General features: G+C 64.2%; 62 protein-coding genes and 1 riboswitch. Of the genes, 36 read left to right on the forward strand and 26 right to left on the reverse strand.

The window, feature by feature from the left end:
* The 3 genes from Q5H91_RS15870 to Q5H91_RS15880 form a co-directional block, all read left to right on the forward strand.
* Positions 1–229: DUF305 domain-containing protein (locus tag Q5H91_RS15870; protein WP_305174439.1), on the forward strand; the 229-nt coding region annotated here is incomplete at its 5' end.
* Positions 230–322: 93 nt separating this feature from the next.
* Entirely contained in the window at positions 323–679 is a 357-nt protein-coding gene (locus Q5H91_RS15875) for a DUF305 domain-containing protein (RefSeq protein WP_041043301.1), read from the forward strand.
* Positions 680–738: 59 nt separating this feature from the next.
* The gene (locus Q5H91_RS15880) at positions 739–1,179 is read left to right on the forward strand and encodes a DUF411 domain-containing protein (protein WP_058733718.1); all 441 of its coding nucleotides are present in this window, start codon (positions 739–741) and stop codon (positions 1,177–1,179) included.
* 32 nt (positions 1,180–1,211) lie between these two features.
* On the opposite strand, the gene Q5H91_RS15885 is transcribed toward Q5H91_RS15880, so the two are convergent.
* Both Q5H91_RS15885 and Q5H91_RS15890 read right to left on the reverse strand, forming a co-directional pair.
* Complete coding sequence (locus Q5H91_RS15885) at positions 1,212–1,433, reverse strand: hypothetical protein (protein WP_066779340.1); 222 nt, start codon at positions 1,431–1,433, stop codon at positions 1,212–1,214.
* A gap of 415 nt (positions 1,434–1,848) precedes the next feature.
* Positions 1,849–2,601 (reverse strand): MauE/DoxX family redox-associated membrane protein, encoded by a 753-nt coding sequence (locus Q5H91_RS15890; protein WP_305174441.1) that lies wholly within the window; start codon positions 2,599–2,601, stop codon positions 1,849–1,851.
* A gap of 63 nt (positions 2,602–2,664) precedes the next feature.
* Between Q5H91_RS15890 and Q5H91_RS15895 the strand changes: the two genes are divergently transcribed.
* A complete protein-coding gene (locus Q5H91_RS15895; RefSeq protein WP_066779335.1) occupies positions 2,665–3,072 on the forward strand; it encodes a MerR family transcriptional regulator in 408 nt (135 codons plus the stop codon).
* On the opposite strand, the gene arsH is transcribed toward Q5H91_RS15895, so the two are convergent.
* The 9 genes from arsH to Q5H91_RS15940 form a co-directional block, all read right to left on the reverse strand.
* Positions 3,063–3,818, reverse strand: a complete 756-nt coding sequence (arsH, locus tag Q5H91_RS15900) for an arsenical resistance protein ArsH (protein WP_066779332.1) — start codon at positions 3,816–3,818, stop codon at positions 3,063–3,065. The genes Q5H91_RS15895 and arsH overlap by 10 nt on opposite strands.
* On the reverse strand, positions 3,818–4,252 hold the full coding sequence (gene arsN2, locus Q5H91_RS15905) for an arsenic resistance N-acetyltransferase ArsN2 (RefSeq protein ID WP_219994274.1): 435 nt from the start codon (positions 4,250–4,252) through the stop codon (positions 3,818–3,820). Before arsN2 ends, arsH begins: the two co-directional genes overlap by 1 nt.
* Entirely contained in the window at positions 4,249–4,572 is a 324-nt protein-coding gene (locus tag Q5H91_RS15910) for a YnfA family protein (protein WP_088368453.1), read from the reverse strand. The genes arsN2 and Q5H91_RS15910 overlap by 4 nt, the downstream gene beginning before the upstream one ends.
* Positions 4,569–5,855, reverse strand: a complete 1,287-nt coding sequence (locus tag Q5H91_RS15915) for an arsenic transporter (RefSeq protein WP_088368452.1) — start codon at positions 5,853–5,855, stop codon at positions 4,569–4,571. Before Q5H91_RS15915 ends, Q5H91_RS15910 begins: the two co-directional genes overlap by 4 nt.
* A complete protein-coding gene (gene arsC / locus Q5H91_RS15920; RefSeq protein ID WP_088368451.1) occupies positions 5,855–6,283 on the reverse strand; it encodes an arsenate reductase (glutaredoxin) in 429 nt (142 codons plus the stop codon). The genes Q5H91_RS15915 and arsC overlap by 1 nt, the downstream gene beginning before the upstream one ends.
* Before the next feature lie 11 nt (positions 6,284–6,294).
* Positions 6,295–6,627 carry an ArsR/SmtB family transcription factor gene (locus Q5H91_RS15925; protein ID WP_066779324.1) on the reverse strand — a complete coding sequence of 111 codons (333 nt, stop codon included), beginning with the start codon at positions 6,625–6,627 and terminating at the stop codon, positions 6,295–6,297.
* Between the two features lie 317 nt (positions 6,628–6,944).
* Positions 6,945–7,502, reverse strand: a complete 558-nt coding sequence (locus Q5H91_RS15930; protein ID WP_150426770.1) for a recombinase family protein — start codon at positions 7,500–7,502, stop codon at positions 6,945–6,947.
* Between the two features lie 142 nt (positions 7,503–7,644).
* Positions 7,645–8,097: a DUF190 domain-containing protein gene (locus Q5H91_RS15935; RefSeq protein WP_204200589.1), complete on the reverse strand. Its 453-nt coding sequence runs from the start codon at positions 8,095–8,097 to the stop codon at positions 7,645–7,647.
* The gene (locus Q5H91_RS15940) at positions 8,054–9,412 is read right to left on the reverse strand and encodes a voltage-gated chloride channel family protein (RefSeq protein WP_007406263.1); all 1,359 of its coding nucleotides are present in this window, start codon (positions 9,410–9,412) and stop codon (positions 8,054–8,056) included. The genes Q5H91_RS15935 and Q5H91_RS15940 overlap by 44 nt, the downstream gene beginning before the upstream one ends.
* A 23-nt stretch (positions 9,413–9,435) precedes the next feature.
* Positions 9,436–9,512: riboswitch (Fluoride riboswitch) on the reverse strand.
* Positions 9,513–9,675: 163 nt separating this feature from the next.
* Here Q5H91_RS15940 and Q5H91_RS15945 point away from each other — a divergent pair.
* The 4 genes from Q5H91_RS15945 to Q5H91_RS15960 are packed head-to-tail and all read left to right on the forward strand — an operon-like array spanning position 9,676 to position 12,760.
* A complete protein-coding gene (locus tag Q5H91_RS15945; protein WP_219994278.1) occupies positions 9,676–10,041 on the forward strand; it encodes a DUF305 domain-containing protein in 366 nt (121 codons plus the stop codon).
* Between the two features lies 1 nt (position 10,042).
* Positions 10,043–11,482, forward strand: a complete 1,440-nt coding sequence (locus tag Q5H91_RS15950; protein ID WP_007406255.1) for a YncE family protein — start codon at positions 10,043–10,045, stop codon at positions 11,480–11,482.
* 1 nt (position 11,483) lies between these two features.
* Positions 11,484–11,993 (forward strand): RNA polymerase sigma factor, encoded by a 510-nt coding sequence (locus Q5H91_RS15955; RefSeq protein ID WP_007406239.1) that lies wholly within the window; start codon positions 11,484–11,486, stop codon positions 11,991–11,993.
* The gene (locus tag Q5H91_RS15960) at positions 11,990–12,760 is read left to right on the forward strand and encodes an anti-sigma factor family protein (RefSeq protein WP_305174443.1); all 771 of its coding nucleotides are present in this window, start codon (positions 11,990–11,992) and stop codon (positions 12,758–12,760) included. The genes Q5H91_RS15955 and Q5H91_RS15960 overlap by 4 nt, the downstream gene beginning before the upstream one ends.
* 51 nt (positions 12,761–12,811) lie before the next feature.
* Here the strand turns inward: Q5H91_RS15960 and Q5H91_RS15965 are convergent, their stop codons facing one another.
* Entirely contained in the window at positions 12,812–13,360 is a 549-nt protein-coding gene (locus Q5H91_RS15965) for an MgtC/SapB family protein (protein ID WP_179510735.1), read from the reverse strand.
* Entirely contained in the window at positions 13,321–14,388 is a 1,068-nt protein-coding gene (locus Q5H91_RS15970; protein WP_007406227.1) for a molybdopterin-dependent oxidoreductase, read from the reverse strand. The genes Q5H91_RS15965 and Q5H91_RS15970 overlap by 40 nt, the downstream gene beginning before the upstream one ends.
* Positions 14,389–14,534: 146 nt before the next feature.
* Here Q5H91_RS15970 and Q5H91_RS15975 point away from each other — a divergent pair, with 146 nt between their 5' ends.
* The 5 genes from Q5H91_RS15975 (at position 14,535) to Q5H91_RS15995 (ending at position 19,087) form a co-directional block, all read left to right on the forward strand.
* Entirely contained in the window at positions 14,535–15,407 is an 873-nt protein-coding gene (locus Q5H91_RS15975) for a LysR family transcriptional regulator (RefSeq protein WP_007406272.1), read from the forward strand.
* Complete coding sequence (locus tag Q5H91_RS15980) at positions 15,404–16,555, forward strand: TDT family transporter (RefSeq protein WP_007406242.1); 1,152 nt, start codon at positions 15,404–15,406, stop codon at positions 16,553–16,555. Before Q5H91_RS15975 ends, Q5H91_RS15980 begins: the two co-directional genes overlap by 4 nt.
* A gap of 89 nt (positions 16,556–16,644) precedes the next feature.
* Positions 16,645–17,880 (forward strand): molybdopterin-dependent oxidoreductase, encoded by a 1,236-nt coding sequence (locus tag Q5H91_RS15985; protein ID WP_007406293.1) that lies wholly within the window; start codon positions 16,645–16,647, stop codon positions 17,878–17,880.
* A 14-nt stretch (positions 17,881–17,894) separates the two neighbouring features.
* Positions 17,895–18,377, forward strand: coding sequence for a c-type cytochrome (locus Q5H91_RS15990; protein ID WP_007406258.1), 483 nt, complete (start codon positions 17,895–17,897; stop codon positions 18,375–18,377).
* A 134-nt stretch (positions 18,378–18,511) separates the two neighbouring features.
* Entirely contained in the window at positions 18,512–19,087 is a 576-nt protein-coding gene (locus Q5H91_RS15995) for a recombinase family protein (protein ID WP_305174444.1), read from the forward strand.
* Between the two features lie 20 nt (positions 19,088–19,107).
* Here Q5H91_RS15995 and Q5H91_RS16000 read toward each other — a convergent pair whose 3' ends face one another.
* Positions 19,108–19,935, reverse strand: coding sequence for a dCTP deaminase domain-containing protein (locus tag Q5H91_RS16000; RefSeq protein WP_305174445.1), 828 nt, complete (start codon positions 19,933–19,935; stop codon positions 19,108–19,110).
* A gap of 30 nt (positions 19,936–19,965) precedes the next feature.
* On the opposite strand from Q5H91_RS16000, the gene Q5H91_RS16565 reads away from it, so the two are divergent.
* The 4 genes from Q5H91_RS16565 (at position 19,966) to Q5H91_RS16015 (ending at position 23,646) form a co-directional block, all read left to right on the forward strand.
* Positions 19,966–20,463 (forward strand): deaminase, encoded by a 498-nt coding sequence (locus Q5H91_RS16565; protein WP_370655280.1) that lies wholly within the window; start codon positions 19,966–19,968, stop codon positions 20,461–20,463.
* 226 nt (positions 20,464–20,689) lie between these two features.
* The gene (gene dcm, locus Q5H91_RS16005; RefSeq protein WP_305174447.1) at positions 20,690–21,961 is read left to right on the forward strand and encodes a DNA (cytosine-5-)-methyltransferase; all 1,272 of its coding nucleotides are present in this window, start codon (positions 20,690–20,692) and stop codon (positions 21,959–21,961) included.
* Positions 21,951–22,421: a very short patch repair endonuclease gene (locus Q5H91_RS16010; protein WP_305174448.1), complete on the forward strand. Its 471-nt coding sequence runs from the start codon at positions 21,951–21,953 to the stop codon at positions 22,419–22,421. The genes dcm and Q5H91_RS16010 overlap by 11 nt, the downstream gene beginning before the upstream one ends.
* Positions 22,422–22,434: 13 nt before the next feature.
* Positions 22,435–23,646: a type II restriction endonuclease gene (locus Q5H91_RS16015; protein WP_305174449.1), complete on the forward strand. Its 1,212-nt coding sequence runs from the start codon at positions 22,435–22,437 to the stop codon at positions 23,644–23,646.
* Positions 23,647–23,650: 4 nt separating this feature from the next.
* Here the strand turns inward: Q5H91_RS16015 and Q5H91_RS16020 are convergent, their stop codons facing one another.
* From Q5H91_RS16020 to Q5H91_RS16035, 4 genes are read right to left on the reverse strand one after another with little or no spacing between them, the layout of a single operon-like run.
* A complete protein-coding gene (locus tag Q5H91_RS16020; protein WP_305174450.1) occupies positions 23,651–24,508 on the reverse strand; it encodes an HNH endonuclease in 858 nt (285 codons plus the stop codon).
* On the reverse strand, positions 24,498–26,105 hold the full coding sequence (locus Q5H91_RS16025; protein WP_062126965.1) for an ATP-binding protein: 1,608 nt from the start codon (positions 26,103–26,105) through the stop codon (positions 24,498–24,500). Before Q5H91_RS16025 ends, Q5H91_RS16020 begins: the two co-directional genes overlap by 11 nt.
* A 15-nt stretch (positions 26,106–26,120) precedes the next feature.
* The gene (locus Q5H91_RS16030) at positions 26,121–26,534 is read right to left on the reverse strand and encodes an EcoRII N-terminal effector-binding domain-containing protein (RefSeq protein WP_305174451.1); all 414 of its coding nucleotides are present in this window, start codon (positions 26,532–26,534) and stop codon (positions 26,121–26,123) included.
* Complete coding sequence (locus tag Q5H91_RS16035; protein WP_305174452.1) at positions 26,531–28,426, reverse strand: DEAD/DEAH box helicase; 1,896 nt, start codon at positions 28,424–28,426, stop codon at positions 26,531–26,533. The genes Q5H91_RS16030 and Q5H91_RS16035 overlap by 4 nt, the downstream gene beginning before the upstream one ends.
* 292 nt (positions 28,427–28,718) lie before the next feature.
* Here Q5H91_RS16035 and Q5H91_RS16040 point away from each other — a divergent pair, with 292 nt between their 5' ends.
* From Q5H91_RS16040 to Q5H91_RS16050, 3 genes are read left to right on the forward strand one after another with little or no spacing between them, the layout of a single operon-like run.
* Complete coding sequence (locus Q5H91_RS16040) at positions 28,719–29,366, forward strand: nucleotide-binding protein (RefSeq protein WP_305174453.1); 648 nt, start codon at positions 28,719–28,721, stop codon at positions 29,364–29,366.
* Positions 29,367–29,368: 2 nt separating this feature from the next.
* Positions 29,369–29,668 carry a ribbon-helix-helix domain-containing protein gene (locus Q5H91_RS16045; protein ID WP_305174454.1) on the forward strand — a complete coding sequence of 100 codons (300 nt, stop codon included), beginning with the start codon at positions 29,369–29,371 and terminating at the stop codon, positions 29,666–29,668.
* A 46-nt stretch (positions 29,669–29,714) separates the two neighbouring features.
* Positions 29,715–30,668, forward strand: coding sequence for a replication initiator protein A (locus Q5H91_RS16050; RefSeq protein WP_305174455.1), 954 nt, complete (start codon positions 29,715–29,717; stop codon positions 30,666–30,668).
* Positions 30,669–31,190: 522 nt separating this feature from the next.
* Here the strand turns inward: Q5H91_RS16050 and Q5H91_RS16055 are convergent.
* From Q5H91_RS16055 to Q5H91_RS16075, 5 genes are all read right to left on the reverse strand, one after another.
* Positions 31,191–32,732, reverse strand: coding sequence for a type IV secretory system conjugative DNA transfer family protein (locus Q5H91_RS16055; protein ID WP_305174457.1), 1,542 nt, complete (start codon positions 32,730–32,732; stop codon positions 31,191–31,193).
* Complete coding sequence (locus Q5H91_RS16060; protein ID WP_305174458.1) at positions 32,732–33,013, reverse strand: hypothetical protein; 282 nt, start codon at positions 33,011–33,013, stop codon at positions 32,732–32,734. The genes Q5H91_RS16055 and Q5H91_RS16060 overlap by 1 nt, the downstream gene beginning before the upstream one ends.
* A 17-nt stretch (positions 33,014–33,030) precedes the next feature.
* Positions 33,031–33,642 (reverse strand): hypothetical protein, encoded by a 612-nt coding sequence (locus Q5H91_RS16065; RefSeq protein ID WP_305174459.1) that lies wholly within the window; start codon positions 33,640–33,642, stop codon positions 33,031–33,033.
* A gap of 80 nt (positions 33,643–33,722) precedes the next feature.
* A complete protein-coding gene (locus Q5H91_RS16070) occupies positions 33,723–33,941 on the reverse strand; it encodes a conjugal transfer protein TraD (protein ID WP_305174460.1) in 219 nt (72 codons plus the stop codon).
* Positions 33,942–33,954: 13 nt separating this feature from the next.
* Positions 33,955–34,284: a conjugal transfer protein TraD gene (locus Q5H91_RS16075; protein WP_305174463.1), complete on the reverse strand. Its 330-nt coding sequence runs from the start codon at positions 34,282–34,284 to the stop codon at positions 33,955–33,957.
* Positions 34,285–34,458: 174 nt separating this feature from the next.
* Between Q5H91_RS16075 and traA the strand changes: the two genes are divergently transcribed.
* Complete coding sequence (traA, locus tag Q5H91_RS16080; RefSeq protein ID WP_305174461.1) at positions 34,459–37,299, forward strand: Ti-type conjugative transfer relaxase TraA; 2,841 nt, start codon at positions 34,459–34,461, stop codon at positions 37,297–37,299.
* A 939-nt stretch (positions 37,300–38,238) separates the two neighbouring features.
* Here the strand turns inward: traA and Q5H91_RS16085 are convergent.
* Positions 38,239–38,658 (reverse strand): MerR family transcriptional regulator, encoded by a 420-nt coding sequence (locus tag Q5H91_RS16085; protein ID WP_219994280.1) that lies wholly within the window; start codon positions 38,656–38,658, stop codon positions 38,239–38,241.
* 68 nt (positions 38,659–38,726) lie between these two features.
* Here Q5H91_RS16085 and Q5H91_RS16090 point away from each other — a divergent pair, with 68 nt between their 5' ends.
* From Q5H91_RS16090 to Q5H91_RS16125, 8 genes are all read left to right on the forward strand, one after another.
* Positions 38,727–39,389, forward strand: a complete 663-nt coding sequence (locus Q5H91_RS16090; RefSeq protein ID WP_088368466.1) for a cation efflux transmembrane domain-containing protein — start codon at positions 38,727–38,729, stop codon at positions 39,387–39,389.
* A 19-nt stretch (positions 39,390–39,408) separates the two neighbouring features.
* A complete protein-coding gene (locus tag Q5H91_RS16095) occupies positions 39,409–39,744 on the forward strand; it encodes a hypothetical protein (protein WP_143559681.1) in 336 nt (111 codons plus the stop codon).
* Positions 39,745–39,807: 63 nt separating this feature from the next.
* A complete protein-coding gene (locus tag Q5H91_RS16100) occupies positions 39,808–41,073 on the forward strand; it encodes a TolC family protein (RefSeq protein WP_088368464.1) in 1,266 nt (421 codons plus the stop codon).
* A complete protein-coding gene (locus Q5H91_RS16105) occupies positions 41,070–42,242 on the forward strand; it encodes an efflux RND transporter periplasmic adaptor subunit (protein ID WP_088368463.1) in 1,173 nt (390 codons plus the stop codon). Before Q5H91_RS16100 ends, Q5H91_RS16105 begins: the two co-directional genes overlap by 4 nt.
* Before the next feature lie 3 nt (positions 42,243–42,245).
* Positions 42,246–45,473: an efflux RND transporter permease subunit gene (locus Q5H91_RS16110; RefSeq protein ID WP_088368462.1), complete on the forward strand. Its 3,228-nt coding sequence runs from the start codon at positions 42,246–42,248 to the stop codon at positions 45,471–45,473.
* Positions 45,470–46,078: a cation diffusion facilitator family transporter gene (locus tag Q5H91_RS16115; RefSeq protein ID WP_088368461.1), complete on the forward strand. Its 609-nt coding sequence runs from the start codon at positions 45,470–45,472 to the stop codon at positions 46,076–46,078. The genes Q5H91_RS16110 and Q5H91_RS16115 overlap by 4 nt, the downstream gene beginning before the upstream one ends.
* Positions 46,075–46,992 (forward strand): cation diffusion facilitator family transporter, encoded by a 918-nt coding sequence (locus Q5H91_RS16120; RefSeq protein WP_088368460.1) that lies wholly within the window; start codon positions 46,075–46,077, stop codon positions 46,990–46,992. Before Q5H91_RS16115 ends, Q5H91_RS16120 begins: the two co-directional genes overlap by 4 nt.
* 323 nt (positions 46,993–47,315) lie before the next feature.
* Positions 47,316–47,651 carry a four-helix bundle copper-binding protein gene (locus tag Q5H91_RS16125; protein ID WP_088368488.1) on the forward strand — a complete coding sequence of 112 codons (336 nt, stop codon included), beginning with the start codon at positions 47,316–47,318 and terminating at the stop codon, positions 47,649–47,651.
* Between the two features lie 36 nt (positions 47,652–47,687).
* Here the strand turns inward: Q5H91_RS16125 and copD are convergent, their stop codons facing one another.
* Both copD and copC read right to left on the reverse strand, forming a co-directional pair.
* Positions 47,688–48,617 carry a copper homeostasis membrane protein CopD gene (gene copD / locus Q5H91_RS16130; RefSeq protein ID WP_088368459.1) on the reverse strand — a complete coding sequence of 310 codons (930 nt, stop codon included), beginning with the start codon at positions 48,615–48,617 and terminating at the stop codon, positions 47,688–47,690.
* Position 48,618: 1 nt separating this feature from the next.
* The gene (gene copC, locus Q5H91_RS16135) at positions 48,619–48,990 is read right to left on the reverse strand and encodes a copper homeostasis periplasmic binding protein CopC (protein WP_088368458.1); all 372 of its coding nucleotides are present in this window, start codon (positions 48,988–48,990) and stop codon (positions 48,619–48,621) included.
* A 120-nt stretch (positions 48,991–49,110) separates the two neighbouring features.
* Between copC and Q5H91_RS16140 the strand changes: the two genes are divergently transcribed.
* From Q5H91_RS16140 to Q5H91_RS16170, 7 genes are all read left to right on the forward strand, one after another.
* A complete protein-coding gene (locus tag Q5H91_RS16140) occupies positions 49,111–49,383 on the forward strand; it encodes a hypothetical protein (RefSeq protein ID WP_066779362.1) in 273 nt (90 codons plus the stop codon).
* Positions 49,380–49,820 carry a periplasmic heavy metal sensor gene (locus Q5H91_RS16145; RefSeq protein WP_041043253.1) on the forward strand — a complete coding sequence of 147 codons (441 nt, stop codon included), beginning with the start codon at positions 49,380–49,382 and terminating at the stop codon, positions 49,818–49,820. Before Q5H91_RS16140 ends, Q5H91_RS16145 begins: the two co-directional genes overlap by 4 nt.
* Positions 49,817–50,386: an RNA polymerase sigma factor gene (locus Q5H91_RS16150; RefSeq protein WP_088368457.1), complete on the forward strand. Its 570-nt coding sequence runs from the start codon at positions 49,817–49,819 to the stop codon at positions 50,384–50,386. Before Q5H91_RS16145 ends, Q5H91_RS16150 begins: the two co-directional genes overlap by 4 nt.
* Before the next feature lie 67 nt (positions 50,387–50,453).
* The gene (locus tag Q5H91_RS16155) at positions 50,454–52,424 is read left to right on the forward strand and encodes a copper resistance system multicopper oxidase (protein WP_088368456.1); all 1,971 of its coding nucleotides are present in this window, start codon (positions 50,454–50,456) and stop codon (positions 52,422–52,424) included.
* 23 nt (positions 52,425–52,447) lie between these two features.
* Positions 52,448–53,626: a copper resistance protein B gene (locus Q5H91_RS16160; RefSeq protein WP_305174464.1), complete on the forward strand. Its 1,179-nt coding sequence runs from the start codon at positions 52,448–52,450 to the stop codon at positions 53,624–53,626.
* Positions 53,623–54,354, forward strand: coding sequence for a PepSY domain-containing protein (locus tag Q5H91_RS16165; protein ID WP_305174466.1), 732 nt, complete (start codon positions 53,623–53,625; stop codon positions 54,352–54,354). Before Q5H91_RS16160 ends, Q5H91_RS16165 begins: the two co-directional genes overlap by 4 nt.
* 47 nt (positions 54,355–54,401) lie before the next feature.
* On the forward strand, positions 54,402–54,852 hold a 451-nt coding region (locus tag Q5H91_RS16170), incomplete at its 3' end, for a DUF305 domain-containing protein (protein ID WP_305174462.1).

Here is a 54,852-nt window from a genome sequence, read left to right on the forward strand (position 1 = left end):
CGAGCGCGCGCACATCAAAGACCCCGAGGTACGCAAGCTGGCGGACGGGATCATTGATGCTCAGGTCCGCGAGATCGCGCAGATGAAGCGCCACATCGCCCGGCTCGAGGCGCACCCCACGCCCGACAATGCGCCCGACCTCCCCTCCTATCGCGACAAGCAGGTGCCTCCCCCGCCCCCCGAAACCGACGAGAGCGTCGGCGTCAACACGCTTCAGCCGATCCGCTGAGCAACATCGCTTGAGGGCTAATCGGTTTGAGCCCGTATCCCTGTTGAGCGGGGGTTTTGACGCAGGAGCGACACGATGAAGAAAATGATGATTATGGCCGTCGCGACCGCCCTCGGCGCGGCTCCCGCGGTCGCCCAGATGCAGGGCATGGACCATTCCGGCATGAACCATGGGCAGATGATGCGGCCGACGCCGGCGAACCCGTACCCGCAGGCCGAGATGGACATGCATCAGAAGATGATGTCGGCGATGGGTGCCGATGCCACCGAGACGTGGGTCCGCAAGATGGTCGAGCACCACCGTGGCGGCATCGCCATGTCGCGTATCGTGCTTCGCGAGACCAAGGACCCCAAGGTTCGCCAGATGGCCACCAAGACGATCGCAGAGCAGACCCGCGAGATCGGCGAGTTGAACGCCTGGCTGCGGGCGCATGGCAAGAGCGCCCAGTAATCGACTATCGTCCCTCCCCCCGTCACCGTGCGGGGGGATGGCCACCCGGGAACTCAGATATGGATCGCTTTCGCCTTCTCGCCGCCGCGCTGGCGTGCGCTACCCCTGCGGGGGCTCTCGCCGCGGGTCCCGTCCTGATGCATCGCGACCCGGGTTGCCCCTGTTGCGAGAAATGGGCGCAGCAGGTGAAGGAGCAGTTCGGCCGCGCCGTCCGCGTCGTCGACGATGCGAACCGGCCGGCGTTCATGAAGGCACGCGGCGTGCCTCAAGACCTCGCCTCCTGTCACACTGCCATTATCGACGGCATGACCTTCGAAGGGCACGTTCCGATTGCCGACATGAAGCGCGCCTTGGCCACGCATCCGAAGGGCGTCACCGGCCTCGCGGTCGCCGGGATGCCGATGGGCTCACCGGGCATGGAAATGCCGGGCATGAAGGCCCAGGCCTATGACGTGATCGCGTTCGGGCCGAGCGGCCGCAGGGTGTTCGCCCGCCATTGAAAAGGGGAGGCGCGAACGCCTCCCCTCCCAGCTTACTTCTTCTGCATGCCCGACATGTCGTGACCGGCGTGCTCGCCGTGCTTCATGTCCTTCATGTCGGCGCAGCAATCCTTCTTCGCGCCGTCCTTGTCCTTGCAGCAGTCGGCGCCATCCTTGCAGCACTCCTTCCCCGCGCAGCAGTCAGCGGCGGCAAAGGCCGTGGCGGGAACGAGCGTGAGTGCGATAGCCGCGCCGATGAACTTGATGGTCTTCATGTGTAATTTTCCTCAAATGCACTGATTGATCGGAATCCACGTCGATCAGGCGGTTCGAGGAGGTGGCGGTGCAGGACCGCCCGAGCGACCAACAAGGGCATGAGGCTCGGGTGCGGGCGGATCCGTCCGCACGGCGAGCTGCGGCGCGGGAGACGTGTGAACGTCGAGGGCCGTTGCGATGCAGGCTCCTACGCAGTCCACCGGAGGGGTCTTTTTTACGGGCGTGAGCGGCGCGCGATCGCAATCGGCCATTCCGGCATGCGCCTGCGAAGGCGGCGCAGCCTGCGCCATGGCCTCGCACATCGGGCCCATCCGCACGAGCAGCATCGCGCCCAGCAGGAGCAGCGCAAATGTGCGGACGAGGCGGCCGAAGCTCATGCAGCCCTTCTAGCTTGCGCCGGGCCGCCGCACCAGATCAGTGCGCGACGCCCAGCACCATCCAGATCGCCATGGCGACCATCATCACGTTCTCGGTGAGCGACAGGAAGCCCAACGGCACATTGCTGTCACCGCCCACGCACGCGCATTTCAGCTCGCGCTTGTCGACATACACGGCCTTGATGACCGAGACCGCTCCGGTCGTCCCGATCACCAGCGCGATCGGCACCGACAGCCAGGTCAGCACGCCGGCCGCCATCAGCACGCCCGCTGCGCCTTCCGCGTAGGGGTAGGTGTAGGAATAGGGCACCCAGCGCTTCGCAAGCAGATCGTAGTTGAGGAACATGCTCGAAAAGCTCTCCACGTTCTGGAGCTTGAGCATGGCCAGCACGCACATGGAGAAGGCGATGAACCACTCACCCGCGCGTACCGTGAACGGTGTGCCGAGCACGGCATAGCTGGCCGCCAGCGCCATCAATGCCGCCATCGCGAACACAACCGCGACCGGCCGGTAGGTCACCGCCGTGGGGTCGGCCACGGTCTTACCGAAAAACCGGCGCAGATCGTCGTAGCCTCCTACCCGCTCGCCACCGATGAAGGTCTGGGGTGTCGTTTTGACCCCATGCTCGGCTTTGAACGCGTCGGTTTCCTCGCGCGTGCGTAGCCAATGGTCCTCGACCTCATAACCCTGCCGGCGCAGCAGATCCTTCGCCTTGATCCCGTAGGGACAGGTGTGGGTCGGCATCACCATCCGATAGATCGTCGCCTTCTTGGGCGCGAACGTCGCCATTCGTCTTCTCCGGCCTCTGTGCCCGACCTATATGGCATCCGTACTATAGTACGGAGTCAAGGCATGACCGGCATGACGATCGCAGGGCTCGCTCGAGAAGGCGATGTGGGCGTGGAAACGATCCGCTACTACCAGCGCCGAGGTCTTCTCGACACGCCCGACAGGCCGATAAACTCCGGGTCCGGGGGCGGTATCCGCCGCTATGGCCCGGAGGATGTTCGCCGGCTGCGCTTCATCCGATCGGCCCAGGGCGCCGGCTTCACGCTGGAGCAGATCGGCGAGCTGCTGGCGCTCGACGCGACCGACGATCGCGCACGCGCACGCGAGCTTGCCAGCGAGCGGATTACGGTGCTGGACGCCAAGATCGAGGAGCTTGAGCGGGTACGCGCGTCACTGCGGCATCTCGCACACGAGTGCGGAAACGGATCAGCGGGACCGTGCCCTATTCTGGCGGCTTTCGATCACGCTTGAGCGTCAGCTCGGGCGATGGCGATGCTCGACAGATCGGTTCTGACGTCGACTGGCACGCCGGCGTGCCTGCGCTCGGAATAGCGGTCGACGAGCTGGGTTGCATATGGGCGCAGCAGGACGGTGAAGCGCACCAGCTCCTCCATTACATCGACGATACGGTCGTAATAGCTCGACGGCTTCATGCGCCCAGCTTCGTCGAACTCCTTGTAGGCCATCGCCACCGATGATTGATTGGGGATCGTGAACATCCGCATCCAGCGGCCAAGCAGGCGTAGTGTGTTGACTGCGTTGAACGATTGCGATCCGCCCGACACCTGCATCACCGCGAGCGTGCGTCCCTGCGTCGGCCGCATCCCCTTCATCTCGAGCGGCAGATGATCGATCTGCGCCTTCATGATGCCCGTGATCTGGCCGTGCCGCTCAGGGCTGCACCAGACCTGCCCCTCCGACCACATTGATAGCTCGCGTAACTCGTGAACGGCCGGGTGATCGTCTCCCGCCACTTGGTCGGGCAGCGGCAGCGTGGAAGGATCGAAGATGCGCGTGTCTGCGCCAAACAGGTGCAGCAAGCGCGCCGCTTCTTCCGCGGCTAGGCGCGAGAAGGAGCGCTCACGCAGGCTGCCGTAGAGCAGCAGGATGCGGGGAGCGGGTTCGGTCGGCCCAAGATCCGCGGCGAGGCGATGACGGATAAACGCCGGATCGAGTGCCGGCAGAACATCCAAATCGGCAAGGGTACGAAGCGGCATCAGAGGGCTTTCACGAGGTAGGTCGCGGAGGCGGGGCAGAGCGAGGTGAACTCGCGCGTGGCGGCAATAGCGGACGGTGCCGAATGGCGATCGGCGGCCGCATAGCCGAGCATGCGGAAGAACGGGGCCGCGGTCGTGGTCAGTAGATGGAGTCGCTGTACGCCCAGTGTGCAAGCTTCTTGTTCGAGCGCGGCGACCAGCGCGCGGCCGATGCCGGCGCCCCGACGATCGGGAAGGATGAGGACGGAGCGGAGCAGACGGTCGGCTCCTTCGCCTTCCAGACCACCATAGCCAATTAGGCTATCCGCATCGAACCGGAAGAACACGCGGTCAGGCTCCGCGAGATCGGTGCTGGGCAAGCCCATGGCGTCGAGGTGCCGCGACAGCTCAGCAAGGTCGCTGGCTTGGAGAAGCCTGGCGATTGGCGTCATCATGCGCCGCGAGGCCCGAGCAGGATCAAACAGGTTCCGACAAGGCAGAGGGCGGCCCCGCCGACATCCCAGCGATCGGGACGGACGCCCTCGACACTCCACAGCCAGAGCAGGGAGGCGCAGATGTAGATGCCGCCATAAGCGGCATAGGCCCGCCCCGCGGCATCACTGTCGACGCGGGTCAGAAGCCAGGCGAAAAGGATTAGGGAGGCAACGCCGGGGACCAGCCAGAGGGGCGCCCTGCCCATTCGGAGCCACGCCCAGAATGCGAAGCATCCGGCAATCTCAGCAAGCGCCGCGCCGATGTAGATCAGGGCAGTCATTCGATGGTAATCCTCAACGCCAAGGCACCGAGCGTGACCAGCAGCACCGGCACGGTCAGCGTGACACCGATCCGGAAATAATAGCCCCATCCGATCCGCACGCCTTTCTGGCCGAGAACGTGAAGCCACAGGAGCGTCGCGAGCGATCCGATCGGCGTGAGCTTGGGACCGAGGTCGCAGCCGATCACGTTGGCGTAGATCATCGCCTCCTTGACCGTGCCCGTGGCATGGGCCGCATCGATCGACAGCGCGCCCACCAGCACGGTCGGCATGTTGTTCATCACCGAGGAGAAAACGGCTGCGATCACGCCTGTTCCCAAGGCGGCACTCCAGACACCGCCTTGTGCCGTCCGATCGAGGAGCGCAGCCAGATGATCGGTCAGGCCGGCGTTCCGCAGGCCATAGACCACCAGGTACATGCCGAGCGAGAAGATCACGACCTGCCACGGTGCGCCGCGCAGCACCTTCCGCGTCTCTATCACGTGCCCACGTCCGGCGATTACCAGCAGAAGGATCGCGCCGGCAGCGGCAACGGCGCTGACGGGCACGCCAAGCGGTTCGAGCAGGAAGAAGCCGGCAAGCAGCAAAGCGAGAACGATCCATCCGGCGCGGAAGGTCGCGGCGTCATGGATCGCTTCTCGGGGCGTACGTAGCGCCCCCACATCGTAAGCTCTTGGTATGTCACCTCGAAAGAACAGTAGCAGCGCGCCCAACGTGGCGGCGATCGACACTAGATCGACCGGCACCATCACGGACGCATAATCGCCGAAGCCGATGCCGAAGAAGTCGGCCGACACGATGTTGACGAGGTTCGACACGACCAACGGCAGACTGGCCGTGTCGGCGATGAACCCCGCCGCCATGACGAACGCCAGTGTCGCCCTGTCCTTGAAGCCTAGCGCCCGCAGCATCGCGATGACGATCGGCGTCAGGATCAGCGCCGCGCCATCATTGGCGAACAGCGCAGACACCGCCGCGCCGAGCAGCACGATCAGGACAAATAGTCGGTGACCATGCCCCCTGCCCCAGCGTGCGATATGCAGCGCCGCCCATTCGAAGAACCCGGCTTCATCGAGCAACAGGCTGATGACGATGATGGCAACGAACGCGGCGGTCGCGTTCCACACGATGTTCCACACCACCGGCACGTCGGACAGCGTGACGACGCCCGCTAGCAGCGCCACGACCGCCCCTCCCATGGCGCTCCACCCAATGCCGAGGCCCTTGGGTTGCCAAATGACGAGCGCGATTGTGGCGACGAAGATCAGGACGGCCAGGAGCATCAGACGACGCGCTGGCCCGAAGCGTCCACCACTTGCTCACCGTCTTCCTTGGCAAACGCGCCGAGCTGATCGCTTGGCAGCAGATCGAGGACGGCTTCAGAGGGGCGGCACAGCTTCACGCCGAGTGGCGAGACGACCAGAGGCCGGTTGATGAGGATCGGATGCGCCATCATCGCGTCCACCAGCGCGTCGTCGGACTTCGACGTGTCACCCAGGCCCAGCTCCGCATAGGGTGTGCCCTTCTCTCGCAGGAGCTCGCGGGGCGCTATGCCGGCGCGATCGATCAGCTCGACCAGCAGGGCACGCGAGGGCGGCGTCTTCAAATACTCGACCACATGCGGTTCGATGCCGGCATTGCGGATCATGGCGAGTGCGTTGCGGGACGTGCCGCACTCGGGATTGTGGTAAATGACGATATCGACAGGCACGAAGCGTCCTTTCAGCAGCAGGGGGCGAGTTCCGCGACGAGCGGCGCGCACAGCTCGGCATTGCCGGCGCAGCAGTCCTTGACGAGGAAGAGGGTGAGCGCACGTAGGCCGTCCAGGTCAGCGCAGTAGATGATGGATCGGCTGCGACGTTCGGACCGCACGAGGCCCGCGCGCGCAAGGATGCCCAGATGTGCGGACATGGTATTCTGCGGCACATCAAGCTGACGGGCTATGTCGCCGGCTGCCATACCGTTCGGTTCATGCCGCACCAGCAGGCGGAAGACATCGAGGCGTGTCGCTTGCGCGAGCGCGCTCAAAGCGGAAATGGCCGAATCGTTTTCCATATATCCAGCATAGTGGATATGACGAGAGCGAGGCAACGGGTCCGGAAAAACCAGGTCCGCAACACCTTCCGGCTCGGAACAGGATTATAGGCGCGGCTCGCGCGCCTCGCCTTTCCGAGGACCAGCAGCATGATTGATTTGGACGACCCCCAAGCGGTCAAGGAAGCGTCGCGCGCTAATCGCCGCCGGCGCTTTCGCAGCTCCGCAAAGCGGGCGCGGCCTATTCCACCACCTGACAGTTAATCCGCCTTGGAGGGCGCGCGGATCAGTGCGCCCACCGCGAGAAACGTGTCAAAACCGTCCGGTTATGACACCGGCTATCGTTCGCCGGCTGGGAAGTGACGGTAGAAGGTCGAGCGGCCGACTTGCAGCAGTTTGGCGACCTTGGCGGGGCTGTCGCCCGCCGCCAGCAGCTTGCGCGCAGTGTCGAGCATGTCTGGCGTCATCACCGATTTGCGACCCCCGCCGGTGCCACCCTTGGCACGCGCTGCCGCTAGGCCGGCGATGGTCCGTTCTTTTATCAGCTCGCGCTCCATTTCCGCGACCGAGGCAAGGATATGGAACAGCAGCCGCCCCGATGGCGTGGACGTGTCGAACCCATCCGTCAGCGACCGGAAATCGACCTTGCGCGCCGAGAGGTCGGCCGCCAGTTCGATCAGGCCTTGGATCGAGCGGCCCAACCGATCGAGCTTCCAGATGACCAGCGTGTCGCCGGCCCGCACGAAATTGAGGGCCTCGATCAGGCCGGGCCGGTTCAGCTTCGCGCCGCTAACCTTGTCGGTGAACAGCTTTTCGCACCCGGCTCTGGTCAGCGCATCGGTTTGCAGCGTCAGGTCCTGATCGGACGTCGAGACACGCGCATAACCAACCAGCATGAGTCCCGTTATCCCAACTCGAACAGCGAATTTCGGGACTCATATTTCGGGAACATATTTTGGGAAAGCTCCGGCGTTCATCGGGCGCATTTTTATGCTGGTCCGATCCGTCCCGTTGAAGGTTCCTTTACGGGAACGCCGATCAGGCTCTGGTTAGCTCAGTTTTGCGCGTGATAGTCCAATGCTCCAGTCGTTTGTAGACGATCACCTTGTCGCCGATCAGATCTCCATGCCGGCGACAGAAGAGGTCGAGCTGATCGCGATCGCCGACCAGTTCGACACAGATCGTCAGATGCGGATCGGCAATTTCCGAGCCGTTCTCCCGGATCGGTTCGTGATTGCTGAAGCCGTAATGGGTATTTTGCGCGACGGCGTTGATGATGCCGTCCGCCTTCGCGGTGCGAATCAGCTCGCGATAGAGCGGCTTTGCCCCCCAGAAGCGACGCGGGCCGATCTTGTCGGACGGTTTCAGATAGATGCGCAGCATCCCGACTTCGCGGTGATGGACGGTGAAACGATTGGGCATGACGGGCTTTCGACAGGAAACAGGATCAGGCGCGCGTGCGCCGGCGAGAAGCGCGGTGCGTGCGGGCATCGCGCAGGGTCGCGTCGGGTGTGAGGTGTGCGGCAGGTACCTTTGGCACAGCGACGCGCTGCGACAGGTAGATGCCGTTGTGGCCTGAGCAGAGGTAGGCGACGAAGCACGCGACTGCGATCGGCACCGTATAGGCCGCGCCGAACAACTCGATCCCCATGAACGTGCAAGCCAGCGGTGTGTTGGCCGCGCCCGCGAACAGCGCGACGAAGCCGATCGCTGCGAATAGCCCCGACGGTACTCCGAACATCGGCGCGAGCGCATTGCCGAGCGCCGCGCCGATAAAGAACAGCGGCGTGACCTCGCCCCCCTTGAAGCCCGCGCTCAGGGTCACGACGGTAAAGAGCAGCTTCAGCGCCCAGCTCCACGAGTGCGTATCGGGACCAAAGAAGCTGGCGATGGTCAGGCTGTCCGGTGTCGCGGCGAGCGTACCCAGGCCAAGATAGTCGCGGGTTCCGAGCAGCCAGACCAGCGCAATCACGGCCAGCCCGCCGATAACGGGTCGTAGTGGGCCATAGGGGATCACGCGCTTCAACCATCCGCCCAGCGCGTGATTGGCCTCGGCAAAGGTCAGCCCGGTCAGACCGAAGGCAATGCCGGCGACACCGGCCTTGGCGACGAGCAGCGCGTCGACCGGCACCAGCGCATCGACATGGTAGACGCCGTGATGAATGCCCCAGGCAAGACAGGTCCAGTCACCGACCAGCGCCGCGACCAGGCATGGCACCAGCGCGCGATACTCGACCCGACCGATCGCCAGCACCTCCAGTGCAAAGACCGCGCCCGCAATCGGCGTCCCGAAGACCGCGCCGAACCCAGCCGCGATCCCGGTCATAAGGAGGGTGCGTGTCGCTTCCGCATCCAATCTGAGCGCGCGTCCAAACCCGCTGGCAAGACTGCCGCCCAACTGCACGGCGGTGCCTTCACGTCCCGCCGATCCCCCGAACAGATGTGTCACGACCGTGCCGAAGAAGATGAGCGGAGCCATGCGCAGCGGCACGCCGCCCCCCGGTTCGTGGATTTGCTCGACGATGAGGTTGTTGCCGCCTTCGACCGAGCGCCCTGTCAGATGGTAGAGCAGTCCGACCACGAACCCGCCGATCGGCAGCAGGTAGAGCAGCCAGGGAAAGGCGAAGCGAAGCCGGGTTACGGCGTCGAGGCTCCGCAGGAAGGCCGCGCAGAGCGTTCCCACCGCTGCGGCCATCGGGACCAGGATCAAAGCCCACCGCAGTACCGACGTGGCATGGGTGCGGCGATCGCGAATGAACGCTGCCATGTTGAACTGGTCATAGAGATTGCGAAATGTCGCGCGCACGATTCCTCCTTGCTGCCTTGCGGCGCCTGGTAGGAATCATCGGCCCTTGCGAGGGCGGTTCGACCGAATGGCCCAGCGGAAATCCATCGCCGTGCCTGCGCATATGCTGTCCGACCGCGACCCGGTCAACCAACCGCAGAAGCATGAGACTATCATTTTGGTGAGGACCGATAAAATGGCTTTGGCCACGGAATAAACCCCGACGAGCATCGTCCACGCTTTCGAGACCGATGCGCTGGAGGCTTATGCGTAGACGAGATTGGATGCTGGGTCTGACGGCTTCGGCCCTACTTACCGGCGCAGTCGCGGCCGCCCCCGCCGATGGCTACGCTACCATGATGTCTGTCGCGATGGACCGGATGATGGCGGGCATGATGGTCAAGCCGTCCGGTGACGTCGACCGCGACTTCGTGGCGATGATGCTTCCGCATCATCAGGGTGCCATCGATATGGCGGTGGCGGAGCTGCGCTACGGCCATAACGAGCAGCTCAAGCGCATCGCGCAGGAAATCATCATCGATCAGCAGCAGGAGATCGCCGCCATGAAGCTGGCGATCGGCCAGCCGCTACCGCCTTCGACGCCAGCCCCGACGCAGGGCGGCGACCACCATAGCCCTATGGAGCACTGACATGATCCGGACCATCCTGCGCTCGGCCGCCTTGCTGATGAGCGCCGCACCGGGCCTCGCCATGGCCCAGCAGGCGCCGTGGAACGCTAAGGACATGCCCGTCAGCCACCGCGACCGCGTCTATGCGTCTGAACAATTCTCCAACACGGTGTCGGTGACCGACCCGGCCGACAACCGGCTGCTCGGCGTCATCAAACTCGGCGATCCCCAGCCGATGAACTTCTCCCCGCTCTACAAGGGACAGGTGCTGGTTCACGGCCTGGGCTTCTCGCCGGACGGGAAGACCTTGGCGGTCGTGTCGATCGGATCGAACGCCGTGTCGTGGATCGACACCGCCACCAACACCGTCAAGCACACGACCTATGTCGGGCGCAGTCCGCACGAGGCGTTCTTCACGCCGGACGGCAAGGAGGTGTGGGTCACGGTCCGCGGCGAGGATTATATCGCCGTGCTCGACCCCACGACGTACAAGGAGACGGGGCGCATCAAGACGCCCGGTGGTCCGGGCATGACGATCTTCTCTCCCGATGGCCGGTACGGCTATGTCTGCTCTTCGTTCAATCCGGTATTGGCTGTGTTCGATGTCGCGACCCACGCGCAGGTCGGACAGGTGGCGCAGCCAAGCCCCTTCTGCCCCAACATCGCCGCGACGCCGGACGGCAAGCAAGTGTGGTTTACGCTGAAGGACATCGGCAAGACGGTCGCATTCGATGCTCGGCCACCCTTCGCGATCCTGAAGGTGCTGGATACCGGGCCTATCACGAACCATGTCAATTTCGCCCGCACGGCCAAGGGGCAGTTCGCGTATGTGACGGTCGGCGGAGAGAATGTGGTCAAGGTGTTCCGCACGTCCGACTTCACGCCGGTGGCAACAATTCCGGTCGGCAAGATGCCGCACGGTGTTTGGCCATCGGGCGACGGCCGGCGCGTTTATGTCGGGCTAGAGAATTCCGATGAGCTGGCCGCGATCGACACTGCCGGCAACACGGTCGTCGCTACCGTGCCGGTCGGACAGGCACCGCAGGCGATCGCCTATGTGTCGAACGCAGTTCCGACAGGCCCCGGCACCGACAATCTCCAGCCGCTCGGCACAGCGGGCAAGGCGCTGCATCTGACCATGGGGCCGATTGGCGGCAAAGGTACGGCAAGCAGCATCACCCTCTTCGACCAGGGCATCATTCAGGTCGTGCAGAGTGCCGTTACCGGTTTGCAGCCCAAGAAGCCTTACATGCTCGTACTGACCGCCAATGCGGACGGCAGCGGCGCTGTAGAGCCGCTTGCGAACTTCATGAGCAACCCGGCAGGTGCGGCGATCGTCAACGCATCGGGTCCGATCCGCCAGATCGTTCAGGGCAGCACCGCGACACCCCGGCGCTTTCTGGCGGTTGCGGAGGTGGTGAACGGCGCGCCGGGGCGCATCGTGCAGGTGCAGCGCGACTGAGATGGACCCGCTTGCCGCCGCGATCGAACCGCTGATCCCCGGGCTGCGCCGCTATGCCCGGTCGTGGTTGCGCGACCGGGTGATGGCGGATGACGTGGTGCAGGATTGCCTGGAGCGCGCGGTCGGGCGCTGGCGACAGCGACGGGGTGCGGAGGTCCGCCCGTGGGTCTATGCGATCCTGCACAATTTGTTGGTCGATCATCAGCGGCAGCATAGCCGGCGAGGTACGGCGGTTCCGCTCCACCTCGTGGACGACGCCGCGCTCGGCCGCCCGGCCGATCAGGACACAGGCCTGCACCACCGCGACCTGCTGCGCGCGCTTGATGCGTTGCCTGAAGAACAGCGAACGGTGCTGCTCCTGGTCTCGGTCGAGGGCCTGCCCTATGCGGAGGTCGCTGCCGTAGTCGGCGTGCCGCTGGGCACGGTAATGTCGCGCATATCGCGGGGGCGCGACCGTCTGGCGACCCTCCTCCGGGAGGGTGAACGGCCGCGATTGAGGAGCGTGCAATGACCAGCCCGATCGGCGAGGACGATCTGGCCGCATGGATCGATGGCAGGCTGTCGCCCGAGCGGCAGCGCCTGGTCGACGCCTATCTTGAAGGCCAGCCGGACGTGCATGCCCGTGTGCGAGAGCAGGCGGAGCAGGCGCGAGCCCTTGCATCCCTGTTCGCCCCCGTCGCGGATGAACCGATCCCGGCGACGATGCGCGTGGCAGCGATCAGGGGACGGCAACGGCAACCGCGTTGGCAGCTCGCCATCGCCGCGTCACTTCTGCTGGCGTTGGGGTTTGGCGGTGGCTGGTCGAGCGCGCGGTGGAGCGGCGAACCCCGCGCGGGCATCGCGGCGCTGGCCAACGAGGCGAGTGATAATTTCCGTGTCTATGCCGCCGACCGGATACGACCGGCGGAGATCGGCCCCGACCAGCGCGCCATGCTGATCCGATGGACCTCCGCTCGATTGGGTGAGCGCGTCACGATCCCGGACCTCAGCACGGCCGGCTATCGCTATGGCGGGGGGCGACTGGTCGCGACGCCCCACGGCCCTGCGGCACTGCTCCTCTACGACGGACCGCAAGCGTCGAAACTTGCGGTGCTGACGAGGCCCATGCAGATCGACAAGACCGCGAGCATGACCAGCACGTCCAGCGGGACCATGGGCCGGGTCACATGGGCGGTCGACGGGATCGGCTATAGTGTGGTGGGCGAGCGACCCGCGGCCGAACTGCAGCCGATCGCCGATGAAGTCCGGCGTCAGGCAGATGCCGCGCTTGTGTCCTGATAGCGCCTTGCCGCCTCCCGGCGCCGACGGGCACCGGGCGGTCCAGCGCGATCACGGCTTGCGCTCGACATCCTTCCTGTCGGTCTCGGCCGGCGTCAGACGGGCTCGCTCGCGGATGCGGCGTTCCAGCGGCGCGCCGACGAACAGGACGAGCATTGCAAGGCTCACCCCGCCGATGATGAGCGGCCACACCGCCAACCCCGCTGCCGCGCCGATCGTGGCTGTCACCCAGATGCACGCGGCGGTCGCCAATCCATGCACTTCCTGACCCTGGCCGACCCGCAGCACCGCACCGGCACCGATGAAGCCGACGCCGGACAGAATGCCCTGCATCGCCCGTCCTGCGGCATCGGCGTTCACGTTCGGCAAGCCACTATGCACGATCGCCTGAACGGCGATGCAACTCGCCAGACCGACCAGACCCAGCGTCCGCAGGCCCATGATCTGCCGGTTCTCACGCGAGCGTTCCCAGCCGAGCACCATCCCGGCCGCGGTCGCCACCACCAGCCGGCCAATCGCATCGATCCAGAAAGCGACGTCCGGTGCCGCTGATGCTTCGATCATTCGACCAGCACGTGAACGTGATGCCAGGCGGTGCACAGATAGCCGGCGAAATTCCACATCGTATCCGGCCGCTCGGGCTGTCCCTGCCCGGTCTCGTCGAAGGCACGGGCGACAAGGTGCTGGCGTCCCTTGGCAAGTGTGGCGTCAAGGATCCAGCGCCGCCAGCCCCAGCGCGTCTCCGGATCATCGGCGAAGGTCGCCTGTTGCCAGTCGCGACCGCCGTTCACCGACACTTCGATCCGAGAAATACGGCGGTCATAGGCAATGGCATATCCCTCAATCCGCACCTCTCCGGCGGCCAAACTCTCGCCCGCACCGGGCGAGCAGATCGCGGCGTTGAGCGGCATGGCATTGATCGTCAGACCCTGGCTCCAGTCGACGGTGTCGCTCGTCACAGCGGCGGGGAAGAGCTTGTAGTCGTGCGCCTGGATCGGTGCCTCGGAGGGCGTTTCACGCACCTCGATCCGTGTCAGCCATTTGGCGCTGCGGACCCCGGCATAGCCAGGCACCACCATGCGGAGCGGGGCGCCATGTTCGGGCGTCAGCGGCTCGCCATTCATCGCCCAGGCGAGGAGTACGTCGGGCTCCCGCGCCTTGCTCATGGCGATCGATACCCCGAACAAGGCTTCTTCACCCTCCACGTCCACCTCGTCCGCGCCGGTGAACGCCACGAACAGCTCGGACGCATCCGGCGCGCCGACCGCATCGAGCACATCGGCCAAGCGTACGCCGGTCCACTCCGCATTGCCGATCGCGCCTACGTCCCACGGATCGCCGGAGGTGTTGGCGACCTGCTGGAGATCGGTACGCCGGTTGCCGGCGCACTGGAGAACCGCCGTTACCGTGCGCGTGGCAAACGTGCTCTTCAGTTCCTGCACCGAGAAGAAGCGGCTCGCCATGCCCCTCCCGCTCACCTCGATCCGATGATTGGCGGGCAGATCCGGCACCGGCCCGTGGCTGCGCACGTAGAACAGCGCCTGCGGCGTCAGAAACCGCTCGATCAACGCACCGGGCGTCGGCTCGGCATTGTAGGGATCAGAACTGCGCTCGATCATATCGGTCATGGACGATCAAACGTCGCGGGCACGCGTAACGCTTCAAGTCTTCGAGACCATCGCAGACGAAAGGCTGCCGACCATTCCGATATCCAGATTGGAATGACCATATCAAACGGTTGGTCGTATCGATCTAAGTACGCGATATATGCTGCATGACTTTGGAGCAGCTCAGAATATTCGTCGGTGTCGCGGAGCGCGAACACGTCACCAAGGCAGCGGAGGCGCTGAACGTCACGCAGTCTGCTGCCTCCGGGGCGGTTGCGGCCCTCGAAGCGCGCTACGGCGTTCCGCTGTTCCACCGCGTCGGGCGTGGCATCCAGCTTACCGAGGCAGGCCGCGGCTTTCTGGAGGAAGCGCGCGCGGTGCTGGGGCGGGCAGCGCATGCCGAGACGATGCTCGCGGACTATGCCGGGCTCGCGCGTGGTTCGTTGCGGATCGTCGCCAGCCAGACGATCGCGAGCTATTGGTTGCCGGCAAAGCTCGCCGCCTTCCACGAACGCCACCCACAGATCGCGGTCGAGCTGGCGATCGACAACACCGAAGGCGCGGCAGCGCAGGTGTTGAGCGGCGCGGCGGAACTCGGCTTTGTCGAGGGCGAGGTGGACGAACCGGCGCTTGCCCACTGGAATGTCGGGCATGACCCAATGGTGCTGGTCGGCCGCGAGGAAGCCGAACGCATCGACGAGGCCTGGCTGCGCACTACACGCTGGATCGTCCGTGAGCAGGGATCGGGTACGCGCTCGACTTTCGAGGACGTGCTGCGAACGCGCGGGTTTGATCCGGCCCAGCTGACGATAGCGATGACGCTGCCGTCCAACGAGGCGGTGCGCACCGCCGTTGAGGCCGGTGCCGGCGTTGCCGTCTTGTCGCGATTGGTCGTCGCGCGCGCGCTCAAGGCTGGCGATCTCGTCGAGCTGCCGCTCGGGCTGCCCGACCGCGCCTTTCACGCGCTGCGCCACAAGGAACGCTATCGCACCCGCGCGGCCGACGCGCTGACGGATCTCATCAAGGAGCAGGTCGCATGACTGCCGACACGCACTCCGTTCTCAGCGGCCTCAAGCCGCTCAGCCGGCTCGATCACCCCCGCGAGATGATCCGCCAGTTCACGCCCAACTGGTTCGCCGCGACGATGGGCACGGGCATCCTTGCCCTCGCGCTGCCGCAGGTGCCCGGCATCGGGCCTTCGCTTAAACCTGTCGGCGAGGTGTTGTGGTTCTTCAATATCGCGCTCTTCGCGCTGTTCGCCGGCCTCTATGGCGCGCGCTGGGTGATGTTCGGGCACGAGGCGCGGCGCATCTTCGGGCACAACACCGTGTCGATGTTCATCGGGACCATTCCGATGGGGCTGGCGACGATCATCAACGGCTGTCTCGCCTTCGGCATCGCGCGGTTCGGAAATGGCATCGTGCCGGTCGCGCATATCCTGTGGTGGATCGACGTCGCCATGTCGCTCGCCTGCGGCGTGCTGATCCCCTACCTGATGTTTACCCGCCACGAGCACAGCCTGGACGGCATGACCGCCGTATGGCTGCTGCCGGTCGTCGCTGCCGAAGTGGCGGGCGCCAGCGGCGGGCTGCTCGCGCCGCATCTAACCGATCCCCACGCGCAGATAGTGACGCTCGCGACCTCCTATGTGCTGTGGGCCTATTCGGTGCCGGTCGCGTTTGGCATCCTCGCCATCCTCATCCTGCGCATGGCACTCCACAAGTTGCCGCATGAAAGCATGGCGGCATCTTCCTGGCTGGCGCTGGGGCCGATCGGCACGGGTGCTCTGGGCATGCTGGTGCTCGGCGCGGATGCGCCGGCGATCCTCACCGCGCACGGGCTAGCCGGCGTCGGCACCGTCGCGCAGGGGATCGGCGTTGTCGCCGGGCTCTGCCTTTGGGGTTTCGGCCTGTGGTGGCTGGCGCTCGCGACGCTTATCACCATCCGCTACTGGCGCGCGGGCGTGCCGTTCAACCTCGGCTGGTGGGGCTACACCTTCCCGCTCGGCGTCTACACCGTCGCCACCTTCCGCCTCGGCACGACGCTGAACCTTATGTTTTTCGGTATCGTCGGCACGGTGCTGACGGTTGCGCTCGCGGCGATGTGGCTGCTGGTCGGTGCCAAGACGCTAGCCGGTGCATGGCGGGGCAACCTGTTCGTCTCGCCCTGCATCGCCACCCCGAACTGATCCGCCATGATGATCGGATCAGTCGGTCCGATCACTTGCAGAATGCCCCTTCGATCCGCCAGCGTGACTGGCCACAGGAGAGCCTTGTCATGGACAATTTCGACGCCGGGCTGGCGAGTGAGACCAGCCGTCGCCGCTTCCTCAGCCATGCCGCGCTCGGCACCGCCGGCCTTGCCGCCGCGCCGGCACTGGCGCAGCAGCTCGTCGACCTGAAGCTGCCCGGCGGCAATGCCGAGCGGCCGATGACCAGCGCCTTTCCCGGCAAGGGCAGCATGATCCTCCAGCGCGTCCATCCACCCTTGCTGGAGACGCCGATGGAGGTCTTCGACAAGTCGGTGTTCACGCCCAACGACCAGTTCTTCGTCCGCTGGCACTGGGCCGACATACCGACCTCGATCGACGTCGAAAGTTTCCGCCTCAACGTCTTCGGCCACGTCAATCGGCCGCTGTCGATCAGCCTCGCTCAGCTGCTGCGCCTTCCACGGGTCGAGATGGCGGCGGTGAACCAGTGCTCGGGCAACAGCCGCGGGCTGTTCCAGCCGCGCGTCGCCGGCGCGCAATGGGGCAATGGCGCGATGGGCAACGCCAAGTGGCTCGGCGTTCGCCTGCGCGACGTGCTCGACCTCGCCGGGGTCAAGGCAGGCGCGGTGCAGGTGCGCTTCGGCGCTCTCGATCAGCCGGTCGTGGCGGGCGCTCCTGACTTCGAGAAGGCACTCGACATCGACCATGCCCGCGACGGCGAGGTCATGATCGCCTTCGGCATGAACGGCGAGCAACTGCCGCTCCTCAACGGCTTTCCCTGCCGGCTGATCGTGCCGGGCTGGTACTCGACCTATTGGGTCAAGATGCTGAACGCGATCGAGGTACTGCCCGGCCCTGACGACCAGTATTGGATGGCCAAGGCCTACAAGATCCCCGCGACACCCGGCGCGAATGTCGCGCCCGGTGCCAAGGACTTCCCGACCGTACCGATCAATCGCATGATCCCGCGTAGCTGGATGACCAGCCTGCCCGATGGTCAGGCGATCGCCTATGAAGCGTCGATCCCGGTCGGCGGCATCGCAATGGGCGGCGATTGCGGCGTCGCCAAGGTCGATGTGTCGTCGGACGGTGGCCGCACCTGGTACAGGACGACGCTCGGAGCGGACGAGGGCAGGTACAGCTTCCGGCGCTGGGACGGGCGGGTGCCGCTGAGACGCGGGCCTAACCCCATCATGGTGCGCTGCTGGAACACCAACGGTGTCGCTCAGCCGATGAAGCCGATCTGGAATCCCGGCGGGTTCATGCGCGGCAACATTGAAACCACCACCATCATCGCGGCCTGAGGAGCGAGCAAATCATGAAGACTCCGTCTCCCGGCATGATGGCTGCTGGCCTGATCGGCCTGACCGGCATCATCCTCGTCTCGATCGGCGCGCCGAGCAGCCGCAAGGCGCCCGTTCCGATCTCCGAGATGTCTGAGCCGGCACCGGCCGCCAGCGTGTCAGCGCGCGGCTTCTCGCTTGCCTCGACCAGCGTCGACCTGCCGGCCGACGACGCGACCTACCCCGACGGTCCGCACGCCGACGTCATCAATGCCAATTGCACCTCGTGCCACTCAGCCAGCATGGCGCTGACCCAGCCTGCGCTATCGGCGGATCAGTGGAAGGCGACCGTCACCAAGATGCGTGAGGTGTATAAGGCGCCAGTGGCCGAGAAGGACGTCGATGCGATCGTTGCTTATCTCACCGCTATGCCGAGCCAGAAGGTGGCACCCGCGACCGGCAAGGCGCAGGACCCGGACCCCAAAGTGGCTCCTGATGTCTCAGGTGGAACCGGCTAACCGATCTACTTCCATAATCCCGAAATACCATCCCAATCGGGACGGTGTCGGAGCCGTCCGGTTGTGACACCAACCCCCTCCCCGAGCTTTTCTGCGGGTTTGCAGGTGTCACAACCCCGTGTCAGAATACATGCATGGAAATCGGCTATGCGCGGGTGTCCCGCGGCGACACCCAAGACCTTGCTCCGCAGCTTCGTGCGCTGACCAACGCGGGGTGTGATCCGATCTATCAGGAGGAAGCATCGGGCGGCCAAGCCGATCGGCGCGAGCTGGCGCGCGCGATCGGCGGGTTGACGCCCGGCGACGTGCTGGTGGTGTGGAAGCTCGATCGGCTATCCCGTTCCCTCCGCGACCTTCTGTTCACGCTGGAGGCGATTACCGCAGCCGGTGCCGGCTTCCGGTCGCTAACCGAGGCGATCGACACCACCACCGCGCCAGGCCGGCTGATGACGCAGATGCTGGGCGCGTTCGCCGAGTTCGAGCGCGCCATGATCCGCGAGCGGACCATGAATGGGCTGGCGCACGCGCGCAGCGCAGGGCGACACCTTGGACGCCGGCCGAGCCTAACCGGCCAGCAACGCGCCGAGATCATCGCCAAGGCAGAAGCTGGGCAAGGCTCCCCTGCCCAGCTTGCCAGCCTATTTCGTGTATCTCGTTCGACAGTGCAGCGCGTGCTGCGAAAGCATCGGGAAGACCAAGATTCAGTTTGATCGAAACGGCCCATGTAAAATCAAGGCTGCGCGGCTTGGTTAGCGTTTACTACGATGTGAGGAGGTGGGTACTGCCTTATAGTCCTAACCTGTGTCGGTTTCTGCCTTTCGACGTTAAGTGCACGCAGGATAGCTAGTTCCCGTTCCAAATCGCTAATTTTCTTATTGATAATGTCCGAGTTAATATCATCAATACGTTTGGAGAGTTGGTCGTACTTAACTGGAATCTGACGATACTCAGACCATGTGCTAAATCCAATAGGAGCGAATATGGCCGCGATAGAAACAAGAAGGGCCACAATGCCGATTATGACTGCTATTTTTGGAAGGCCAAGTATCTCCTTAGCTATTTCCGAAGACAGCGAATCCATATCCAGAAATGTGCGAGCAAACAGTGCTGACCTTTCCGTGGTGGAGCGCAAGTAGGCGTCTCTAGGTTGCCCGGACGCCGGTGCACCTGATGCTCGATGCCTATTAAATACGACGCGGAAAAACGGGTCTCCTTTCGAAATAGGAAAAGGTGTTTTGCTCAAATTAACGAGAGCTGTTGAAAGAGAGCCAGTCCATGAAGGATCGACAACTCCGACATTGAGGGCCAACACTCCCTTATGCGTCCAAGTTGTTCTTAAAGTAGCGAGGCCTGTCACTTTATCAGGAAGCGCGAACGTCTCCGTCGATACCACCCAAGCGACCCCCCGCGGTGGGATAACATAGCTGTTCTCACTTAGTATCTTACCACCGATTACGATGTCCCCTACGGTTGCATCGTAGGAGGTAGGGCGCCAACCGCCCGGCACATCGTTGGAAACAATGTTTAGGCCACGAATCTGTGCCTGTGTAAGCAGCATCGGCAAACCCCCCTTGTACGGAACACCATAGTGCGCTTTTCGTCTCTTACAGAAGCCGATCGCTTCTACCTTGCGGAGGCCTTCGCAGAGAGGCTCCACACCGACGATCCAAAGGCGAAAACCGTGCCTCAGTCCGCAGTTGGGGCTGTAATCGCCAACGCCAGTGGCGAACTCGCGCGGTCCTCGAACGTCGTTCCGCCAAGGCTAAAGGCTGAAATGGAAGCCGCGAACCAAGAGGTGGCTACCGAGGACCGTTATCACATCATAGAACATGCCGAGCGGGCTGCCCTGTTCGAGGCTTATCTGGCCGGAAAGAACCTTGAAGGAGCCACTCTGTACTGCACTAGATTTCCATGCAGTGATTGTGCACGAGCCATTGCGTGGTCTCCTATCCGCAGAGTTGTACTTCCGAACGGGTTTTCTGGTGAAAAGAGGTGGCTGGAGGCTCAACGGGCGGCACTAAAAATACTGAGAGGTTCTGGCATAAAGGTACGATACCTTCCGGCCGGAGATCAGGAGCTGTCGTAAGGCAGGGCGGGCTATTGTGGGCAAGTGTCGGTGTCGGGGGAGCAGCCATTTGGCGCACTCCGCCCCCCTCCCCTTCCCCGCAGCGGTATCGAAGCCTTGTACATGGGGCGTAGCTCAGTCGCGGACGATGACGGGCTTGGCAGCCTTATGGGATAGAATCGCCTTTCGTTCTTGCTTGAGGGGAAGCCAAGCGTCATTGTGGCACAAATATTCCCAGAGGTGCCGCTTGCCGTCCGTATCCGAGTTTTCCCGTCTTCGCACCAGCGCCGGCATCAGCGTAGATGCGCTGGCGGATTTGGCGGGATTTTCCCGCAGCACGGTTTATCGGTGGGAGCGTGGGCTGACGCGGCCGCGCCGGGCAGCTGTTAAGCTGCTCGACACGATGATACGTGATAATCGGGCAGCGAAGCCGCAGGCGAAGTTGCCCGGCAAGGCATTCCGTTTCATCGACCTGTTTGCAGGCATAGGCGGCTTGCGCCGCGGTTTCGACGAGTATGGTGAATGCGTCTTTACGAGTGAGTGGGACAAATATTCGCAGGCCACTTATCTCGCCAACTACGAGTGCAAGCATGAGGTCGCCGGCGACATAACCAAGGTGCCGGTGGAGAGCATCCCGGCACACGACCTGCTGCTGGCGGGCTTCCCGTGCCAGCCCTTCTCGATCGCCGGGGTGTCGAAAAAGAACGCGCTCAACCGACCGCACGGTTTTGCCGACGAGACGCAGGGCACGCTGTTCTTCAACGTGGCGAAGATCATTCAGCATCACCGCCCCCGAGCGTTCCTGCTGGAGAACGTCAAGAATCTGGTCAACCATGACAAGGGTCGAACGTTCGAGGTCATTCACCGCACGCTGACGGCCGAGTTGGGCTATCAAGTCCACTGGAAGGTTATCAACTCTAAGGCGTTCGTACCTCAGCAACGCGAGCGCATTTTTATCGTCGGCTTCCGCGATCCAAACGATTTCACGTTTGCGGACCTCGTGCTGCCCGACATGCTCAACGGGCCAAAACTCGGCACCATTTTGCATCCCGAAGACGGCACCGAAGAGCTGGACGCTCCCTATACCCGGGGAAACATCGCGTCTGTGTCAGAGCGCTACACCCTCACCGATCATCTATGGCGCTACCTTCAGGCTTATGCCGAGAAGCACAAGGCGGCGGGCAACGGCTTTGGCTTTGGGTTGGTTGGGCCGGGCAACGTCGCTCGAACGCTGTCAGCACGCTATTTCAAGGATGGGTCCGAAATCCTTGTTGAACAGAAAGGCAAGAACCCTCGTCGGCTGACGCCGCGCGAATGCTCACGGCTGATGGGCTTTGATGAGCCGGGCGGGCGAGACTTCATCATCCCTGTTTCAGATACGCAGGCCTATCGACAGTTCGGCAACGCTGTCGTTGTACCGGTGGTGAAGGCAGTTGCCGATCACATGCTGCCATGGCTGGTCGATCGCGCGCAGATCGAGCCGGAACGGCTTCAGCGGAAGCTGGCGCTTGCCGGGTGATATAGTCGATGCGGCAACGCGCAGCCGTATGATGGCCGGGATCAGGGGGAAGGACACCAAACCTGAGCTGGTAGTGCGGCGCGGCCTTCATGCCCTTGGTTTCCGGTTCCGGCTCCACGATCGCGCTCTGCCCGGCAAGCCCGACATGGTGTTGCCACGGTGGCACGCGGTCATCTTCATTCACGGCTGCTTCTGGCACGCGCATGACTGCCCGTTGTTTCGCTGGCCCGGCACGCGCCAAGATTTCTGGCGGCAGAAGATCGGACGCAATCAGGAGCGCGACGCCGAGGTGGAGGCTGCGCTTGACCATGCCGGATGGCGCGTGTTGAAAATTTGGGAATGCTCGATGAAAGGCCCCGGCCGGATCGGGGCGGATGCCGTTATGCCACTCGCGGCCGACTGGCTTCGCTCCGATCAGCGTCAGGGGGAGATCAGGGGGACCAATCGTGCCGGTGGGTGATCTTGTCGACTGGATGGACGAGTATGGTGGGCCGGAGTTTGTCTGGTTCCTGAAGCGGCTATCGGGCAACGACACGCTTGAAAACAAGGCCCACCAAGCCGGACCATATATTCCGCGTGAGGTAATGTTCGGCTTCTTTCCAAGCCTGAACAGGCCGGTCGAAAAGAATCCTGACCTCTGGTTCGACCTCTATGTGGATTCCGATCCCGATCATCAGCGGGTCCGGGCGGTATGGTACAATAATAAGCTCCACGGCACCAAGGACGGCCGCAACGAGACGCGGTTCACAAACTTCGGGGGGCAGGCATCCGCGCTGCTTGATCCCGAAAGTACAGGTGCCCTGACTATCTTTGCTTTCCGCAAGGTTGATCCACCCGGGCTCCCCGACTGTCATGTGTGGGTTTGCCGACACGGGACGGAAGAGGACCTTGTTGAGGATCATGTTGGGCCGATTGAGCCAGGCAAGGGGCAGCTATGGCCGCCCCAGCAGGGCAATCTCCGATCAATCAAGAACGCAATACAGTGGGTAGCTGCCGGCTGTAGGATCAGCGAGGCGGAAATTCCGGATGCATGGCGGATTAAATTCCCGACCGGAGCCGAGATCATCCAGACGGCGGTGAAGATGCGCCCCGACCTTGGCTTGAATCCTGATAAACGTTTGATGCGACGCCGGGATTGTGAGTTTCAGATTTTCCGCAGTGTCGAGCAGTGGGTCGAAATGCCCCACATCCAAGCCGGCTTTCCAACGGTCGATGATTTCGTTGCTCGTGCGCAGACCATCCTCCAGCGCCGGAAGGCGAGGTCAGGACGCTCGTTGGAGCTGCATACCCGTCAAATCTTCCTTGAGGAGCGGCTGGTCGAAGGCACCCATTTCACTCACCAACCGGTATCAGAGGACGGCAAGCGACCCGATTTTCTGTTCCCATCCGTATCAGCGTATCGCGATCCCTTATTCCCGAAGGACAGGCTCCGAATGCTGGCGGTGAAGACGACATGCCGTGACCGCTGGCGGCAGATTCTCAACGAGGCGGAACGGGTTCCGGCCAAGCACCTACTCACCTTGCAGGAAGGTGTGTCCGAGGCCCAATTCGGGGAGATGACCCGCGCGGGCGTCCAACTTGTTGTTCCGGCCGGCATCATGAAAAACTTTCCGACGACGGTGCAGCCTCACCTCCAGACCTTGGAGAGTTTCATTGGTGATGTGCGCCTGCTTCCGCTCGGGTAGCCTACTAGGCAGCGAGCATGCCGCGCAGCTCGCCCACAGAGAAGGGTGGTGAGCGCCGGTGTGCGACAGAATGGCAATTCGGGCAAAGCGGTATGAGATCAGTCCGGGGATCAATCACGTAACCCGCGCCAACCTCCGACACGGGCGTGACGTGATGGACCTCGATCAGGCCCACCGCGGCATCCCCATACCGTCCCCCCATATCCGTATCGCAAGCCTTGCAGACATAACCATGGATTGCGAGGGCAGCCGCCCTGTTCCGCCGATCGCGCTCGTAGCGGTTCACCTCGATGCGGGTTTTCGCCCCTTCTGGCAGGCCGACAATATCGGGCGTTTCGGGCTCGGTTTCCCCATCCTCTCCTTCACTTTCCAACGGTAGCAAAGCGAGGATGGCAGCAGCGCCCTTTCCTGCCCATAGCGCCACGATCCGGGCATCCTCCGCATCGTTGCCCTCGTTGAGGGCAAGCATGCCGCGTCGGATGACCAGCGCCATGCTCCGCCAAGGAGTCGACCAGATCGTGGGATCAGCCAAGTCCCGCGCTGTCCCGTTGAGCGTAAGGGCAACCTCCGCGCCATCCTCTTGGCAACTGCCGAGGACGGCCAGAAAGCCTCGCCGACCGGCGTCGTTGGCCGCGGACATGGATGCGACAAGATCGCCGGCGAATGCCCCTGGGGCGAAATGAACATCGAGCCGTCGCCAGCCGATGACCGTTCGCAGGGTGAACGTCTGGGCGGGAGGATGCCCCTCTGGGTGCAGTTCGATCCAGCGAGCCCCGTCCCTCTCCCGGCCCTGCGAGCCGGTAAAGGCCAGCCCGGTTTCGGCTGATACCCGCGCCGCGAGGGTGTCAGGATCAGGCGACATCCTTTTCCAGTTCAGGCTCTGGCAGGGTCTCGACCAGCTTTTCGAGGATACGCGATACCTCGTAGCGCATATCCTGGAACATGGCGGCTGTGCTGTCCTGAACAGTGGACAGCTCGGCAACGGCAAGCGCCCACATCAGGGAATCGAGCCCCTGCATAGTGACGCTCCGGTTGAGATTGGGGATGTATACCTTGAGATAGTACGGGTGGCTCGTGTTGATCTGGACCGCTTTGTGCTGGTCGATCAGGGCAGGCTGGAAAAGCAGGCCGTTGGTGATGCCATCCACAGGCTGGACGAAAACCTCGCCGGGCCTCTTTGCCGAGGTGATGGTCAGCTTAAGCCGCGTCGTCCCGTGCTTGTTTTTGACGATCGCCTCATCCTTGTTCGGATCGACGACGTTGACCTCAGGACCACCGGCAGCGGCTTCCCTGTTGCGGATGTTGGTGTTCGATGTGTCGTGGGCACCGACGCCCTTTTTGGCGATCGTTTTCTGCTGTCCCTCACGCGACCGCTTGTTCGCCTCGCGCCGGGGTGCCGGCAGAAATTCCGACTGAAGCCACGATGCGAGATCGTCATTGAGAATGATCTGAGACTTCTTGATGTCGAGATGGAAAGCGTCGTCGAGCCGGTGATCGAACGAGAACTCGATCCGGAGCAGCGTCAGGTGAGGCTCCTTCTGGTAGAGGCCAAGCCAGTCGGCATCGTGGATCAGACGGTTTTCGCGGTAGATGTAGATGCCCTGCCGGTCGTTCGACAGGTTGGCTGCCGAGGCCAGCTTGTCGCTGGGAAACTCCTCCCGACGAGGCAGGATGTAGGCCTTCACGGTAAAGGAGGCCTTCCTGCCATCTGCAAGCTCGGTATCGACCGTCTCATTGCCGACCAGCTCCGCCAATCCCCGCTGGAACGGATCCCAAGGAGCTACCGGCGTGCCGTTCAGCTCTATCTCGACATTCTGCGCACGATCGTCCTTGGGATCGACGAACCGCTGATACACCATTGAGAGATGTTGGCGCAGAGCATCTTCCTTGCTCTTCAGCGCCTTCCGCGCGTGTGCCCCGCCCTTGTCCTGATAATCCTTGATGAGCCGGTCCACATCCTCCCAGAGCACGACGGTCCCCGAGTGGCCTGGCGCTACCACATCGAGCTGCTCCACGGCTTCCGCGTCGCTTTCGGCGCTAAGCAGCAGCGACCACTTGTTGACCTTGGCGACGTGGTAGAGGTCCCACGTTGCCATGAGTGGCTGGGTTTTTCCGTCCGGCCGGGAAATGACTGACAGCCGTTTGCAGAAAGCAGTGGACGCCGTTTTCAGGCCCAAGCCGTATTTGCCGAGGCTCGCGGCACTTGGGCGCGCTTTCGAGCCATACTGCATTGCATTGATAAGGCCCTGCCGGTCCATCCCGTCGCCATTGTCAGCGATCAGAAGGCGAATATCTCCCTTCATCCCGGCGGCGAGCCAGAGCTGCACTTTAGTGGCATTGGCCGCAATCGAATTATCTACGATGTCGGCGACGGCTGTGTTGAACTCATAGCCGGTATCACGCAATCCGACGATAACACGTTCCGGATCGGGCGGCAGCTCGACTTCCTCAATGCTCATCAACACCCCCTCTGTTCAGAGCTGGACCACTCGCCAGCCGGTTCCAAGTTTCAGCACACTTCCGGTGGTACGCTCCACCTGTTGCTTGCGCCGGTGTGACACATGATAGCGATCACCGTCACGCGACAGGATTACTTCATCCCCAACTGCCAGTCCTGCTTCCCGAATATAGCGGGTCATGCGAGTAAGGCGGTACTCGTTACGGGTTCCGTCGAAAAACTTGTTGTTGTAATAGATAAAGGCAAATTCCCAGAAAGTGCCGCCTTCATCAAGAAACATAAGGTGGCAGCGCGGATTGTACGTTGCCGCATCAAGCGTCGGGAAAAAGGCGAGAACCTTAGGGTCCCTCGGCACAAGAATGCCAGCCTGATGTCCGCCAGTCTCGCCAGTGTCGTTGGCACTCAGAATTTTTGCGATGCGATCGGTCATTTGGTGCCGCCTGCCATTTTCGCCGGTGAACGGCTCAGAGCCGCGACAACGTCGCCATAATCATCCTCAGCGCCTTCAACCCCGATCACGGCTGTTGAGGAGAGAGCGCGTTTTCGGCTGAGCCGTTCGTCCACGACATCCTCCACAGTGTCGGCTACCAGCAGCCGGTGAACGGTTACCGGCAGTTCCTGCCCGCGGCGATAGGCGCGGGCCGATGCCTGATCTTCCAGGGCGGGGTTCCACTCCGGGTTGTAGTGGATGACGTGATTGGCAGCCGTAATATTCAGGCCCGCCCCGCCCGCCTTGGGGTTCAATATCAGCGCAGCGCCTCCGCGGACCTCGCTGAAGCGATCAATCATCGGCTGGCGATCGTCGATCGGCAGCCGGCCATCAATCACGCCGGCAAACACGCCAAACCGACGCTCCACATGGCGAGCGATCATGTCCGCCATGGCGGTGAACGATGTGAAAATGATGACTTTCTCGTTCCGCGCAAAAATCTCCTCGATCAGCTCGTCCAAACGCCGGAACTTCGAGAATGACATAGGGTCAGCGGCGTGGGAGCTGCCGTCCATCAGACTTGGATGGGCGCAGAACCTGCGAAGAGAGGTAAGGGCAACCAGCGTTGCCGCCGCACCATATTCGGCAGCAATCCGTTCCCGAATGGCGTCGTAGGCAGCTGCCTCGCTATCGTCGAGTTCAAGAACCTGCGGGATGTCGATGCGGGGTGGGAGGTCTTGGGCCACATCGGCGACGCGCCGTCGCAACATCAGAGGCGAGACAAGCGGTTCGAGCATGGCTGCCCCATCCACGTCGTCGGCAAACTGTGCCTCGAACGCCTTCTGGTCGCCAAGGTGGTCAGGAAGCACAAAGTCCATGATTGACCATAGGTCCAGCAGGCGGTTCTCGATCGGTGTGCCGGTCACAGCCAAGCCCGCCCTACGCCTCAGGTGCTTAACCGACTTGGTCCGCTGGGCTTGCGGGTTGCGGATGAATTGCGCCTCGTCGAGGATAACCACTGCCCACTCGATCATGTTGAGAAGGCTGTTGTCGCGGACCACGCTGTCGTACGATGTAATTACAGCATCGAAGCCATGCAGGTCGGCAGGGCGGCCGGTCCGCTCAGGGCCATGGTGCTTCAGGACCTTCAGATGAGGCGCGAATTTGCCTATCTCGCGCCGCCAGTTTTCCAGCAGCGAGCCCGGCGCGATAATGAGGGCGGGGCTAAGCCGCCCTGCCCCCGCATCGCTGAGGGCACTGATGATCTGAAGTGTCTTACCGAGCCCCATTTCATCGGCGAGCAGGCCTCCTACCCCTTCGGCAAGCAGGAACTTCAGCCAGCGCCAGCCAGCAAGCTGGTATGAGTAGAGCGTGGCATCAACGCCAGCGGGCACATCATCAGCGGGCGGTGCAAACGCCAAGGGTGAGATCGGAAGGCCAGCCATGTGGTCCTCAACCGCGGCACCTGCCGTTGCCGCTTTCCTGAGCGCCAAGAACGAGCGCAACGACCGGGCAGCGCCGAGATCGATGCCAGCACTTTGCAACAGCTCCAAGACCTCTGCAGCGCCGGACGCGTCGATGGGATACCAGACCCCATCGGCGACGACATGCCCGCGCTCGAGATCGGCAGGATCGAGATCGAGTCTGATGCCGCGCACTGATCCCGAAATCGCGTACTTGGGGGACCCACTATCGTCACTGTCGTTAATCGTCAGTGCCGGAGCCAAAGGGTAGCGGGACGCCCTGACATTGGCAGCGCTTGTCGGGAGGTTTTGCGCTCCCGGATCGCGCTCAACCAGCGCTCCGTAAATTTCATCGGCAACGGGCAGCCGCGTCCCGCCGACATCGTCGGCGAGCCATAATTCCCTGCCACGTAGCTCCCACATTGGCATGCTGTCCGCGCGTTTCCTTCCTCCACCGTCAGATGCTTGGCGGCGGTATGGAACATAGCGCGAAAGCCGGCAGCCTGGTCAACCGCTGTAGCGGCCGGTCCTGTGTAGTGCGCTCGTTGCAGGCCATGCTCTTCTCTATCCCCACCCTCCCCAAGGCCTGTCTGCAAAGCGGTCATGATCCGCTGGGCACAGCGGTTATGGCGTTGAGCGATGAACGACCGAGGCAAATAGCGGTTGTGCCGTTCTGCCACTCTGCATAATATCAAAAGACCATTATTGAAGGTGTGCACACGTGCATATTATCACACTTGCAGCGCAAAAAGGAGGTGTCGGTAAGACGACGCTGGCGGTCAATCTGGCGGTCGCTGCTGAAGCAGCCGGTCTCAAGACGGCTCTTTTTGACCTCGATCCGCAGGAGAGCGCGACCGCATGGAGCGAGCGACGGACGGCCGAGTTGCCCCACGTCGAGCCGATCAGTGCGAGACGCCTCGACCAAGCGATTGATGCCGCCAAGGCCAACGGCTTTGCGCTTACGATAATCGACACACCGCCAGCGGCCGGCGCAGAAGCCGCCGCAGCAGCGCAGCGTGCCGATCTGGTAGTCATCCCCTGCCGTCCGTCGTTGATCGACCTCGATGCGATCAAGCGCACAGCGCAACTTATCGCCAGTACTGGGCGAACGGGCGTGGTCGTGCTCAATGCCGCTCCCCCTACCGCAACCACTTTGCTGGACGATGCCAGAACGCTTGCTGAGGCAACCGGCTTGCGGGTGGCACGTGCTGTACTGCGTGAGCGTAGCGCCTACCGGGCGGCATGGCCTTACGGCTTGGGCGTCATAGAGCATGAGCCGAGAAGCAAGGCTGCCTTAGAGATTGCAGCCTTGCAACAACACATATTTGATGATCTGATGTCCTGCACACCTGCAAATGTGAAGGGTTGATAATGGCGAAGCGGTCTTCTTTGCTGGCTCCGGCCATGTCCCCTCAATCGCGTTCCGAGCCTGAGCAGAACAATGCGCCGGCGGCCTCGCCAGCGGCACCAACTGCCACCGTGCCTCGGTCGAGCGGAAAGCGTCCAGGCAAGTACCACTTGGGTGCCTATTTCGACCCAGCCGATCCTACGGCCGAAGCCTTTCGGGTACTGGCGGCGCGAACCAGACGCAGCCATCAGGACCTCCTTGCCGAGGCGATCGGCGAGCTGGTCGCAAAGTACGATGCCGACAAGCAATTTGGCCGCTCTTGATAATGTGCACATTTGCATGAATGCAGAACGTCAGGATTGACGCCGCGTGACCAAACGCCAGAACCCCAACCCCGAGTTCGACCTTTTCATCCCGCTGATGGGCGACCTCCCGCTCAAAGACCAGCGGGAGACGATGGAGCGGCCGTTCTTCTCGCTTCAGAAGCGCAAGCGGGTGAAGCCGATCGAGTACAGCAGCCCGGACGGCGAGACGTGGGTGAAGATCGAGGCGATCCCGGCTTATGGCATGGCGACCATCTGGGATGCCGATATCCTTATATGGGCAGCCTCAACGCTCAATCGGATGCGGGAGCAGGGGGTGAACGACTTGCCCCGGACGCTCAGAACCACGTCATACGACCTGTTGCGGGCGATCAAGCGCGATACCAGTGGGCGAGCCTATCAGGAGCTGCAAGCGGCACTCCAACGGCTTCAGACGACCTCTATATCCACGTCAATCCGCGCGCCGAAGCGGCGCACGAAAGCCGGTTTTAACTGGCTCGACAAATGGACGCTGGAGGTGGACCCCGACACGGACCAACCGCGGGGCATGACCATCACCCTGTCCGATTGGGTCTATGAGGGCATCATGGGAGAGAGATCGCTCCTCACCATGCACCAAGACTATTTCTTGCTGACCGGTGGGCTGGAACGCGCCTTGTATCGCATCGCACGCAAGCATGCCGGCAACCAGAAGGGCGGTTGGACGTGCCGGGTGGAGGTGCTGCGCGACAAGACCGGCAGCGACAGCAAGCCCAAGGAGTTCAATCGAATGCTCCGCAAGGTAGTGGAGGCCGACCAGCTCCCCGATTATGCGATGGAGCTGACGACGACGGCAGACGGTAGCCCTGCTGTGCTGTTTCGTCTTCGGGGGGAGGCCGAGGCGTTGGCGTTGACCGCTAGGTTGGAGGCGGAACAGGAACGACGGTATCGCTTCGACGCTGATCGCCGCCGCGCGACCGAGGTGGACGACCTCATGGATAGGCTCGCCGGCGGACGCTGACTATCGTGGTTTCACACACCGTCGTGAGCAGGGCACGATCCGAACCGTCTCGAAGGGGAACGGTGGGAGTGCAGAACCGACAGTAATCGCAGTGCCAATAGCCAGTTGATCATCGTGGGATCACACACCCGAGCGTCGTGGGATCACACACCCTACTATCGTGGGATCACACACCGAATCACGTGGGATCACACACCGGGCCTATCTGGAAAGCCGCAGAAGTCCTCACTTTTTTGGCTCATTTTTGAGCCTTAACCTTCTTAACGATTCCTATTTAACAGAATCATTTAACCGCAACGCACCGCTCAGTCGGCAGAAGAAAGACATGCGGAATTGGCCTTACAGGCCAATGCCCTTTTGATACGTGCCGGCTAATGCCGTCACAGAAGCGGCCTATTGGCCGCAGGATTCCGAGAGAAGCCGATCCGATCCGGCGGTGTGTGACTGTCAGCGTCGCGCAGGTTGAGAGGCGGGAAGGCACACTATCACGATGCCTATCGTCCGGTATTCCGGTGTGTGGGATCAGGCCGGATCATAAAGCCCGGCGAACTCGCGTTCCGCATAGTAGCGGATTTTCCCGACGACGAGCGGGTGCTGGCCTTGCCGCAGCAGTAGGAGATCGTCGGGGTTCATCCGCATGATTTCATCCGGCGTCGCCAGCCGGCGTGCGGCGACGTGGCCACTGGCGCTTTCCGAGCGGGTGCCATCGCTGAAGATGCTCGCCGGGTTGGAGGTGCCGAAGGTCTGATATTCGATGGTGGTGTCGCCGATCGTGCGCGAGAGCATGTCGGCGGTGGCAAGGTCGTTGACCCCGAACGTCTGGATCACGCCGGCGTTGGACATGAAGGTGCCGGCGCGTTCGCCATAGGTGGCTTTGAGCTGGTGCATGTCCTGGAGGATCGGCCAGAGCTGCATCCCGTAACCCGCCATCAGTCCCATCGCGCGCTCCACCGGATCGAGGCGGCCGAGCGCGGCGAACTCGTCGAGCAGGAACAGGACCGGGCGTTCCGGCCGGGCAGGGGAACGCGCCATGTCGGTGACGGCCTGGCTCACCAACAGCCGCAGCCAGCGGGCATAGGTATCGAGCCGATCGGGCGGCAGGCACAGGAACACCGTGCCGCACCGCTCCTTCAGGTCCGCAAAACGGAAATCGGACGCCGACGTGCTGTCCACGATGCGGGGACTGTCCAGAAAGTGGGTGTGACGTTGGGCGGACGACAGCACACCGGCGGCCTCGCGATCGGACTTGCCGAGATGGCGATTGGCGGCGCGTGCGATCAGGCCGTGCGCGCCGGCGCTGGCCTGCATGTCGGCGAGCAGCGCGGCGAAGCCGGCGGGATCGCGGGTGAGCTTGTCGCGCACCGTCGCCAGCGTGGCGAGGGCAGGGGGCTCGTGGATGACGGTGTGCAGGATGATCCCGGCGATCAGCGCCTTGGCTTCCTCGTTCCAGTGCGCCTCGCCCGATTGTCCCGGCGCATCGTGGACCAGTGCGTCGGCGACCGTCTGTGCGTCTTCCGCGAGGTCCGGGCTGGCGGCATCGAGCCACGCCAGGGGGTTGTAGCGGGCCGCTGGACGGCCGGAGACGCCGAACGGGTCCAGACACCACACATCGCCCTTCCTTGCGCGCGTACGGGCCGTGACGCGGGCATTCTCGCCCTTAGGGTCGATGCAGATCACCGAACGGTCGAGCAGCAGCAGATTGGGGATGATCGTGCCGACACCCTTGCCTGACCGGGTGGGCGCCATCGTCAGCAGATGCGCCGGGCCGTCATAGCGCAACAGCTTGTTGTTGCGGCCCGATCGGCCGATGACGAGATCACCCGAGCCTTCCAGCTTCGCCAGGTCGCGGCGATCGCCGAAGCGGGCCGAACCCATCAGCGTGTTGCGAGCTTGCCCACGACGATTGAACTTCCAAATACCGAACAGGACTAGGCCGGTGAGCAGGAACGGCACGTCGGTCGCGATTTCGCCGACACCGAATATGCCCTTGAGCCAGCTATTGCTTGCCATCAGGACGACGAAGCCGATCAGCAGCGCCCAGAGCGGACCGATCCGCGGCGGCATCAGCAGCTCGCGCCGGCCGGAGTGATCGCCAGCGCCGGATCGGCATCGGGATGGCCGAGCAGCCTGAGAAGGATTTGCGTGGCGAGGGTAGGGGGCACGCGTTCGTCGCGCATCATCTCGAACAGCGCGTCATCCTCAGGCGTCAGCGGTATGCCTTCGATCGCGAGGTTGGCGCGGGCGTCCTCGTCGTCCTCGCGCCACATCGTGTCTTCGGCCGGCGTTCCGCGAACATAGTCGAGCGCACGGACTTCGCTTCGCAGCGTATCGAGGTCGATCCTCATGGGGCTGTCCTTCATCATCATGGCACGTCGGCTAGGTTCGCTACGCCGTCCGCCATCGACCGGGCGAACCCCCGCAGGATGCCGACGTGCCGGACGAAAGCGGCGCGATCGAGAACGATCGGATCGCCCAGCGCCGGCAAAGGCTGTTTGGCGGTGGAGGCTGTGGCGAGACGATTGAGGGCGCGTTGATTAAAGACAGGGATGCCGTGCGCACAAAGATTGCGGATCGTGACCGCCTCCACCACGCCACGACGACCCCCCTTGAAGTTGGACCATTTGCGGCCGCCCAGCTTCAGGACGGTCGCGCCCCAAACCTCAACCGGCGTGGCGGTGATCCAATGCTCGGCGGCCTGGTCGATCGGCACGACGGCATCGAGGCCCGCGAATGCGGCGCGCGGGATGCCCTTGCCGGTGTGCAGCGTCTCGACCAGCTCGCGGCCGAGGTCTTCGACCAGTGCGACGTAGGACGGAAACAGCACACGATAGAGCTGCTGCCCGTCGTTGAGGACGGCGGTGAACTCGCCCAGGTCGCACTTGAAGTTGGAGCCGGCCGGGTCGGTGATAACTAGCGGCGCTTCGGACGCGATCGGGAAGCCGTTCACGTAGGTCCGGTAGGAGGCCAGCGCCATTTCGCAGGCCAGACGAAAGCGCGTCAGGTCACGCCATCGATCCCACATGCCGTAGCGAACCCACGCCATTCCCATCGCCCCTATGTTGTCGTTTCCGCTTCCGCATCGAAGGCACGTTTGCCTCGCCGCTTCCAGAGCGTAACCATGTCGCCGGTATTGTCGTCGCGAGCACGTCCGACCAGCTCCAGAAGCGCGCCGTAGATGGTCGCGCGATCGTCGTCGGTGAGATCGACCAGTCCGGCCTTTTGGACGAGGCCGCCCAATTCGATCAGGTGGCGGGTGCGTTCGCGGCGTTGCACGACCCAGCCCCTGCTATCCGTTCGCCGCTGACCCGCTTCCGTCCGCAGCGTCGCCGCTCGGTTCAGTCGCAGCGCCCGGTCCGTCGATTGCAGCAGCGCCGCCACCTTTGCGCCCGCGCCGTTGAAAGAAGGCCGCGCCCTTCGCGCGCCATGCCTCCTTCGCGCTCGCATCCTTCGATCCGATCGCGTCGAGCAGCACGCCCGCGAGTGTTTCAGCATCGAGCGCATCGGCTCCGGTAGCGGTGACGAGCTGGCCGAGCTGTTCGACCCGCTTCGCCTTCAACGCACGGGCCTTGTCACCCAGCGCCTTCAGTTCGGCGTCGTAGTCGCGAACTTTCCGCATCGCCTTTACCCTTCCGCGTATCGACCGGTAGCATCCTAGCACCTCGACCACGTCGGTAAAGCCGTAACAGCGCAGAAGAACCAGCAAGTCAGTCAGGAGATGCGAAGCAGATCATGAGTGCGCGCTTATACGTCGTTGCCGACGTGCGCTCCAAAGTGCATGGTACTGGACGCAATGGCGATCTATCATTTCAGCGCCAAAATTATCAGTCGTGCAAACGGCTCCAGCGCCGTCGCATCCGCCGCCTATCGCTCTGCCTCCGAGTTGCATGACGAGCGGCTTGGGCGGAATCACAACTTCTCGAACAAGGCCGGCGTCATCCACTCCGAGGTGATGTTGCCGCAGGGTGCACCGGAGCGTTTAAACGACCGCACCGTGCTCTGGAACGAAGTGGAGGCAGGGGAGAAGCGCAAGGATGCTCAGCTCGCCCGCGAGGTGGAGTTCTCGATCCCGCGTGAGATGAATGAAAAGCAGGGCGTCGCGCTCACCCGCGATTTCGTCGCCGAGCAGTTCGTGAAGCGCGGGATGGTCGCGGACCTCAACGTGCATTGGGACAAGGCGAGGGACGGCAGTCCGAAGCCGCACGCGCATGTCATGCTGTCGATGCGCGACGTGGGGCCGGACGGCTTTGGTCAGAAGAACCGCGACTGGAACAGCGGAGAGCTATTGCAAGGCTGGCGCGAGGCATGGGCGGCCCACGTCAACGAGCGCATGGCCGAGCTGGGGATTGAGGCGCGGATCGATCATCGCAGCCATGCCGACCGCGGCATCGAGCTGGAGCCGCAGCATAAGATCGGCCCGGCCGGCATGCGCCGGCTCGACCGCGGCGAGGATGCCGAGCGTGCTGACGATCACCGGCGGATCGCGCGCGAGAACGGCGAGAAGATCGCGGCCGATCCGCGCATCGCGCTCGACGGCATCACCCGGCAGCAGGCGACGTTCACTACCCGCGACCTGGCCGCATTCGCGTTCCGGCATTCGGACGGCAAGGAGCAGTTCGACCAAGTGATGGCGGCGGTTCGCGCCAGCCCCGAGCTGGTGGCGCTGGGCAGGGACGGGCGTGACCAGGAGCGGTTCACCTCCCGTGACATGATCGCGACCGAGGCGCGGCTGGAGAAGGCCAGCGACGAGCTGGCGCGGCGCCAAGATCATGGCGTGTCCCACCGGCAGCGAGCCGGGGCGCTGGAGGCGGCCGAGGCGCGGGGTCTCACGCTGTCCGACGAGCAGCGCGACGCCTTCGATCATATCACCGGCCGTGACGGTCTGGCGTCGGTCGTGGGCTATGCTGGGACCGGCAAGTCCGCGATGCTGGGCGTCGCGCGCGAGGCGTGGGAGCGCGAGGGCTACCAGGTGCGCGGCGCGGCGCTGTCGGGAATCGCGGCCGAGAACCTGGAGGGCGGCTCCGGCATCACCTCCCGCACCATCGCCAGCCTTGAGCATGGCTGGGCGCAGGGACGCGACCAGCTCGGGCCCAAGGACGTGCTGGTGGTCGACGAGGCGGGCATGATCGGCACGCGCCAAATGGAGCGGGTGATGTCCCATGCCCGTGACGCCGGGGCCAAGGTGGTGCTGGTGGGCGACCCCGAGCAGCTTCAGGCGATCGAGGCGGGCGCAGCGTTCCGGTCGATCACCGAGAGGCACGGCGCGGCCGAGATTACCGAGATTCGCCGGCAGCGGGAGGACTGGCAGAAGGAAGCAACGCGGGCGCTCGCCACGGGACGGACGGCCGAGGCGCTGAATGCCTATGCCGCGCATGGCATGGTCCATGCCGCCGACACGCGCGAGGCGGCGCGGGCCGAGCTGGTGGAGGGGTGGGATCGTCAACGCCAGGCCGATCCCGACCGTTCACGGATCATCCTTACCCATACCAATGCCGAGGTGCGCGAGCTGAACGAGGAAGCGCGCGGCCGGCTTCGAGCTGGTGGCGAACTTGGCGAGGACGTGGCGTTCACGACAGACCGGGGCACCCGCGACTTCGCGGCGGGCGACCGCTTGATGTTCCTTCGGAACGAGCGGTCGCTGGGGGTCAAGAACGGCACGCTAGGCACTATCGAGCGAGCCGATCCTGGGAGCATGACGGTGCGTCTGGACGGTGGGCGTCAGGTTCAATTCGACGCGAAGGCTTATGCGGCATTCGATCACGGCTATGCAGCTACGTTCGGCAAGTCGCAGGGCGTGTCGGTAGATGACGCCCATGCGCTCGCAACACCGGGCATGGATCGTCACAGCAGCTATGTCGGCATGACGCGTCACCGCGACCGCGTGCACCTCCATTATGGTCGGGATGACTTCGCCGATCAAGGCCGTCTCGCCCTCTTGCTATCTCGCGATCGGGCAAAGGATATGGCCGGCGACTATGGTCCCGAGCGTAGTCACCAGGATCATGCCCGGGCCTTTGCCGACCGGCGCGAGATCCGGTTGCCGGAACTCGCGCGTCCGATGGTCGACAAGACGCGTGGTGGGGCAGGGGAGCGGTATCAAAGGTCGACGGCAAGTCCGCAGGGCGACCAGCGCCCGACCCGCGAAGGAGTGGTGCGGAGCTGGGCGGCCGAACACGGACGCGAGCTGGCGGACGTACAGGCACGCGCGCAACGCGCGCAGGTGCGGGCGGATGGAATGTACCGGCGACATGAGGCGGTGAGAGGTGATCATGCTCGTAAGCAGCCGCTGCCGCCCAAAGGACTGATGGCAACCTTGCGGCGTCCGTCCTACGAGGCAGCACGCGCGAATTGGGAGAAGGCCGCGCGCGGGTTGCAGCAGCGATCCACGCAGCTCGCGAAGCGACTAGGTCAGATCAAGGAGTATCTCGGTCCCGTGACCGGGCAGCGGCGTCACCGCGGCGATGAGCTGGCGCGTGCCAGGGTTGAGCGCGCGCATCCTCACCTCAACAAGCTCTACGAAGCAGTCATGCGCGAGCGCCGCGCCGAGCGTGTCCGCCAGCAAGAGCAGGAACGCGAGCGGATCAAACAGCGAGACAAGGATCGGAGTGGTGATGGTCGGGGCCGTGGGCGATAGTCCATCTTGCGTGCCTACTAGCCACGACCGTTGCGAGGGGTGCCAGCTTCAGGTTGGCTATCTCACTGTTAGCAACCGGGCCTAAGAACTTGCGCGGCGATCGGCCGGGTGAGGTCCAAACCATCCCTGAGCATCAATCGGCCGCGTAGCGCACCAGCACCTCGAACGACCACCGATCGACCCGTTACGGGATTTCGGACGCTGATCGGAATCGTTGGCGGCATCATCGGGTAGCAAGCCTTCATGATTTGAGCCCACCAAGTAGCAGCTTGGTGGGCTCTGGTCGTGATCGGCTTTCGCTTCTCGATGATACAAGGTCCGGGCTGTTGCGCAAGGACACGAAATCAGGCGCGGCACCTTTGCTCAGGTCCTCAAAAGCACGAATTACATCGGGCCGCTCAGGAGGTAGCGCCTTGCCGCCTATGGCGTCTCGCGAGGCGTTCGTGCTTTTGAGGACCGAAGCTGGAAACGGTCATCGAAAGCACGAAGATTGACGATTTTCAGGCTGAGTTAGCGTGCGTTGAGAGCGCCCATCTCACGATTTTCGTGCTTTCGATGACCGTTGGTGTGCCACGTGGCGCATTCGGCCCTTTGAGGAGCCTTGTCCCAACAGAGAGCGACCCCTATCAAATCGGTACATGCGGCATCCAACGGATTGTCCGTTTCCCGATCAGGGAACTAGCACCGGGACCGCCTTTCAAGGCGGTCCTCGGTTTTGTAAGCGAACTGTTTCTTCAAAAGCCGCAGAAGACGCGCTATGTTGAAGGCAACATGGCCGTCCCCGCTGTTGCCTTCGGCATCAAGGGACGGCCTTCTTAGACCAGCGCTCCTGCACAGGAGGTGTGCCACGTGGCACACTAAGTCGGGTCGACACGCACCCTGATTTAGACCGGCGCGCCTCGATCGGCGCATGAGCCCAGCGTCGCCCGTTAGAAACGCTCAGTGTGAGCGGGCCTCCGCGCTCGGACCCAAGGCTTCGATGATCCTGCACTCGGCCACAGTGTTGCGGCTACAGGAGTCGATCAGCGCATCCAGCTCGCTCGCGAGCGCCGTCAGGTCAGCGATCTTTCGCGTGATGGCATCACGATGTTGGTTGGCGATCACGTCCACGGCCATACAGGATTGTTCGCGTCGATCGGCGAGCCCCATCAACTCCCGGACCTGGTCGATCGAGAAGCCGAGATCGCGCGCTCTACGGATGAAGGACAGGCGCCGCAGATGCTCGCCCTCGTAGGTCCGGTAATTTCCGGCCGACCGCGCTGGCGCCGCCAGCAAGCCGATCTGCTCGTAATAGCGGATCGTCTCGACCTTTGTGCCCGTCGCCGAAGCCAGCTTCCCGATCGTCAGTTTATCAGACACAGCGCTTGACCCTCTAGCGACTAGAGGGTGCATATAGGCTGCCAGATCGATTCTATCGAGGTGGCGAAATGGCCTGCACGAGCTGCGCGTCCGACAAGGCGGGCACCCTCAATGACCCGAAGTGGCGGCGCGCGTTGTGGATCGCGCTCGCGATCAATGGCGGCATGTTCGCGATCGAGATCGTCGCGGGGATCACGGGCGGGTCGAAGGCGCTCCAGGCCGACGCGCTCGACTTCTTCGGTGACGCTGCCAATTACGCGATCAGCCTGGGTGTCGCTGGGATGGCGATAGCCTGGCGCGCGCGTGCGGCGATGCTGAAGGGAGCGACGCTTGCCCTGCTTGGGCTCTATGTCCTGCTCGCGGCGGGGTGGGGCGCGCTCCACGGCGCTGTGCCCCATGCCGAGGTCATGGGCGTTGTGGGGATTGCGGCGCTGATCGCGAATGTCGTGGTCGCGGTGATGTTGTACCGCTTCCGGAGCGGTGACGCGAACATGCGTTCGGTGTGGATCTGCTCGCGCAACGATGCGATCGGCAATATCGCCGTGGTGCTGGCTGCAGGCGGCGTCTTCGGTCTGAACAGCGCGTGGCCCGATCTAGTGGTGGCCGCGTTGATGGCCGTGCTCGGTCTGTCGGGCGGATTCCAGATCATGCGACAGGCGCGGGCCGAACTGCGATACGCTTCCACGCCTGCCCCTTCCACTTACAGGCAGCCGTTACATGGCGTTCGCTAAGCTGCTAAGGCGAAGGCCGATGCATCGGCTTTCCGCCTTGTTCCTCTGTCTCATGCTCGTGCTGTCGCTTGGGCTGGGATCGGTCGCGCATGCGACCGAGGCGGTGGGCTGCGTCGATACCACCGCTGCCAGCTCGCTCGAACATAGTGACGGCGACGCCGACCAGGTGCCGGCTGATGCCGATAAGGCCTATCCGCACCATCATGGCGGTTGCCATGGCCATCATATCGGGGTTCCGTTCGAGGCCAAGCTCGTTGCCTCAGTGACCGGGCTCTCTGTCGCTCCTCCAGCGTGGAACCACGCCCCGATGGCACCGGTGCCTTCGGACCCAGCTCTGCGACCTCCCCAAGCCTGACAAGCGCCTAATCCGCCGGGAGCTTCCCGCGCGGCAATCCAAGTTCGTCAGGAGTTCGTCACCATGTCCCGTTTCATCGCGGCCTTATTGGCCGTGGCGTCGTGCGCGTCGATCGCGCACGCGCAATCATCCGAGCCGGCATCGCCCAGTCCCCCGCTCACGCTTGAGCGGGCGCTGGCGCTCGCCGGCGCAACCGCGCCCAGTCTCGAAGCCGCCACAGCAGGGGTCAGGGCGGCCGAGGCCGGCCGGACCGTCGCCGGCTATCGCCCCAACCCCTCGATCGTTGCCGAGACCGAAAACATCGCCGGCAGCGGCCAGTATCGGGGCCTGCGCAGTGCGGAGACGACCGCTGGCCTGGCACTTCCGATCGAGTTGGGCGGCAAAAGGTCGGCGCGGATCGCGGTCGCCGAGGCGATCGGCAACCGGGCACGGATCGGCACGGCGCTGGCCGAGGCCGATCTCCGGCTCGCCGTCACGCAGCTCTACATTCAGGCAGCAGCGGCCGAACGCCGCCTCGTCACAGCCCGCGAACAGGCCGGCATCGCCCGGGAGGCGCTCCGCGCAGCCGGTGTCCGCGTGCAGGCGGGGCGTGCATCACCGCTCGAACAGCAGCGTGCCGATGTGCTGCGTATCAATGCAGAGACGGCCGTGGAACGTGCCCAGCGGCTTGCCGAGGTGGCGCGGGACAATCTCGCTCGTCGGATCGGCCAGCCCGTGACCGGGCCGCTCGACCTCGCATGGTATGATCGTGTTGAGGGCTTTGGACCGGCACGGCCGATCGAACCCGGTGGTACGCTGGCACTGGCGGCCGCCCGTGCCGACGCGACGACGGCCGAGGCACAGGTCCGGCTCGCCCGATCGCAGCGCATTCCCGATGTGACGTTGAGCGCCAGCGCACGACGGCTCGAGGCTACCAACGACGTCGCCGCGGTGTTCGGGGTCTCCATCCCATTTCCCGTCTTCAACAACGGCAAAGCCGCCATCGCCCAGGCGCGCGCGCAGAGCGACCAGGCGCAGGCCCTGCGGCGTGCCGCCGAGCTGGACGCGGCGCAGGACATCGCGAACGCCCAGGCGGAGGTGGCCAACGCCGCCACGTCCGCACGCAATGCGAGCGGTCCGGTGCTGGCGTCGGCTGCCGAGGCTGCGCGCATTGCCCGGATCGGCTACCGCGAGGGCAAGTTCGGCCAGCTCGACTTGCTCGATGCCGAGCGGACCCTGTCCGAGACGCGCACCGCCGCGATCGACGCGCTCGCCACTTATCATGACGCAAAGGCACGCCTGGAACGGCTCGTTGCCGCCGCGCCCTCTCCTGAGGAAAACAATCAATGACGAAGAACATCATGCGGGCGCTGGCGCCCGTGACGCTGGCCCTCATCCTTGCGGGATGCGGCGGGACCGGCAGCGGCGGTGAAGCCGGGGAGAAGGCCGGAGCCGAGAAGGCCGAAGGTGCCGAGGCCAGCGAGGCCAAGGAAGGTCCAAAGGATGCCGTCATCCTCTCCGCGCAGCAGATCGCGGACGCCGGGATCGAGGTCACGCGGCCAACGGTCGGCGGGGAAGCTGGTGCGATCGAGCTTTCGGCAACGATCGAAGGCGATCCGCAAGGCGTGCAGGTGGTATCGGCATCGGTGGGCGGGCGGCTCGTCTCGCTGACCCGCAATCTCGGCCAGCCTGTCGGTCGCGGCGATCCGCTCGCCGTTATCGAGAGCCGCGAAGCGGCGTCGCTCAAAGCAGAGGTGGAGGCCGCTCGCGCGCGTGCCGCCCTCGCGCAAACGAACCTTCGTCGTGAGCAGCGCCTGTTCGCCGAGCGCGTCTCGCCGGAACAGGATCTTGTCGCGGCGCGGACCGCCGCGACCGAAGCCAGCATCGCGCTTCGCCTGGCGCAGCAGCAATTGTCCGCGACCGGCAGCGGGGGCGGTGCGCTCAACCGCATCGCAGTGCGCTCACCAATCGCCGGTCAGGTCATCGCGCGCTCGGCTACGCTCGGGCAGACCGTTGCAGCCGACGCCGAGCTTTTCCGGGTCGCCAACCTTTCCAAGGTCACGGTTGCGACCTCGCTGGTGCCCACTGATGCGGGCCGGGTGAAGCCTGGTGCCCGCGTCGAGGTAACAGCGGCGGGGCGCCGTCAGGAAGGACGCGTCACGTTCGTCTCGCCCATACTGGACGAGACGACGCGCTTGGTGCCGGTGATCGTCACCCTCGACAATGGCGGCAGCACCTGGCGCGTTGGCGAGACGGTCAATGTTTCCATCCTGGTGCCGGCAACCGGCGACCGTACAGTCGCCGTGCCGTCGGCCGCGGTCCAGATGATCGAGGACAAGTCGTTCGTCTTTGTGCGGACCCCGACGGGGTTCCGGGCGACCCCGGTGACATTGGGCCGCACCAACGGCGGCCAGGTCGTCGTGACGTCCGGGCTAACCGGTTCGGAGCGGATCGCCTCCACCAACAGCTTCACGCTCAAAGCCGAACTCGGCAAGGGCGACGGCGGGGACGAGGACTGAACCATGATCGGTCGCATCGTCACCCTCTCCGTCGAGAAGCGTTGGCTAGTCCTGCTTCTCACCGTCGCCGCTGCGCTGCTCGGGATAGGCGCGTTGCGCCAACTCCCGATCGACGCCGTTCCCGACATCACCAATAACCAGGTGCAAATCAACGTCGTCGCCCCTGCCCTTTCCCCCGACCAGATCGAGAAACAGGTCGCGTTCACGGTCGAAACCGCGCTCGCCGGCATCCCTGGCCTCGAATATACCCGTTCACTCAGCCGCAACGGCTTCGCCCAGGTCACGGCCGTCTTCACCGAGAAGACCGATATCTACTTCGCCCGTCAGCAGGTGGCGGAGCGGCTGCGGACTGCGGAGGAAGACCTTCCCGAGGGCGTAAACCCTGAAATGGGGCCGATCGCGACCGGGCTCGGCGACATCTTCATGTGGACGGTCGAGTACCGTGAACTGGATCAGGTCCATCACCGCAACGGTGAGCCCGGTCTGCAACGCGACGGCAGCTACATCACGCCGGAAGGCGATCACCTCGTCAGCGAGGCCGACAAGGCCACCTACCTGCGCACTGTCCAGGACTGGATCGTCACGCCGCAGCTCAAGAGCACGGAGGGACTGGCGGGGGTCGACTCCCTTGGCGGGTACACCAAGGAATATCTCGTCGTCCCCGACGTGCAGCGCATGGCCGCAATGCGGCTGACGCTGCAGGATCTCACCACGGCGCTGGAGCGGAACAACACCAGCGCCGGCGCCGGTGTCGTCAACCGTAACGGCGAAGGGCTCTCTGTCCGCTCCGACGGGCGCGTGCGCAACGCCGACGAGCTTGCCCGAACCGTCGTCGCCACCCGCGAGGGTGTGCCGATCCTGCTCAACCAGATCGCAACCGTTCGGACCGGCCAGGCTCTGCGCATGGGCTCCGCGTCCGAAAACGGCCATGAGGTGGTCGTCGGGACCGCCGTCATGCGGATCGGCGAGAACAGCCGTACCGTCTCGACCGGGGTCGCCGAACGGCTGACCCAGATCGGCCGCTCGCTGCCGGTCGACGTTGTCGTGAAACCGGTGATGAACCGCACCGAGCTGGTGAACTCCACCATATCGACGGTCGCCCGCAATCTCGCCGAAGGCGCGCTGTTGGTCATCGTCGTCCTGTTCGCCTTGCTCGGCAACTTCCGGGCGGCGCTGATCGCGGCTCTCGTCATCCCGATCACGATGCTGCTCACCAGCATCGGCATGTTGGAGGCGGGCGTTTCGGCCAATCTGATGAGCCTCGGCGCGCTCGACTTCGGCCTGATCGTGGACGGTGCCGTCATCATCGTCGAGAACGCATTGCGGCGCCTTGCCGAAGCCCAGCATGGCCGGGACGGCGAGCTGACGATGGAACAGCGGCTCGGGCTGGTCGCCGCGTCCGCCCGCGAGATGATCCGTCCGTCCGTTTACGGGCAGGCGATCATCATCCTGGTCTATGCGCCCTTGCTGACCTTCACCGGTGTCGAGGGGAAGATGTTCGAGCCAATGGCGCTCACCGTCATCATCGCACTCGTGTTCGCCTTCATCCTGTCGCTGACCTTTGTACCCGCGGCGATCGCCATTTGGCTCAGCAAGCGGGTGGAGGAGAAGGAAAGCCGGGCCGTGACGTTCCTTCGACAGCGCTACGAGCCGGGGCTCGATGGGGCGATGCGTCGCCCGACGCTCACCATCGGCATTGCGATCGGCGCTTTGGCGCTCGCCGGTGTCGCCTTCACCACCTTGGGGCAGGAGTTCCTGCCGCAGCTCGACGAGGGCAATATCCTCGTCCAGGCCGTGCGGATTCCGGGCACGTCGGTCGACCAAAGCCAGGCGATGCAGTTCCAGGTCGAGAAGGCATTGGCCAAGGTGCCGGAGGTCCGCTTCGCCTTCTCGCGCACGGGCACCTCCGAGATCGCATCGGACCCGATGCCAGCGAACGCCACGGACACCTTCGTTATCCTGAAGCCGAAGGCGCAGTGGCCCGATCCAGGTCTCTCCAAGGAAGAGCTTGTGGAGCGTCTGGAGAAGCGTCTCTCCACCCTCCCCGGCAACGCCTACGAGATCACCCAGCCGATCCAGATGCGGTTCAACGAGCTGATCGCGGGCGTGCGCGGCGACATCGCCATCAAGGTGTTCGGCGACGATTTTGGCGAGATGAATGCGACCGCGGACCGGATCGCCGGTATCCTTCGCCGGACCCGGGGTGCCGCAGACGTGCGGGTCGAACAGACCGAGGGCCTGCCGATGCTCGACATCCGGCCGAACCGCACCGCCATGTCGCGCGTCGGCGTAACCGCCGGCGACGTGCAAGACACGGTTGCCGCAGCCATCGGTGGCCGGCAGGCCGGCATGATCTTTGAGGGGGATCGCCGCTTCCCCGTCATGATCCGAATGGCCGAAAGCTCGCGCTCGGACCTCACGGCGGTCGCTCAGGTGCCGGTACCGACTGCCGGTGGTGGCTTCGTACCGCTGTCGACCGTCGCCGATATCGCTGTCGTCGATGGTCCCAACCAGATCAGCCGGGAGAACGGAAAGCGGCGCGTGGTGGTGCAGGCGAACGTCCGTGACCGCGACGTGGCGGGCGTCGTTGCCGATGCCCGGGCGGCAATCGACGCTCAGGTGAAGCTGCCGGCAGGGACGTACCTCGAATGGGGAGGCCAGTTCGAGAACCTTGCGTCCGCTCGGGACCGGCTCGCTATCGTGGTGCCGATCTGTTTCGTGGTCATCATGCTGCTGCTCTACGGGGCGCTCGGCTCCGTTCGGGATGCGCTGATTGTGTTCACCGGCGTCCCTCTGGCGCTGGTGGGAGGGGTGCTCGCGCTTGTGCTGCGCGGGATGCCCTTCTCCATTTCCGCGGCCGTCGGCTTCATTGCGCTATCCGGCATCGCAGTTCTCAACGGGTTGGTCATGGTGACGTCCATCCATGACCTGATGCGCGACGGCATGGATCGCGCGGCTGCGGCGCATCGAGGCGCGCTGGCCCGGCTCAGGCCTGTCGCGATGACTGCGCTTGTGGCTTCACTCGGTTTCGTACCGATGGCGCTGGGACATGGAGCGGGCGCCGAGGTGCAAAAACCGCTCGCAACCGTGGTTATTGGCGGCCTCATATCCGCGACGCTGCTCACATTGTTCGTGCTGCCGACGCTCTATGCCCGTTTCGGTAGCCGAGAGCTGCCGGTCCCGGAAAGCGATCGGCAAACTGCCGCTCCTGACGAGAAGGTGCCGGCATGAGCGAAGAGAGCTTCGACCTCGACACGGCCGAGAAGCGCCGGACGCTTTGGATAGTCCTGTTGCTCAATCTGGGCCTGGCGGCAGGCTTCGGGGTGTCCGGCGTCATGGCGGATTCCAGCGCCCTGATCGCAAACGGCTTGGACAACGCCTCCGATGGCATCGTCTACATCATCAGCTTGCTTGCCCTCTCGCGCTCACAGGCGTGGAAGCGGGGGGCCGCGGTGACATCGGGCATCCTGCTGCTGCTCTTTGCCGCGGGTGTGCTGCTCGATGCCGGGCGGCGCTATTTCTCGGGAAGCGAGCCGCTCGGCCCCACTATGATCGGGATGGCGATCATCGCGGCGGTCGTTAACGGGCTTTGCTTGTGGCTGTTGAAGCGATTGCGCGAGCCCGATGTAAATATGCGCGCTGCGACAACCTTCAGCCTCAACGACTTCGTGTCCAATGGGGGCATCATTCTAGCCGGCGCGATCGTCGTTTGGACGGGCCAGAACTGGCCTGACCTTATCGTCGGCGTCGCTGTTGCCGCTATCGCGGTGAAAGGCGGCCTCGAAATCCTGCGAGACGCTCGCTCGGACGCGGGCACGAAAGGAGCCAATCAATGAGCGCAGGCCATGACCATGGGGGGCATGCCCACGACCACACCGCTGGCGCGAATGCCCAGATGCTGAGCTGGGCGCTGGCGCTCACGACCGCCTATCTGGTTGCCGAGGTTGTTGGTGCGTTCGTCTTCAACAGCCTCGCGCTTCTATCTGACGCAGCGCATATGCTGACAGACGTGGCAGCACTGGTGATTGCGCTGCTCGCGATCCGGTTCGGACAGAAGCCGGCCGACGACAAGCGGACGTTCGGCTATAAGCGGTTCGAGATCCTGGCCGCTGCTTTCAACGCCCTGCTGCTCTTCGGTGTGGCGATCTACGTGCTGGTGGAGGCGGTGCAGCGCTTCCGCCAGCCCGAGGCGGTCCAGTCGACCGGGATGATGATCGTCGCCGCGATCGGCCTGGTGGTGAACCTCATATCGATGAAGCTGCTCACGTCGGGCAAGGACGCGAGTATGAACGTCAAGGGCGCCTACCTCGAGGTATGGGCCGACATGATCGGCTCGGTGGGCGTGATCGCCGGGGCGCTGGCCATCCGGTTTACCGGATGGACGTGGGTCGATCCAATCGTGGCGGTCGGGATCGGCTTATGGGTGCTGCCCCGAACATGGGTGCTGCTCCGGGACACGACCAACGTGTTGCTCGAGGGCGTTCCTGGAGGGATCAAGCTGCCCGAGTTGCGTGCCGGCATCGCCGGCCTGTCCGGCGTGGCTGGCGTCCACGACCTCCATGTCTGGTCGATGGCCTCGGACGACATCAACTGCACCGCACACGTCACGCTTGCCGAAGGTGCCGATGCCGATGCGGTCAGGAAGAGGGTCGCGGACATGCTCGATAGCCGGTTTGGGATCGAGCATTGTACGATCCAGACCGAGGCAGCGGCCGAGCCGTGCGAGGACACTGGACACCTGCACCCGTGAACGCGCGGTGGCCATGAGAAAGCCGCGGCGCTGGACGGAAGAAGCCGACGCAGAGCTTCGCCAGCGGATCGCCGCGAAACAGCCATTGGCGACGATCGCGAGGGAGATGGATAGAACGATGGATGGCGTTCGGGGGAGGGCGGCTGCGCTGCGGGTCGCCCTTCCGTCTCCTACGCGGCCCTGGCGTGAAACAGTGAAGCGGGGGCCTGCGCCGAAGCCGATGAAGGATCAGGCTAAAGGTGACGAATGAAGGCATCCGGCTGAGGGACGAGCCGGCGCCGCACGTACTCCTCCATGAGTGGGGGCTCACGTGGAGATCACCGATGCACGATCATATGAGCGCCGAGATGCAGGCTTGCATGGACGCCTGTCACCACTGTCACGTCACCTGCCTTTCGATGACCACGCAGCATTGCCTTCAGGTGGGCGGCGCACATGCCGCGCCCGACCACATCAAGATCATGCTCGACTGCGCGCAGATTTGCGGCACCTCACTCGACTTCATGGCCCGCGGGTCCGACCAGCATAAGCTCGTATGCGGCATCTGCGCTCAGATCTGCCGGGCTTGCGCGGAGAGCTGCCGGGGGCTCGACGGCATGGAAGAGTGCGTCGCCGCGTGCGAGCGTTGTGCCGACGCATGCGAGAAGATGGCCGCCTGATCGGTGACGGGCGGGTGGCGATCGGCCGCCCGCTCCTCACATCGCCGTTGCGGGGGGCTCGAGCATCCCCAGCCAGGCGACCAGCGCCAGGATCGTGACGGCACAGCTCGCCTCGATCGCAAGGCTGCGCCGCAGAGCACCAAGCGCGGCCCGATGATCGCCCGCGGCAATCGAGCGCTCGAAAGCCGGCGTCAGCCGGAAACGATTGAGGGAGGCCAGCCCGAGCATCGCGCCAAACAGTACCAGCTTGGCGAGGAGGAGCTGGCCGTAAAGGGTGGTCAGAAGTCTCGGTAAATTGCCGGCACCGACCAGCAGCCAGCCATTAACCAGGCCCGTCACAACGATCGTGCCGACCACGAGCGTGCCGACCAGACCGAAGCCGTGCAGCGCCCGGTGGGTCAGTCTGAGATGGGCGACGTCGACGCGAACTGCCGGCCGCACCACGAGCAGCGTCAACCCGAGCAGTGCACCGACCCAGGCTCCGGCCGCCAACAGGTGCAGAATATCGGCCAGCAGATGGATCCAGCCCGTCGCGCCCTCATCCATCGCGCCATGGCCTGTCCAGGCGAGCGTCGCGAGCGCAATGCCCGCCGCGAGCGCCACCATGCCGAGCGGCGCGGTACGTCCTGCCGCGATCAGCGCGGCGATCACGGCCACAATCAGCGCGACCATGCGCGCTTTCCACGCCGTGCCCGTCGCGGAGCCGGTGATCAGCATTCCGATCGCTTCCCGATCGATCGGCCACGGCGGCGCTCCAGCTATTGCCGCGGCGAGCAGGACGAGCGCAATGCCTGAAAACAGAAGGCCGAGCAGCCCGGTCCCCACCAGCCAGGGGCGCAAGGCGAGTGCGTCTGCGCGCTCCCCGGCCTTGAGCCCGTAGAGGCTGAACGCCGACAGGCCGAACAGCCCGCTCAACGTCGCATAAAGCGCGAAGCGGACCCCGATCAGCGGCCAGTCGGCATCCACCTTACTTCACCGCGAAGGCGAAGTTGCCCGACACCCGATGCGTGTCGGCCGAGACGACGTGCCATGCGACGCTGTAGCGGCCCGCGCCGAGCGGCGACTTGGGCACCACGACCAGCGTTCGGCCATCGGGTGCAACCTGGGTGGTGGTTGCAACCTTCATCGGTGGGTGCGTGGTGCCGCCATGGCCCGTCATCATCAAGTCCGCACCGGAGAATTTCGGCATCAGCTTCTCGCTGAACTGCAAAGCGACACGCGCGGGCTTGGCAACGGTCGCGTTGGGCGCGGGTGAGGCCACAACGAGCTTCGGGTGAGCCTGCGCCGCACTGGCGAGGCTCAGGAGAGTGAGGGCGGCAGGAAGGGCGAGACTACGCATGGGGTACTCCGACGAGGTTCGTGCACCCTTCTACGCGGCGCGCTGCCCGACCCCTCACCGGCGGTTGAGGGATGATGGGCAGCGATGCGTATCCGATGATAGAGGGGCGGAGTGGAAAGCATGGACGATCTAGACAGAGCATTGGCGCGACTAGCGGGCGCACCCGCCCCGGCCGCTTTGGAGGGTATCGAGGACCAAGTCCTCAGACGAATCGGCAGCCGCCCCGCCGTGCGCGGAGCCGGGCTCGGGATCGGTGTGATAACCGCCGCGGCGCTCGGTATCGGGATCGTCGGTGCCGAGCTGCCCGCGACGGCAAGCCCTGTTGTCTCGCTCGCGCCGCTCGGCGGAGCCTCCCCCCTTGCCCCTTCCGCGTTGCTGATCGGCGAGCCATGACCTCGACCAAGCGGGTTGTCCTGTGCGCCTTGCTCGCCTTCCTGGCAGCGATCGGCGGTGTCTTTATCGGGCGCGCACTGCTGCCGCAGCCCAAGCAACCCGGTGCGGCGCTTCACGAGGTGCTGCATCATAAGCTCGCGCTTGATGGCGACCAGCAGGCCCGATTGAAGGTGCTCGAAGACCGGTTCGCGGTGCAACGCCGCGCCCTCGAGCTGGAGATGCGTGCCGCCAATGCCCGCCTTGCCGAGGCGATCGAGGCCGAGCATGGCAATGGTCCGCGGGTGGCCGCTGCGGTCGACCAAAGCCATGCCGCGATGGGCGAGCTGCAGAAGGCGACGCTGGCGCACATCTTCGCCATGCGTCAGCTCCTCCGGCCCGATCAGACCTCTCAATTCGATGACGCGGTGGTGAAGGCGCTCACCGACGGCCAGGGGTGAGCCTCGATTGGACCGCGTTGTCGGATGGCGAACTGGCGACGCTCAGCATCGCCGGCCGACAAGCCGCTTTCGCCGAGATCGTGCGACGCTATCGGCAGCCGATGTTCCGGCTTTCGCGCGCATTCCTCGGCGATGCCGACGACGCGCTGGACGTGACCCAGGAAGCGTTCGTGGCCGCACATCAGGCCTTGTCGCGCTACGATCCCAACCGCTCGATGCAGGCGTGGCTCACGACCATCGCCGTCAACAAATGCCGCGATTGGGCGCGCAAGCGTGCCGTGCGCCGGTTTCTGTCGTTCGCGCTGCCGAACGACGAACAGGTCCAGAGCATCGTCGACGAACAGGTGCCGATCGACGACGCAGCCGGCGATCGGCAGGAACTCGATCGTGTGACCCGCGCCATCTCGACCTTGCCCGCGAACCTGAAGGAGCCTTTGGTACTTCGGACGATCGAAGGCCTGAGCCAGGCCGAGACGGCCGAGGTGCTGGGGATCAGCCAGAAGGCGGTCGAAACCCGCCTGTATCGCGCGCGGGCGCGGCTGCTCGAAAAACTCGGGAACCGCTGAGGGCTGGACGGATCGGCCGCGTAGAAGAAGCGACGGCCCTTTCACGGCCCCATTCTTAGGAGCTTGCATGTCGCGCGTTCTCGACCGCCGCCAGGTGCTGCGCGGTGCCAGTCTGGCAGGAGGCGGCCTCGCCTTGTCGGCCTATATGCCGGCATGGGCACAGCCCGTCTCCGCCGGCATCGCCAAGCCGTTGCCCACGGTGTCGGGCGAGGACATCACGCTCAAGGTCGCGCATCAGATGATGATGATCGACGGGCGGCAGAGCCACGCCATCGGCATCAACGGCACCGTGCCCGCGCCGCTCATCCGCTTGCGCGAGGGACAGAACGTCCGCCTCCACGTCGTCAACGAGCTCGACGAGGAAACCTCGATCCACTGGCATGGGCTGCTGCTGCCCTTTCAGATGGACGGGGTGCCGGGGATCGCCTTCCCCGGCATTCCGGCGCGCTCGACCTTCACCTACGAGTTCCCGATCATCCAAAGCGGGACCTACTGGTATCACAGCCATTCCGGGCTTCAGGAGCAGGAGGGACACTACGGCCCGATCCTGATCGATCCGAAGAATCCCGATCCCGTGCAGTTCGATCGCGAGCATGTGATCGTGCTGTCCGACCACAGCTTCCATCACCCGCACTACCTCTTTGATCGGCTGAAGAAGGAGTCGGGCTACTTCAACCGCCAGCGCCAGACCCTGGCCGGGCTTCTCGCCGGCAAGGATCAGTCGCTGAAAGAGCGGTTGGAGTGGGGCAAGATGCGGATGGATCCCGCCGACGTCGCCGACGTCACGGGGTCGGTCTACACTTACCTGGTCAACGGCTACGGCCCCAAGGACAATTGGACCGCGCTGTTCCGGCCCGGCGAGCGGGTACGGCTGCGCTTCATCAACGCCTCGTCGATGACCACCTTCAACGTCCGCATTCCGGGCCTGCCGATGACGATCGTCGCGGCCGACGGCTTGAACGTGCGCCCGGTTGAGATCGACGAGTTCCAGTTCGGCCCGGCCGAGACCTACGACGCGATCGTCACCCCGCCCGACCTGCGCGCCTATACGCTGGTCGGTGAGAGCGTCGATCGCTCCGGCATGGCCCGCGCGACGCTCGCCCCGCGTGAGGGGATGGCGGCCGAGGTGCCCCCGCTCCGCAAGCGCCCGCTCGCGACCATGAAGGACATGGGCATGGGCGGCATGGATCATGGCACGATGGACCACGGCGCTATGAATCATGGTGCTATGGGCGGCGCCGCGGGATCGATGTCCGGCATGGACCATGCTGCGATGGGGCATGGCGCGGGCACCGGCGCGATGCCGGGTATGGATCATTCCCAAATGAACCACGGCGCGGCCGGCACCGCGGCAGGCGGCATGGCAGGCATGGACCACGGCCAGGCTCAGGGCGGCGCCATGGCCGGTATGGACCATGGCTCCGGCACGATGCCGGCGATGAACGGCGATCAGATGGGCGGGATGGACATGGGCGGCATGAGCCATTCCATGCGCGATTTCAGCAATGCCCCTGAGGTGAAGAAGGGACCGGGCGTGCAGACCATCTCGCCGATGCCGGTCGATCGCACCGGAGATCCCGGGCAGGGGCTGGAGAATGTCGGGCACCGCGTTCTCACCTATCGCGACCTGATGGCGCTCGACCGCAACCCGGACACACGCGCACCGGAGCGGGAGATCAAGCTCCACCTCACCGGCAACATGGAGCGCTACATGTGGGGCTTCGACGGCGAAAAGCTGTCGGAGAACCCCGATCCGATCACGCTGCTTCACGGCGAGCGCGTACGGGTGACGCTCATCAACGACACGATGATGGGACATCCGATCCACATCCATGGCCACTTCTTCGACCTGGTGACCGGCAAGGGCGCCTACGCGCCCCGAAAGCATACGGTGCTGGTGCAGCCGGGAGGCACGGTGAGCTGGGACGTGACCGGCGAGGAAGGCGACTGGGCCTTCCACTGCCACATGCTCTACCACATGCACGCGGGCATGATGCGTGTCGTCCAGGTCCGCAAGGCCGGGGAGGCCACGGCGTGATCCGGGCGCTCCTCCTCGCCGGTATGGCGCCGCTCGCCCTTGCGACACCCGCATTGGCGCAGACCATGGACCATTCCATGCACAACATGCCGGGCATGACGATGCCGGCAAAGCCGGCCGCCAAGCCGAAGGCGAAAGCCGCGGCCAAGTCCGCGACTAAGCGTAAGGCCCCCGTCCGACGCACCGCGCCGCGGCGCGCGCAACCGGCGAAGACGCAGGCTGCCGACCCTCATGCCGGGCATGACATGAGCGGAATGCAGCGAATGGATATGAGCGGTCAGCAGCAGGCTGCGCCCACCCAGAACCCGCACGCCGGGCACGATATGTCCGCTATGCCGGGCATGGCAGCATCGACAGATGCGGGCCAGGACCCACATGCCGGCCACGACATGAGCACGATGCCGGGCATGACGATGCCCGGCGATCAGCCCGCTGCCAAGGTCGGAACCGACCTTCCCCCCGGCAACAAGCCCGCTCCCGCTCCGGCCGGGGACCACCTCGCCGATCGTTTCTGGGGCGCGGACGCCATGGCCAGCTCGCGCGAGAACGATCTACGCCGCGAGCATGGCGGAATGACCGTCTATCAGATCCTCTTCAATCTCGCCGAATATCAGGCTCGCAAGGGTGGCGACGGCTATCGCTGGGATGGCGAGGCCTGGATCGGGGGCGACATCAATCGCTTTACGCTAAAGAGCGAGGGCGAAGGCACGTTCGGCAAGCCGCTCGAACAGGCCGAGGTGCAGGCGCTCTACAGCCGCGCGCTCGATCCATACTGGAACCTTCAGGCGGGCGTTCGCTACGACTTCAAGCCCAACCCCTCGCGCACCTACGCGACGGTAGGGATCGAGGGGCTGGCCCCCGGTTGGTTCGAGGTGGAGGGCGCATTGTTCCTCTCCGACAAGGGCGACGTGCTTGGCCGTGCGGAGGGCTATTACGACCAGCGCATCACCAACTGGTTCGTGCTCCAGCCTAGGGTGGAGGCCAATTTCTCCGCGCAGGACGTGCCCGAAACCGGCACCGGCTCCGGGCTCACGGACCTCGAGGCCGGGCTTCGGCTTCGCTACGAGGGCCGGCGCGAGTTCGCGCCCTACATCGGCGTGTCCTGGGAGCGGCAGTTCGGGGACACCGCGCGCTTCACTCGCGCACGCGGTGACAAAACGGGCGGCTTTAGCTTCGTCGCGGGCGTGAGGACCTGGTTCTGAGCCCGCGGCTCCGCCTCCATGTTGGGGCAAGCAAGGTTCACCGCTGGCTTGCGCTCCTGATCGGAGCGCAGGCGATCGTCTGGTTCACAAGCGGGCTAGTCATGAGCTTGCTGCCGATCGACACGGTGCATGGCGATCACCGGATCGACCGGAACGTCGAACCGGCCCTGATTGCCACCCAGGACTTCGCGCCCGTCCCTGCCCTTCTCGCATCGGCAGGGGCGCCGGTGCGTCAGCTTCAGCACCGGATGCTGCTGGGTCGGCCAATCGTCGAAGCCCAACTCGGCGACGGCAAGGTGCGCTTGCTGGACGCCCGGACCGCGAAGCCTCTGGCCCCGGTCGATGGCGCCGCTGCAGCGCTGATCGCGAGGCAGGCGTATCGCGGCGATGCCGGTTCGGCGCCGGTCGTTGAACGGATCGAGCGCCCGAGCACCGAGTACCGCGGCGCCCTCCCCGCCTGGCGTGCTTCTTTCCCCGATGCCGACGGGACCCGCATTTACGTCGCGGCTGAAACGGGGCGGCTGACATCGGTGCGAACCGGCACGTGGCGGCTCTATGACTTCTTCTGGGGTCTCCACATCATGGATTGGACCGAGCACGAACGGTTCAACACGCCATGGCTCAACGCCTTTGCAGCGGGCGGGCTCGTGTTCGCCGTTGCCGGCGCGATCCTGCTCTTCATGCGTTGGCCCCGCCGACGGCGCAGAAAAGCTCAAGGGGTCCGCTAGAGAGCCGCGTATCCTCGTGTGGGTGGGGCCGCACAGGAGAGCGCATGATGAACCACGACGACCCCAGCTCCAAACAGGGCGGCAATATGGGGATGAGCTACGGGCGCTTCGCCGCGATGATCGCGACGTCGACGGTCGTGATGTTCGGGCTCATGTACCTTAACACCTACGCACTGAGCCATGTCGAATACAGCCAGACCCGGACGTGGATGGCGATCGTCATGGGCGCCACCATGGCGCTCATCATGATCGGCTTTATGTGGGGCATGTACCCCGACCGGCGGGCCAATCTCGGCATCGTGGCAGCCTCGATCGCGGTATTCGCCGGCGCCTTGTGGCTCGTCCGTAGCCAGGAGACGGTCGGCGACGTCGCTTATATGAAGGCCATGATCCCGCATCACTCGATCGCGATCATGACCAGCGAGCGCGCGCACATCAAAGACCCCGAGGTACGCAAGCTGGCGGACGGGATCATTGATGCTCAGGTCCGCGAGATCG

Origin of the sequence: Sphingomonas aurea, from assembly GCF_030678875.1 — a bacterium.
Taxonomy (GTDB): domain Bacteria; phylum Pseudomonadota; class Alphaproteobacteria; order Sphingomonadales; family Sphingomonadaceae; genus Sphingomonas; species Sphingomonas aurea.

Bases quoted from the DNA above. Each gene is read 5' to 3' on its own strand.
- Q5H91_RS16115 (WP_088368461.1), top strand. From the start codon at position 45,470: ATGAGCGAAGAGAGCTTCGACCTCGACACGGCCGAGAAGCGCCGGACG.
- Q5H91_RS16095 (WP_143559681.1), top strand. From the start codon at position 39,409: ATGCATCGGCTTTCCGCCTTGTTCCTCTGTCTCATGCTCGTGCTGTCG.
- Q5H91_RS15990 (WP_007406258.1), top strand. From the start codon at position 17,895: ATGAAGACTCCGTCTCCCGGCATGATGGCTGCTGGCCTGATCGGCCTG.
- Q5H91_RS15885 (WP_066779340.1), bottom strand. From the start codon at position 1,433: ATGAAGACCATCAAGTTCATCGGCGCGGCTATCGCACTCACGCTCGTT.
- Q5H91_RS15985 (WP_007406293.1), top strand. From the start codon at position 16,645: ATGGACAATTTCGACGCCGGGCTGGCGAGTGAGACCAGCCGTCGCCGC.
- Q5H91_RS15960 (WP_305174443.1), top strand. From the start codon at position 11,990: ATGACCAGCCCGATCGGCGAGGACGATCTGGCCGCATGGATCGATGGC.
- Q5H91_RS15935 (WP_204200589.1), bottom strand. From the start codon at position 8,097: ATGCCCGCACGCACCGCGCTTCTCGCCGGCGCACGCGCGCCTGATCCT.
- Q5H91_RS16060 (WP_305174458.1), bottom strand. From the start codon at position 33,013: ATGAGGATCGACCTCGATACGCTGCGAAGCGAAGTCCGTGCGCTCGAC.
- Q5H91_RS16105 (WP_088368463.1), top strand. From the start codon at position 41,070: ATGACGAAGAACATCATGCGGGCGCTGGCGCCCGTGACGCTGGCCCTC.
- Q5H91_RS16110 (WP_088368462.1), top strand. From the start codon at position 42,246: ATGATCGGTCGCATCGTCACCCTCTCCGTCGAGAAGCGTTGGCTAGTC.
- Q5H91_RS16020 (WP_305174450.1), bottom strand. From the start codon at position 24,508: ATGTCGCCTGATCCTGACACCCTCGCGGCGCGGGTATCAGCCGAAACC.
- Q5H91_RS16055 (WP_305174457.1), bottom strand. From the start codon at position 32,732: ATGCCGCCGCGGATCGGTCCGCTCTGGGCGCTGCTGATCGGCTTCGTC.
- Q5H91_RS15875 (WP_041043301.1), top strand. From the start codon at position 323: ATGGCCGTCGCGACCGCCCTCGGCGCGGCTCCCGCGGTCGCCCAGATG.
- Q5H91_RS15925 (WP_066779324.1), bottom strand. From the start codon at position 6,627: ATGGAAAACGATTCGGCCATTTCCGCTTTGAGCGCGCTCGCGCAAGCG.
- Q5H91_RS15880 (WP_058733718.1), top strand. From the start codon at position 739: ATGGATCGCTTTCGCCTTCTCGCCGCCGCGCTGGCGTGCGCTACCCCT.
- arsN2 (WP_219994274.1), bottom strand. From the start codon at position 4,252: ATGATGACGCCAATCGCCAGGCTTCTCCAAGCCAGCGACCTTGCTGAG.
- Q5H91_RS16090 (WP_088368466.1), top strand. From the start codon at position 38,727: ATGGCCTGCACGAGCTGCGCGTCCGACAAGGCGGGCACCCTCAATGAC.
- Q5H91_RS16000 (WP_305174445.1), bottom strand. From the start codon at position 19,935: ATGCTGCTTACACAGGCACAGATTCGTGGCCTAAACATTGTTTCCAAC.
- Q5H91_RS15975 (WP_007406272.1), top strand. From the start codon at position 14,535: ATGACTTTGGAGCAGCTCAGAATATTCGTCGGTGTCGCGGAGCGCGAA.
- Q5H91_RS15955 (WP_007406239.1), top strand. From the start codon at position 11,484: ATGGACCCGCTTGCCGCCGCGATCGAACCGCTGATCCCCGGGCTGCGC.
- Q5H91_RS16125 (WP_088368488.1), top strand. From the start codon at position 47,316: ATGCACGATCATATGAGCGCCGAGATGCAGGCTTGCATGGACGCCTGT.
- Q5H91_RS15930 (WP_150426770.1), bottom strand. From the start codon at position 7,502: ATGCTGGTTGGTTATGCGCGTGTCTCGACGTCCGATCAGGACCTGACG.
- Q5H91_RS16155 (WP_088368456.1), top strand. From the start codon at position 50,454: ATGTCGCGCGTTCTCGACCGCCGCCAGGTGCTGCGCGGTGCCAGTCTG.
- Q5H91_RS16025 (WP_062126965.1), bottom strand. From the start codon at position 26,105: ATGAGCATTGAGGAAGTCGAGCTGCCGCCCGATCCGGAACGTGTTATC.
- Q5H91_RS16015 (WP_305174449.1), top strand. From the start codon at position 22,435: ATGGACGAGTATGGTGGGCCGGAGTTTGTCTGGTTCCTGAAGCGGCTA.
- arsH (WP_066779332.1), bottom strand. From the start codon at position 3,818: ATGCCGCTTCGTACCCTTGCCGATTTGGATGTTCTGCCGGCACTCGAT.
- Q5H91_RS16035 (WP_305174452.1), bottom strand. From the start codon at position 28,426: ATGCCAATGTGGGAGCTACGTGGCAGGGAATTATGGCTCGCCGACGAT.
- Q5H91_RS15915 (WP_088368452.1), bottom strand. From the start codon at position 5,855: ATGCTCCTGGCCGTCCTGATCTTCGTCGCCACAATCGCGCTCGTCATT.
- Q5H91_RS16140 (WP_066779362.1), top strand. From the start codon at position 49,111: ATGGACGATCTAGACAGAGCATTGGCGCGACTAGCGGGCGCACCCGCC.
- Q5H91_RS15910 (WP_088368453.1), bottom strand. From the start codon at position 4,572: ATGACTGCCCTGATCTACATCGGCGCGGCGCTTGCTGAGATTGCCGGA.
- Q5H91_RS15895 (WP_066779335.1), top strand. From the start codon at position 2,665: ATGACCGGCATGACGATCGCAGGGCTCGCTCGAGAAGGCGATGTGGGC.
- Q5H91_RS16030 (WP_305174451.1), bottom strand. From the start codon at position 26,534: ATGACCGATCGCATCGCAAAAATTCTGAGTGCCAACGACACTGGCGAG.
- Q5H91_RS15890 (WP_305174441.1), bottom strand. From the start codon at position 2,601: ATGGCGACGTTCGCGCCCAAGAAGGCGACGATCTATCGGATGGTGATG.
- Q5H91_RS15945 (WP_219994278.1), top strand. From the start codon at position 9,676: ATGCTGGGTCTGACGGCTTCGGCCCTACTTACCGGCGCAGTCGCGGCC.
- Q5H91_RS16145 (WP_041043253.1), top strand. From the start codon at position 49,380: ATGACCTCGACCAAGCGGGTTGTCCTGTGCGCCTTGCTCGCCTTCCTG.
- Q5H91_RS15950 (WP_007406255.1), top strand. From the start codon at position 10,043: ATGATCCGGACCATCCTGCGCTCGGCCGCCTTGCTGATGAGCGCCGCA.
- Q5H91_RS16075 (WP_305174463.1), bottom strand. From the start codon at position 34,284: ATGCGGAAAGTTCGCGACTACGACGCCGAACTGAAGGCGCTGGGTGAC.
- Q5H91_RS15995 (WP_305174444.1), top strand. From the start codon at position 18,512: ATGGAAATCGGCTATGCGCGGGTGTCCCGCGGCGACACCCAAGACCTT.
- Q5H91_RS16100 (WP_088368464.1), top strand. From the start codon at position 39,808: ATGTCCCGTTTCATCGCGGCCTTATTGGCCGTGGCGTCGTGCGCGTCG.
- Q5H91_RS16160 (WP_305174464.1), top strand. From the start codon at position 52,448: ATGGCGCCGCTCGCCCTTGCGACACCCGCATTGGCGCAGACCATGGAC.
- Q5H91_RS16065 (WP_305174459.1), bottom strand. From the start codon at position 33,642: ATGGCGCTGGCCTCCTACCGGACCTACGTGAACGGCTTCCCGATCGCG.
- Q5H91_RS15970 (WP_007406227.1), bottom strand. From the start codon at position 14,388: ATGACCGATATGATCGAGCGCAGTTCTGATCCCTACAATGCCGAGCCG.
- Q5H91_RS15980 (WP_007406242.1), top strand. From the start codon at position 15,404: ATGACTGCCGACACGCACTCCGTTCTCAGCGGCCTCAAGCCGCTCAGC.
- traA (WP_305174461.1), top strand. From the start codon at position 34,459: ATGGCGATCTATCATTTCAGCGCCAAAATTATCAGTCGTGCAAACGGC.
- Q5H91_RS16120 (WP_088368460.1), top strand. From the start codon at position 46,075: ATGAGCGCAGGCCATGACCATGGGGGGCATGCCCACGACCACACCGCT.
- Q5H91_RS16045 (WP_305174454.1), top strand. From the start codon at position 29,369: ATGGCGAAGCGGTCTTCTTTGCTGGCTCCGGCCATGTCCCCTCAATCG.
- copC (WP_088368458.1), bottom strand. From the start codon at position 48,990: ATGCGTAGTCTCGCCCTTCCTGCCGCCCTCACTCTCCTGAGCCTCGCC.